Annotated in this window: 53 protein-coding genes (1 of these 53 running past the window's edge); 27 read left to right on the forward strand and 26 right to left on the reverse strand. The window is 63.6% G+C overall.

The features are described 5' to 3' along the window. Positions 1 to 545: the final stretch of a nicotinate phosphoribosyltransferase gene (locus AC1RRE_RS08285; protein ID WP_492980647.1), read on the forward strand. 601 nt of this gene lie to the left of the window's left edge; 545 of the gene's 1146 nt are visible here — the last part of the coding sequence; the start codon falls outside the window, past its left edge; its stop codon occupies positions 543 to 545. A 75-nt stretch (positions 546 to 620) separates the two neighbouring features. Here the strand turns inward: AC1RRE_RS08285 and AC1RRE_RS08290 are convergent, their stop codons facing one another. Then, positions 621 to 1607: a Bug family tripartite tricarboxylate transporter substrate binding protein gene (locus AC1RRE_RS08290; RefSeq protein WP_492980648.1), complete on the reverse strand. Its 987-nt coding sequence runs from the start codon at positions 1605 to 1607 to the stop codon at positions 621 to 623. Between the two features lie 49 nt (positions 1608 to 1656). Beyond that, positions 1657 to 2667, reverse strand: a complete 1011-nt coding sequence (locus AC1RRE_RS08295; protein ID WP_492980649.1) for an NADP-dependent oxidoreductase — start codon at positions 2665 to 2667, stop codon at positions 1657 to 1659. Between the two features lie 131 nt (positions 2668 to 2798). Between AC1RRE_RS08295 and AC1RRE_RS08300 the strand changes: the two genes are divergently transcribed. The 5 genes from AC1RRE_RS08300 (at position 2799) to AC1RRE_RS08320 (ending at position 8615) form a co-directional block, all read left to right on the forward strand. Then, on the forward strand, positions 2799 to 4475 hold the full coding sequence (locus AC1RRE_RS08300; protein ID WP_492980650.1) for an NAD+ synthase: 1677 nt from the start codon (positions 2799 to 2801) through the stop codon (positions 4473 to 4475). Beyond that, positions 4472 to 5797, forward strand: coding sequence for a glutamate--tRNA ligase (gltX, locus tag AC1RRE_RS08305; protein WP_492980651.1), 1326 nt, complete (start codon positions 4472 to 4474; stop codon positions 5795 to 5797). The genes AC1RRE_RS08300 and gltX overlap by 4 nt, the downstream gene beginning before the upstream one ends. A 5-nt stretch (positions 5798 to 5802) precedes the next feature. Beyond that, a complete protein-coding gene (cimA, locus tag AC1RRE_RS08310; protein ID WP_492980652.1) occupies positions 5803 to 7410 on the forward strand; it encodes a citramalate synthase in 1608 nt (535 codons plus the stop codon). 13 nt (positions 7411 to 7423) lie between these two features. Continuing rightward, positions 7424 to 8242 carry an RNA methyltransferase gene (locus tag AC1RRE_RS08315; RefSeq protein ID WP_492980653.1) on the forward strand — a complete coding sequence of 273 codons (819 nt, stop codon included), beginning with the start codon at positions 7424 to 7426 and terminating at the stop codon, positions 8240 to 8242. Positions 8243 to 8321: 79 nt separating this feature from the next. Beyond that, positions 8322 to 8615 carry a cupin domain-containing protein gene (locus tag AC1RRE_RS08320; protein WP_492980654.1) on the forward strand — a complete coding sequence of 98 codons (294 nt, stop codon included), beginning with the start codon at positions 8322 to 8324 and terminating at the stop codon, positions 8613 to 8615. A gap of 59 nt (positions 8616 to 8674) precedes the next feature. On the opposite strand, the gene AC1RRE_RS08325 is transcribed toward AC1RRE_RS08320, so the two are convergent. Further along, positions 8675 to 9178: a thioesterase family protein gene (locus AC1RRE_RS08325; RefSeq protein ID WP_492980655.1), complete on the reverse strand. Its 504-nt coding sequence runs from the start codon at positions 9176 to 9178 to the stop codon at positions 8675 to 8677. Between the two features lie 46 nt (positions 9179 to 9224). Between AC1RRE_RS08325 and AC1RRE_RS08330 the strand changes: the two genes are divergently transcribed. The 5 genes from AC1RRE_RS08330 (at position 9225) to AC1RRE_RS08350 (ending at position 14906) form a co-directional block, all read left to right on the forward strand. Further along, complete coding sequence (locus AC1RRE_RS08330; RefSeq protein ID WP_492980656.1) at positions 9225 to 10001, forward strand: methyltransferase domain-containing protein; 777 nt, start codon at positions 9225 to 9227, stop codon at positions 9999 to 10001. A gap of 174 nt (positions 10002 to 10175) precedes the next feature. Further along, positions 10176 to 11924, forward strand: a complete 1749-nt coding sequence (locus AC1RRE_RS08335; protein WP_492980657.1) for an IlvD/Edd family dehydratase — start codon at positions 10176 to 10178, stop codon at positions 11922 to 11924. Between the two features lie 3 nt (positions 11925 to 11927). Continuing rightward, the gene (locus AC1RRE_RS08340; protein WP_492980658.1) at positions 11928 to 12650 is read left to right on the forward strand and encodes a nucleotidyltransferase family protein; all 723 of its coding nucleotides are present in this window, start codon (positions 11928 to 11930) and stop codon (positions 12648 to 12650) included. Next, positions 12651 to 13643, forward strand: a complete 993-nt coding sequence (locus tag AC1RRE_RS08345; RefSeq protein ID WP_492980659.1) for a GHMP family kinase ATP-binding protein — start codon at positions 12651 to 12653, stop codon at positions 13641 to 13643. A 9-nt stretch (positions 13644 to 13652) separates the two neighbouring features. Beyond that, positions 13653 to 14906: a class I SAM-dependent methyltransferase gene (locus tag AC1RRE_RS08350; RefSeq protein ID WP_492980660.1), complete on the forward strand. Its 1254-nt coding sequence runs from the start codon at positions 13653 to 13655 to the stop codon at positions 14904 to 14906. A 5-nt stretch (positions 14907 to 14911) separates the two neighbouring features. Here the strand turns inward: AC1RRE_RS08350 and AC1RRE_RS08355 are convergent, their stop codons facing one another. Next, positions 14912 to 15775 carry an NAD-dependent epimerase/dehydratase family protein gene (locus tag AC1RRE_RS08355; RefSeq protein ID WP_492980661.1) on the reverse strand — a complete coding sequence of 288 codons (864 nt, stop codon included), beginning with the start codon at positions 15773 to 15775 and terminating at the stop codon, positions 14912 to 14914. A gap of 7 nt (positions 15776 to 15782) precedes the next feature. Next, complete coding sequence (locus tag AC1RRE_RS08360; RefSeq protein WP_492980662.1) at positions 15783 to 16799, reverse strand: GDP-mannose 4,6-dehydratase; 1017 nt, start codon at positions 16797 to 16799, stop codon at positions 15783 to 15785. A 129-nt stretch (positions 16800 to 16928) separates the two neighbouring features. Between AC1RRE_RS08360 and AC1RRE_RS08365 the strand changes: the two genes are divergently transcribed. Together AC1RRE_RS08365 and AC1RRE_RS08370 are read left to right on the forward strand one after the other, a co-directional pair. Next, entirely contained in the window at positions 16929 to 18530 is a 1602-nt protein-coding gene (locus AC1RRE_RS08365) for an O-linked N-acetylglucosamine transferase family protein (RefSeq protein ID WP_492980663.1), read from the forward strand. Beyond that, a complete protein-coding gene (locus tag AC1RRE_RS08370) occupies positions 18527 to 19528 on the forward strand; it encodes a class I SAM-dependent methyltransferase (protein ID WP_492980664.1) in 1002 nt (333 codons plus the stop codon). Before AC1RRE_RS08365 ends, AC1RRE_RS08370 begins: the two co-directional genes overlap by 4 nt. A gap of 308 nt (positions 19529 to 19836) precedes the next feature. Here the strand turns inward: AC1RRE_RS08370 and AC1RRE_RS08375 are convergent, their stop codons facing one another. After that, the gene (locus AC1RRE_RS08375; RefSeq protein WP_492980665.1) at positions 19837 to 20898 is read right to left on the reverse strand and encodes an AbrB family transcriptional regulator; all 1062 of its coding nucleotides are present in this window, start codon (positions 20896 to 20898) and stop codon (positions 19837 to 19839) included. Further along, the gene (locus AC1RRE_RS08380) at positions 20899 to 21855 is read right to left on the reverse strand and encodes a M14 family metallopeptidase (protein ID WP_492980666.1); all 957 of its coding nucleotides are present in this window, start codon (positions 21853 to 21855) and stop codon (positions 20899 to 20901) included. 136 nt (positions 21856 to 21991) lie between these two features. Here AC1RRE_RS08380 and AC1RRE_RS08385 point away from each other — a divergent pair, with 136 nt between their 5' ends. Beyond that, on the forward strand, positions 21992 to 22225 hold the full coding sequence (locus AC1RRE_RS08385; protein WP_492980667.1) for a hypothetical protein: 234 nt from the start codon (positions 21992 to 21994) through the stop codon (positions 22223 to 22225). Between the two features lie 9 nt (positions 22226 to 22234). Here AC1RRE_RS08385 and AC1RRE_RS08390 read toward each other — a convergent pair whose 3' ends face one another. The 4 genes from AC1RRE_RS08390 to AC1RRE_RS08405 all read right to left on the reverse strand — a co-directional run bounded on the left by AC1RRE_RS08390 (position 22235) and on the right by AC1RRE_RS08405 (position 26155). Further along, on the reverse strand, positions 22235 to 23752 hold the full coding sequence (locus AC1RRE_RS08390) for a tripartite tricarboxylate transporter permease (protein ID WP_492980668.1): 1518 nt from the start codon (positions 23750 to 23752) through the stop codon (positions 22235 to 22237). Beyond that, on the reverse strand, positions 23752 to 24225 hold the full coding sequence (locus AC1RRE_RS08395) for a tripartite tricarboxylate transporter TctB family protein (protein ID WP_492980669.1): 474 nt from the start codon (positions 24223 to 24225) through the stop codon (positions 23752 to 23754). The genes AC1RRE_RS08390 and AC1RRE_RS08395 overlap by 1 nt, the downstream gene beginning before the upstream one ends. Beyond that, positions 24222 to 25196, reverse strand: coding sequence for a Bug family tripartite tricarboxylate transporter substrate binding protein (locus AC1RRE_RS08400; protein ID WP_492980670.1), 975 nt, complete (start codon positions 25194 to 25196; stop codon positions 24222 to 24224). Before AC1RRE_RS08400 ends, AC1RRE_RS08395 begins: the two co-directional genes overlap by 4 nt. 65 nt (positions 25197 to 25261) lie before the next feature. Beyond that, positions 25262 to 26155 carry a fumarylacetoacetate hydrolase family protein gene (locus AC1RRE_RS08405; protein ID WP_492980671.1) on the reverse strand — a complete coding sequence of 298 codons (894 nt, stop codon included), beginning with the start codon at positions 26153 to 26155 and terminating at the stop codon, positions 25262 to 25264. Positions 26156 to 26297: 142 nt separating this feature from the next. Here AC1RRE_RS08405 and AC1RRE_RS08410 point away from each other — a divergent pair, with 142 nt between their 5' ends. After that, on the forward strand, positions 26298 to 26996 hold the full coding sequence (locus AC1RRE_RS08410) for a FadR/GntR family transcriptional regulator (protein WP_492980672.1): 699 nt from the start codon (positions 26298 to 26300) through the stop codon (positions 26994 to 26996). On the opposite strand, the gene AC1RRE_RS08415 is transcribed toward AC1RRE_RS08410, so the two are convergent. From AC1RRE_RS08415 to AC1RRE_RS08440, 6 genes are all read right to left on the reverse strand, one after another. Continuing rightward, positions 26993 to 27517 (reverse strand): GNAT family N-acetyltransferase, encoded by a 525-nt coding sequence (locus AC1RRE_RS08415; protein WP_492980673.1) that lies wholly within the window; start codon positions 27515 to 27517, stop codon positions 26993 to 26995. The two genes, AC1RRE_RS08410 and AC1RRE_RS08415, sit on opposite strands and share 4 nt — an antisense overlap. A gap of 89 nt (positions 27518 to 27606) precedes the next feature. Beyond that, a complete protein-coding gene (locus AC1RRE_RS08420; protein ID WP_492980674.1) occupies positions 27607 to 28566 on the reverse strand; it encodes a ribonucleotide-diphosphate reductase subunit beta in 960 nt (319 codons plus the stop codon). 136 nt (positions 28567 to 28702) lie between these two features. Beyond that, complete coding sequence (locus AC1RRE_RS08425; protein ID WP_492980676.1) at positions 28703 to 29146, reverse strand: MarR family winged helix-turn-helix transcriptional regulator; 444 nt, start codon at positions 29144 to 29146, stop codon at positions 28703 to 28705. Between the two features lie 59 nt (positions 29147 to 29205). Next, entirely contained in the window at positions 29206 to 29628 is a 423-nt protein-coding gene (locus AC1RRE_RS08430) for an organic hydroperoxide resistance protein (protein WP_492980677.1), read from the reverse strand. A gap of 164 nt (positions 29629 to 29792) precedes the next feature. Continuing rightward, positions 29793 to 31031 (reverse strand): histidine kinase dimerization/phosphoacceptor domain -containing protein, encoded by a 1239-nt coding sequence (locus tag AC1RRE_RS08435; protein WP_492980678.1) that lies wholly within the window; start codon positions 31029 to 31031, stop codon positions 29793 to 29795. Between the two features lie 57 nt (positions 31032 to 31088). Further along, positions 31089 to 31679: a hemerythrin domain-containing protein gene (locus AC1RRE_RS08440; protein WP_492980679.1), complete on the reverse strand. Its 591-nt coding sequence runs from the start codon at positions 31677 to 31679 to the stop codon at positions 31089 to 31091. 359 nt (positions 31680 to 32038) lie between these two features. Between AC1RRE_RS08440 and AC1RRE_RS08445 the strand changes: the two genes are divergently transcribed. The 3 genes from AC1RRE_RS08445 (at position 32039) to AC1RRE_RS08455 (ending at position 34621) form a co-directional block, all read left to right on the forward strand. Beyond that, the gene (locus tag AC1RRE_RS08445) at positions 32039 to 33214 is read left to right on the forward strand and encodes a zinc-dependent alcohol dehydrogenase (protein ID WP_492980680.1); all 1176 of its coding nucleotides are present in this window, start codon (positions 32039 to 32041) and stop codon (positions 33212 to 33214) included. Continuing rightward, complete coding sequence (locus AC1RRE_RS08450; RefSeq protein ID WP_492980681.1) at positions 33211 to 33633, forward strand: response regulator; 423 nt, start codon at positions 33211 to 33213, stop codon at positions 33631 to 33633. The genes AC1RRE_RS08445 and AC1RRE_RS08450 overlap by 4 nt, the downstream gene beginning before the upstream one ends. 76 nt (positions 33634 to 33709) lie before the next feature. After that, a complete protein-coding gene (locus AC1RRE_RS08455; RefSeq protein ID WP_492980682.1) occupies positions 33710 to 34621 on the forward strand; it encodes a hypothetical protein in 912 nt (303 codons plus the stop codon). Positions 34622 to 34663: 42 nt separating this feature from the next. Here AC1RRE_RS08455 and AC1RRE_RS08460 read toward each other — a convergent pair whose 3' ends face one another. Further along, a complete protein-coding gene (locus AC1RRE_RS08460) occupies positions 34664 to 35227 on the reverse strand; it encodes a thioesterase family protein (RefSeq protein WP_492980683.1) in 564 nt (187 codons plus the stop codon). 278 nt (positions 35228 to 35505) lie between these two features. Between AC1RRE_RS08460 and AC1RRE_RS08465 the strand changes: the two genes are divergently transcribed. Next, positions 35506 to 35880 carry an SPW repeat protein gene (locus tag AC1RRE_RS08465; RefSeq protein WP_492980684.1) on the forward strand — a complete coding sequence of 125 codons (375 nt, stop codon included), beginning with the start codon at positions 35506 to 35508 and terminating at the stop codon, positions 35878 to 35880. Positions 35881 to 35975: 95 nt separating this feature from the next. Then, positions 35976 to 36365, forward strand: a complete 390-nt coding sequence (locus tag AC1RRE_RS08470) for an SPW repeat protein (protein ID WP_492980685.1) — start codon at positions 35976 to 35978, stop codon at positions 36363 to 36365. Positions 36366 to 36412: 47 nt separating this feature from the next. Here AC1RRE_RS08470 and AC1RRE_RS08475 read toward each other — a convergent pair whose 3' ends face one another. Both AC1RRE_RS08475 and AC1RRE_RS08480 read right to left on the reverse strand, forming a co-directional pair. Further along, positions 36413 to 36883, reverse strand: a complete 471-nt coding sequence (locus tag AC1RRE_RS08475; RefSeq protein ID WP_492980686.1) for a GlcG/HbpS family heme-binding protein — start codon at positions 36881 to 36883, stop codon at positions 36413 to 36415. A gap of 254 nt (positions 36884 to 37137) precedes the next feature. Then, entirely contained in the window at positions 37138 to 39066 is a 1929-nt protein-coding gene (locus AC1RRE_RS08480; RefSeq protein WP_492980687.1) for a ribonucleoside-diphosphate reductase subunit alpha, read from the reverse strand. 560 nt (positions 39067 to 39626) lie between these two features. Here AC1RRE_RS08480 and AC1RRE_RS08485 point away from each other — a divergent pair. Then, the gene (locus AC1RRE_RS08485) at positions 39627 to 43097 is read left to right on the forward strand and encodes a coiled-coil domain-containing protein (RefSeq protein WP_492980688.1); all 3471 of its coding nucleotides are present in this window, start codon (positions 39627 to 39629) and stop codon (positions 43095 to 43097) included. Positions 43098 to 43107: 10 nt separating this feature from the next. Then, the gene (locus tag AC1RRE_RS08490; RefSeq protein ID WP_492980689.1) at positions 43108 to 43965 is read left to right on the forward strand and encodes an HTD2 family dehydratase; all 858 of its coding nucleotides are present in this window, start codon (positions 43108 to 43110) and stop codon (positions 43963 to 43965) included. Between the two features lie 3 nt (positions 43966 to 43968). Here AC1RRE_RS08490 and AC1RRE_RS08495 read toward each other — a convergent pair whose 3' ends face one another. The 3 genes from AC1RRE_RS08495 to AC1RRE_RS08505 all read right to left on the reverse strand — a co-directional run bounded on the left by AC1RRE_RS08495 (position 43969) and on the right by AC1RRE_RS08505 (position 48224). Next, positions 43969 to 45639 (reverse strand): tannase/feruloyl esterase family alpha/beta hydrolase, encoded by a 1671-nt coding sequence (locus AC1RRE_RS08495; RefSeq protein WP_492980690.1) that lies wholly within the window; start codon positions 45637 to 45639, stop codon positions 43969 to 43971. Positions 45640 to 45754: 115 nt separating this feature from the next. Further along, on the reverse strand, positions 45755 to 47191 hold the full coding sequence (locus AC1RRE_RS08500; protein ID WP_492980691.1) for an aspartate ammonia-lyase: 1437 nt from the start codon (positions 47189 to 47191) through the stop codon (positions 45755 to 45757). Positions 47192 to 47345: 154 nt separating this feature from the next. Then, entirely contained in the window at positions 47346 to 48224 is an 879-nt protein-coding gene (locus AC1RRE_RS08505) for an SDR family oxidoreductase (protein ID WP_492980692.1), read from the reverse strand. Between the two features lie 59 nt (positions 48225 to 48283). Here AC1RRE_RS08505 and AC1RRE_RS08510 point away from each other — a divergent pair, with 59 nt between their 5' ends. The 5 genes from AC1RRE_RS08510 to AC1RRE_RS08530 all read left to right on the forward strand — a co-directional run bounded on the left by AC1RRE_RS08510 (position 48284) and on the right by AC1RRE_RS08530 (position 52633). Then, a complete protein-coding gene (locus AC1RRE_RS08510; protein ID WP_492980693.1) occupies positions 48284 to 49057 on the forward strand; it encodes an SDR family oxidoreductase in 774 nt (257 codons plus the stop codon). Positions 49058 to 49194: 137 nt separating this feature from the next. Next, a complete protein-coding gene (locus tag AC1RRE_RS08515) occupies positions 49195 to 49686 on the forward strand; it encodes a putative pterin-binding protein (protein WP_492980694.1) in 492 nt (163 codons plus the stop codon). Positions 49687 to 49699: 13 nt separating this feature from the next. Beyond that, positions 49700 to 51145 (forward strand): sensor histidine kinase, encoded by a 1446-nt coding sequence (locus tag AC1RRE_RS08520; RefSeq protein ID WP_492980695.1) that lies wholly within the window; start codon positions 49700 to 49702, stop codon positions 51143 to 51145. After that, positions 51145 to 52176: an alpha/beta fold hydrolase gene (locus AC1RRE_RS08525; RefSeq protein WP_492980696.1), complete on the forward strand. Its 1032-nt coding sequence runs from the start codon at positions 51145 to 51147 to the stop codon at positions 52174 to 52176. Before AC1RRE_RS08520 ends, AC1RRE_RS08525 begins: the two co-directional genes overlap by 1 nt. After that, complete coding sequence (locus tag AC1RRE_RS08530; protein WP_492980697.1) at positions 52169 to 52633, forward strand: HPP family protein; 465 nt, start codon at positions 52169 to 52171, stop codon at positions 52631 to 52633. Before AC1RRE_RS08525 ends, AC1RRE_RS08530 begins: the two co-directional genes overlap by 8 nt. On the opposite strand, the gene AC1RRE_RS08535 is transcribed toward AC1RRE_RS08530, so the two are convergent. The 3 genes from AC1RRE_RS08535 to AC1RRE_RS08545 are packed head-to-tail and all read right to left on the reverse strand — an operon-like array spanning position 52630 to position 55742. Further along, positions 52630 to 53538 carry a glycosyltransferase family 9 protein gene (locus AC1RRE_RS08535; RefSeq protein WP_492980698.1) on the reverse strand — a complete coding sequence of 303 codons (909 nt, stop codon included), beginning with the start codon at positions 53536 to 53538 and terminating at the stop codon, positions 52630 to 52632. The two genes, AC1RRE_RS08530 and AC1RRE_RS08535, sit on opposite strands and share 4 nt — an antisense overlap. Before the next feature lie 3 nt (positions 53539 to 53541). Beyond that, positions 53542 to 54798 (reverse strand): O-antigen ligase family protein, encoded by a 1257-nt coding sequence (locus AC1RRE_RS08540; RefSeq protein WP_492980699.1) that lies wholly within the window; start codon positions 54796 to 54798, stop codon positions 53542 to 53544. Then, positions 54795 to 55742 (reverse strand): glycosyltransferase family 2 protein, encoded by a 948-nt coding sequence (locus AC1RRE_RS08545; RefSeq protein WP_492980700.1) that lies wholly within the window; start codon positions 55740 to 55742, stop codon positions 54795 to 54797. The genes AC1RRE_RS08540 and AC1RRE_RS08545 overlap by 4 nt, the downstream gene beginning before the upstream one ends. Positions 55743 to 55777: the final 35 nt, after the last annotated feature.

Genomic DNA, 55777 nt, shown 5'->3' on the forward strand with positions numbered 1-55777 from the left:
CGACCCTGCGCGCGGCCGAACTCTATGCCGAGACTTTTCCGGGCGAGCAGATGACCGTGCTGGTCGACTATTACGGCCAGGAAGTCACCGATGCTTTGGCCGTGTGTAACCGCTTCCCTGAAGCGGCCAACGAGGGCCGTCTGGCCGTGCGGCTTGATACCCACGGCGGCCGGTATATCGAAGGCCTTGATCCGCAGGCATCCTACGCCGTGCTGGAACGCCATGTGCCCAACGCCATCCGCCAGTATCGCACCGAGCATGAGTTGCGCTGGCTGGTCGGCACCGGTGTTTCCGCTGCCGCCATCTATCACATGCGTTCGACGCTGGATCGCGCCGGCTTCTTCAACGTGAAGATTGTCGCCTCGTCGGGCTTCAATGCGGCCAAATGCAAGGTGATGGCCAGCGTCTCGGCTCCGATCGACATCGTCGGCACCGGCTCGTATCTGCCCGATAGCTGGGTGGAAACCTATGCCACCGCCGATATCGTCGCCTATGACGGTGTGCCCAGCGTGAAGGTTGGCCGCGAGTTCCTCCTGCGCCGCTGAACGCAAAGCCCCTGAATCAAAAACGCCGCCGGAACTGCTCCCGGCGGCGTTTTTCGTTCGGCAGCGATGCGCCGGTTACTCCGGCTTTACGTCCGCGGTCTTGATCACTTCGGCCCAGCGCTTGATGTCTTCCTGCAGGAAGGCGGCAAAGGCCTTGTCGTCCTTCACGTTCACGGCCATGCCCTGCTTCATGAAGGTGGCGCGCACCTCTTCGCTCTTCATGACGTTGAGCACGAGCTGGCGATAACGGGCCAGTGCCGCTGCCGGCACGCCGGCTGGCGCCATGATGCCGAGCCAGGCATCGGCTTCCACACCCTTCACGCCTGCCTCGTTCACGGTCGGCAGCTCGGGCAGATGCGGCGAGCGCTTGGGCGAGGCCACCGCGATGGCGCGCAGCTTGCCGGCCTGAATCTGGGTCAGCACGGTGGGCGTGGTGGCAAAGCTGCAATCGACATGGCCGCCCAGCAGGTCCTGCAGCAGCGGCGCCGAGCCCTTGTAGGGCACATGCGTGAGGTTCACGCCGGCCTTGGACTTGAACAGTTCCAGGGTCAGATGCGAGGCCGAACCCTGGCCGGTCGAGCCACAGTTGATCTTGCCCGGGTCCTTCTTCGCCAGCGCCAGCAGATCGGCCACGCTGTTCACCGGCAGATCGTTCTTCACGACGAGGATATGCTGCAGGTCGGCCAGCAATGCGATGGGCGCGAGGTCCTTCACCGGATCGTAGCCGCCGCCATTGGGCAGCAGCGAGATGTTGGTCGAGAAGGTCTGGTTGGTGCTGGCAATGAGCTGCGTGCCGTCGGCCGGACCATGCGCCACGCGGTTCGCACCGATGGCGGAGGCACCGCCGGGTACATTCTCAACGATCACAGTTTGGCCCAGGTCCTTGGCAATCTCCTGACTGACCAGGCGCGCGAGACTGTCAGTCGGGCCGCCGGCCGGGTAGGGCACCACGACGGTAACAGTCTTCGACGGCACCCAGGTCTGGCCAAAGCCGGCCTGCGGCAGCAGGGCAAGGGCGGCAGCGCCGCTGCCCAGCTCGATGAACTGGCGACGATTGAACATGGTTTTCCCTCCGCGAAACGGCATTTTATGAATACGCTTGTAGGGGAGGTTACAGCGTTTCGGGGCTGATGCGCACCAGTTGCTTGCCGAAATTCTTGCCCGTGAGAAGCCCCATGAAGGCCTTGGGCGCGGTCTCCAGCCCTTCGGCAATGTCTTCCTTGTATTTCAGCTTGCCCTGCTTGATCCAGCCGGCCATCTCGCCGATGGCGCCGGGCCAGTAGGGCATATGCTCCGAGATGATGAAGCCCTGCACCTTTGCACGGTTGACGAGAATATGGCGCACGCCGGTGAAGGCATGCGGCTTGCCGTCATAGCCCGAGATCAGGCCGCAGACCGCGATGCGGGCGAAGCTGTTCAGCCGGCCGAACACCATCTCCATGATGTCGCCGCCGACATTCTCGAAATAGCCGTCGACGCGGTCGGGCGTCGCCGCCTTGAAGGCGGCATGCATGTCACCGGCCTTGTAGTCGATGCAGGCATCGAAGCCGAGCTCGTTGACCACGTAGTCGCACTTGTCCTTGCCGCCGGCGATGCCGACCACGCGGCAGCCTTTGATCTTGGCCATCTGGCCGACCGCTGAACCCACGGCGCCCGAGGCGGCCGAGACGACGACGGTTTCGCCAGCCTTGGGCTCGCAGATCTGCATCAGGCCGTAATGCGCCGTGCAGCCCGGCATGCCCAGCACGCCCAGCGCGGTCGAGATCGGTGCGACCTTGGGGTCCAGCACGCGCAGCTCGTTGGCCTTGGCCACCGCATAGCCCTGCCAGCCCAGCATGCCATTGACATAGGTGCCGACCGGCAGCTTCTCGACATTGCTCTCGATCACCTGGCCAACCGTGCCGCCGCCCATCATGTCGCCCGGATTGAGATGCGCGGCGTAAGACCGCACGGCATCCATGCGGCCGCGCATATAGGGGTCGAGCGAGAGGTAGACGTTGCGCACCAGCACCTGGTCCGGGCCGGGCTTCGGGATGTCGCGCTGGACGATCTCGAAATCGGCTTCGGTGACGGCACCCTTGGGGTGCTGTTTCATCAGAACTTGAGTATTTTTCGCGGACATTGAGGCCTCCCTGGCAGCTCTGCGGGCTATCTAATCCCTTGCCGGCCACTGTAAACTGGCAGCCGGCTTGAGATAAGCCTGCCGTAACGTTAAGTATCGGTCCCGACAGCCTTAAACCCCATTTCGACACCATGTCCGCCGCCCCCGTCGACCGTCTCCGCATCGCCATGGCCCAGGTCAATCCGGCCGTGGGCGACATCCCCGGCAACCGCAAGCTGGTCGAGCAGGCCCGTGCCCGCGCCGCCGAGGCCAGGGCCGATCTGGTGGTGATGCCTGAACTGGTGATCTGCGGCTATCCGCCGGAAGACCTGGTGCTGCGCCTTTCGGTGCAGGAAGCCTGCGAGGCCGCCGTGCGCGAACTGGCCGCGCAGACCGCCGATGGCGGCCCGGCCGCGCTGGTCACCTCGCCGTGGCGCGAGAACGGCAAGCTATACAATTCCGCGCTGCTGCTCGATGGCGGCCAGATCGTGGCTGTGCGGCACAAGCACGAACTGCCCAATTACGGCGTCTTCGATGAGAAGCGCCATTTCACGGCTGGTCCGCTGCCGGGTCCGGTTGTCTTCCGCGGCGTGCGCCTTGGCGTCATGATCTGCGAAGACATGTGGCTGCCCGATGTGTCGGAATGCCTGGCCGAGACCGGCGCCGAGATTCTGGTGGTGCCGAACGGCTCACCCTTCGAGACCGACAAGTGGAACCAGCGCCTGCCGCTGGTGGTGGCGCGCGTGGTCGAGACCGGCTTGCCGCTGCTCTATGTCAACCGCACCGGCGGCCAGGACGAGCTGGTCTTCGATGGCGGTGGCTTCGTCGTCAACGCCGATCACAGCCTGCCCATCCGCCAGCCGGAATTCCTCGATGACTTCACGGTCAGCGAGTGGCATCGCGGCAACGACGGCTGGGTCTGCCAGCCGGGCAAGGTGGAAAGGCCGATGGAGCGCTTGCCCAGCATCTATCAGGCGATGGTCGAGGGCCTGCGCGACTATGTGAACCGCAACCGCTTCCCCGGCGTGGTGCTGGGCCTGTCGGGCGGCATCGATTCCGCCATCTCGGCCGCCGTCGCCGTCGATGCGCTGGGACCCGACCGCGTGCGCTGCGTGATGATGCCGTCGAAATACACATCGAAGCGCAGCCTCGATGACGCCGCCGACTGCGCCAGGGCGCTGGGCGTGCCCTACGAGACCATTGCGATCGAGCCGGCCTTCGAGGCTTTCGAAAGCATGCTGAGCCCCGCTTTCAAGGGCACCAAACCTGATATCACCGAAGAGAATCTACAGTCGCGTATCCGCGGCGTGACGCTGATGGCACTCAGCAACAAGTTCGGCCATATGGTGCTGACCACTGGCAACAAGTCCGAGATGTCGGTCGGCTATGCCACGCTCTATGGCGACATGTGCGGCGGCTACAGCGTGCTGAAAGACGTCTACAAGATGACGGTCTACGAGCTGTCGCACTGGCGCAATGCCAATATGCCGCTCAATAGTCTCGGCCCCAAAGGCGTGGTGATCCCGCCAGCTATTATCGAGCGTCCGCCGACGGCCGAGCTGCGCGACAACCAGCTCGATCAGGACAGCCTGCCGCCCTATGAGCAGCTCGATGCCATTCTGGAAATGCTGGTCGAGAAGGAAATGCCGGTCCGCGAGATCGTCGCCAAGGGCCAGCCTGAGGATGTCGTGCGTCGCATCCAGCATCTGCTGTACATCGCCGAATACAAGCGCCGCCAGGCCCCGCCCGGCGTCAACCTGACCGCGCGCAATTTCGGTCGCGGCCGCCGCTATCCCATTACCAACGCCTTCCGGGATCAGAATAAATGAGTCCCGTTGCTGTCCGTTTCGCGCCGAGCCCCACGGGCCGGCTGCATGTCGGCAACGCGCGCGGCGCGCTGCTCAATTGGCTGTTCGCGCGTAAAAACGACGGCACGTTTCTGCTGCGGCTGGACGATACCGACACCGCGCGTTCGACGGATGTGTTCGCCAAGGGTATCGAGACAGACCTGCGCTGGCTTGGCCTCGACTGGGACCGCTATGCCAAGCAGTCCGACCGTTTCGCGCTCTACACGGCGGCGACGGAAAAACTGAAAAGCAGCGGCCGGCTCTATCCCTGCTACGAGACGTCGGAAGAACTAGAACTGCGCCGCAAGGTACAGCTCAGCCAGAAGAAGCCGCCGGTCTATAACCGCGCCGCGCTGAAACTGACCGACGACGAGCGCGCGAAACTGGAGGCCGAAGGCCGTAAGCCGCATTGGCGCTTCAAGCTGGAGCACCGTATCACTGGCTGGGGCGATTTGGTGCATGGCCGCGTCGATATCGATACGGCGTCTTTGAGCGATCCGGTGCTGGTGCGCTCGGACGGCTATCCGCTCTATACGCTGTCCTCCGTGGTCGACGATGGCGACCTCGGGATCACGCATATCATTCGCGGCGAGGATCACGTCACCAACTCGGCGGCGCAAATCCAGCTGTTCGAGGCGCTGGGTTATGCCGTGCCGGTGTTCGGGCATTTCTCGCTGCTGCTGGATGCGGACGGTGGTGGGCTGTCCAAGCGCATTGGCTCGCTGTCGCTGTCTGACCTGCGCGAGCAGGGCTACGAGCCGATGGCGCTGAATTCCTTGCTCGCCCGTCTGGGCTCCGCCGATCCGGTCGAACCGCATCTGAGCAATGCCGATCTGGTGGCCGGCTTCGACCTGTCGCGCTTCAGCCGCGCGCCGGCCCGTCTCGATCCGCATGAACTCGATCTGCTGAACGCCAAGCTGCTGCATGCCATGGATTTCGTCGCTGCGCGCGACCGTCTGCCGGCTGGTGCCACCGAAGGCTTCTGGCTCGCCGTCCGTGGCAATATCGGCAGGCTGTCCGAGGCAGCCGATTGGTGGCCGATTGTCGCCGGCGATATCGCGACCATCCATGAAGACGCCACCGTCGTGGCTGCGGCCGCCGAGACGTTGCCGCCCGAGCCCTGGGATGCGACCACCTGGAAGGCCTGGACCCAGGCGATCACCGCGAAATCGGGTGCCAAGGGCAAGGCTTTGTTCCATCCACTGCGGCTGGCCTTGACCGGACGCGACAAGGGGCCTGAAATGGCGCCGCTGCTGCCGCTGATCGGCCGCGACCGTGTCGCGCAGCGCCTGAAGGGGAAGTAAGAGGTATGGCCAAGGACCGCGTTTATCTGTTCGACACGACATTGCGGGACGGCGCCCAGACCCAGGGCGTCGACTTCTCGGTCGAGGACAAGCGCGCCATCGCCAAGGCGCTCGACAAGCTTGGCGTCGCCTATATCGAGGGCGGCTGGCCCGGCGCCAACCCGACCGATTCCGAATTCTTCTCGGCCAAGCCTGGCCTGAAGCGCTCGAAGTTCGTCGCCTTTGGCATGACCAAGCGGCCGGGCCGCTCGGCCGATAACGACCCGGGCCTTGCCGCGATCCTGAATGCCAGCGCCGATGCTGCCTGTCTGGTGGGAAAAAGCTGGGACTTCCAGGTCGATGTCGCGCTCGGCATCACGCTGGCCGAAAACCTCGAACTGATCTCCGACAGCATCGCGGCGGCGCATAAGAAATTCGGCGAGGCGATGTTCGACGCCGAGCACTTTTTCGACGGCTATAAGGCCAACCCGAAGTTTGCCTTCGACTGCCTGAAGGCGGCGCTGGATGCCGGCGCGCGCTGGGCCGTGCTCTGCGACACCAATGGCGGCACCATGCCTTATGAGGTCGAACGCATCGTCGGCGAGGTCGTGGCCAAGCTGGGCGACGGGTCGCGGCTCGGTGTGCACACCCATAACGACACCGAGAATGCCGTCGCCAACACGCTGGCCGCGGTCAAGGCCGGTGTGCGTCAGGTGCAGGGCACGCTGAACGGTCTGGGCGAGCGCTGCGGCAATGCCAATCTGGTCGCGCTGATTCCGTCCCTGATGCTCAAGCCCTGGTTCGCCGAGCATGTTGATATCGGTCTGACCGAACAGGACCTCACGCATCTGACCGGCACTTCGCGCGTGCTGGACGAACTGCTGAACCGCGCACCCAACCGCCATGCGGCCTATGTCGGCGCTTCGGCTTTTGCCCATAAGGGCGGGCTTCACGTCTCGGCCGTGATGAAGGACCCGAAGACCTACGAGCATATTCCGCCGGAAACCGTGGGCAATCAGCGCAAGATTCTGATTTCCGATCAGGCCGGCCGCTCCAACCTGTTGGTGCGGCTGGATGAGGCCGGCATCACCTATGATGCAAACGACAGCCGGCTGAATGCGCTGCTGGATGACGTGAAGCAGCGCGAGGCGGAAGGTTATTCTTACGACGGTGCCGAGGCGAGCTTCGAGGTGCTGGCGCGTCGCACGCTCGGCCAGATGCCGGACTTCTTCAAAATCCGCAGCTTCCGCGTGATGGTCGAGCGCCGCCATAATGCGCGCGGTGAACTGGTCACCATCTCGGAAGCCACGGTGAAGCTGGATGTCGATGGCGAGACGCTGTTCTCGGTCGCCGAAGGCAACGGCCCGGTCAACGCGCTCGATCACGCGCTGCGCAAGGACCTCGGCCGCTACCAGAGCTTTATCGATGACCTGCGGCTGGTCGACTTCAAGGTCCGCATCCTCAATGGCGGCACCGAGGCCACCACGCGCGTCATGATCGAAAGTGCCGACGGGCAGGGCAATCGCTGGTTCACCGTCGGCGTGTCGCCCAACATCATCGATGCCGCCTTTGTGGCGTTGATGGATTCGATCCAGTGGAAGCTGCTGCGCGACGGCGCCCAGCCCAGCAAATGATTTCTGGCAAGTAATGCCGACCAACCGTCCCAAGCTGGGTAAATTCGCGCCGCCGGGTCCGCTGCGGCGTGGACCGGTGATCGTTCTGGTCGAGCCGCAGCTGGGCGAGAATATCGGTGCTGCCGCGCGCGCCATGCTGAATTGCGGCATCACCGAGCTGCGCCTGGTCAATCCGCGCGACGGCTGGCCCAATCCGGCGGCCTATGTACTGGCCAGCAAGGCCGATCCGGTGCTGGATGCGGTCAGTGTGTTCAAGAGCACGGCCGACGCCGTCGCCGACCTGCATCGTGTCTACGCCACCACGGCGCGGCATCGCGACATGATGAAAGAGGTGGTCACGCCACGCGAAGCTGCCGCCCGCATGCGCCATGAAGAGGCTGACGGCTTCCGCGTCGGCATTCTGTTCGGCCGCGAACGCACCGGGCTGGACAACGAGGATGTGGCGCTGGCTCATACAGGCATCAGCGTGCCGCTCAATCCCGGCTTCTCGTCGCTCAACCTGGCTCAGGCCGTGCTGCTGCTCGGCTATGAATGGTTCACGGCCGCCGACGATACCGCACCCAGCCGGCTCGACACGGTGCGCGGTGGTTTCGCCACGCAGGAAGAGCTGCAGGGCCTGTTCGATCATCTGGCGGATGAGCTGAACCAGTCGGCATTCTTCCACAATGTCGAGCCCAAGCGAGGCGCGATCCTGCGCAACTTGCGCTCGGCCCTGCAGCGTGTGCCGCTGGCGAGCCAGGAGGTGCACACCTTCCGCGGCATGCTGAAGGCAATCGCGCAGGGTCGTCCGCTGCGCGCCAGCCTGCGCAAGAAGGCCCCAGAGGACAAATAGCATCGATTGCAGCGGGACAATTCCCCGCTTGTCCAGCTCCGCCATCGCGCCCTAGGATTGGCCAGCGAAGGAGCTTCCCATGTGTCAGACGACAGGTTCCGCGGTTCCGACCCAGCAGGCTGATGACGAGCGTGTGCGCGTCACGCGCTGGGATTTCGCAGCCGGCGCCGCCACTGGCTTCCATGTGCATGAATACCCTTACGTCGTGACCTATCTGACCGATGCGGTGCTGAAGATCATCGACAAGGATGGCAATGAAAGCCGCGTCGAGATGCAGGCTGGCGGCAGTTACTCGCGGCCCAAGGGCATCGCTCATGACGTGACCAACGCCGGCGACAAGCCGATGGCTTTCGTCGAGGTCGAGATCAAGTAGACGAATGCGTCATCCCGGCCAAGCGAAGCGTGGGCCGGGATTCATTCGGGTGACATGAATTACTTCCGCACGATCCCGATGCTGCGGCCTGCCTGCGGTGGGCGGGGCAGCTTGCGATGTGCTTCCAGCAGGCGGGTCAGCCGTGCCTGGTGTTCGGGCGGGAAGGGGCAGGTCTTGCGCGTGGCAAGGTCGACATGCACCAGCATCTGCTCTGATGTGGCGGCGAGATAGCCCTTGGTCGCGTGATGCATCTCGATGAAACAGTGCAGGCGCTTGGCATCGGCATCCAGCAGCTGGAAGGTGAAGTCCAGCGCATCGCCTTCCACCACCTCCTGCAGATAAGACACATGCGTTTCCAGCGCGAAGGTCGAGAGGTTGGTGCGCTTCACATAGCCCCAGTCCAGGTCGAGCGGCTTGATCAGCTCGTCCAGCGCCTCGTCGAAAATCACATTGTAGTACCCGACATTCATATGGCCGTTGCCGTCGATATAGGCGGGCTTCACCTGCATGCCGCTGAGCCGCAGGGGTTGAGACCAATCGAGCGTCTCTTGAGAAGAATTCATAATGATTTTCCTTGCCGGTTTCCCATCCCTCAGTACCCTAGTGTCCATGTCCTGGGACCCGACGCAATACCTCAAATTCGCCGGCGAGCGGCTCCGCCCCGCTGTGGACCTGCTGGCCCGCGTGCCGCTCACCGCGCCCGCATCTGTGGTCGATCTGGGCTGCGGCGCCGGCAACCTCACGCCGCTGATCCAGCAGCGCTGGCCGCAGGCGCAGCATATCGGCATCGATTCGTCGCCCGCCATGCTGGAGCGCGCGCGCAAGGATTATCCGGCTGCTACCTTCATCGAGGCTGACGTCGCGACCTGGCGACCTGAGCAGCCCGTCGATCTGCTCTATTCCAACGCAACGCTGCACTGGCTCAACGATCACGAGACGCTGATCCCCGGACTGCTCGACTGCATCAAGCCCGGCGGCTGGCTCGCCATCCAGATGCCGCGCAACTTCGGCGCCAAGTCACATACCACCATCACCGACACCATCGAGCTCGGTCCCTGGCGGTCGCGGCTGGAGCCGCATCTGCGCCGTCAGCCGGTCGCCGAGCCCGCCGTCTACTGGCGTATCCTGAGCGAGCGCACGGCGGCGCTGGAAATCTGGGAGACCGAGTATCTGCAGGTGCTCACCGGGGCCAATCCGGTGGCCGAATACACCAAGGGCACCTGGCTCAAGCAGTTCCTCGATCGCCTGGAGGAACCCGAGCGCAGTGCGTTTGAGGCCGACTATCGCGTCCGCGTGGCGCAGGCCTATGCCAAGGAAGAGGACGGCCGCACGCTGTTTCCCTTCCGCCGGCTGTTCATCCTGGCCCAGAAACCGAACCAGCGCTGACTTCCGTCGCATAGACCGTCACCCTCGGATTTATTCCGAGGGTCCATTTGTGCGTCCCGATGCGCGGATGATTGGGGTGGACCCTCGGGACGAGCCCGAGGGTGACGGCAGGAGTGTGACTGGCGCCTGCAAGCTCGACGCGCTAAAACAGATGCAGTCCCCGGGAGTGAGATGATGACCAGCAAGCCCACCGATAAGACGGTCCCCCAGCAGGCGGCGAAAGGCATGAAGCGTAATCTCGCCAATTACGGCGATGCCGGCTTCTCGGTCTTCCTGCGCAAGGCCTTCATCAAGGCGATGGGCTATACCGACGAGGCGCTGGAAAAGCCGATCATCGGCATTGTCGACACCGATTCCGGCTACAACGCCTGTCATCGCAACGTACCCGACCTGATCGAGGCCGCCTCGCGCGGCGTCATGCTGGCCGGCGGCATCCCGATCCCGTTCCCGGTGATCTCGCTGCAGGAAAGCTTCTCCAACCCCACCAGCATGTATTTCCGCAACCTGATGGCGATGGACACCGAGGAGATGGTGCGCGGCCAGCCGATGGATGCGGTGATCCTGATGGGCGGCTGTGACAAGACCGTGCCGGCGCTGCTGATGGGCGCTGCCAGCGCCAACGTCCCGGCCATCATGCTGGTGACCGGCCCGATGCTGGCCGGCAGCTGGCGCGGTGAAAAGCTTGGTGCCTGCACCGATTGCCGCCGCTTCTGGGCGCGCTATCGCGGTGGCGAAGTGACGGATGCCGAGATCAACGAAGTGAATTCCGAACTCGCGCCCACCATCGGCACCTGCGGCGTGATGGGCACGGCTTCGACCATGGCGCTCACCGTGGAAGCCATGGGCATGATGCTGCCCGGCGGCGCATCGGTGCCCGCCGTGCATGCCGAACGCCGGCGGCTGGCCGAACAGACAGGGGCGCGGGCGGTCCAGATGGCGGCCGAGGGCCTGACGCCCGACAAGATCATGACGCCGGGCGCCTTCAGGAACGCGCTGCGCGTGCTGCTGGCTGTCGGCGGTTCGACGAATGCGCTTGTTCACCTCACGGCCATGGCAGGCCGCTGCGGCATCGAGGTCGATCTCGAAGGTTTCGACAAGATGGGCAACGAAACGCCGGTGCTGGTCGATCTCAAGCCGACCGGCCAGCATTACATGGAAGATCTGTACAAGGCCGGTGGTCTCACCCCGATCTTGCGCGAACTCAAGCCGCTGCTCGATCTCGACTGCATGACGGTGACGGGAAAGACGCTGCAGCGGAATATCGACGATGCGCCGAAGAGCTGGCCGCAGAACGTGATCCGCACCATTGCCGATCCGGTCTACAAGAACGGCGCGATGGCAGTGCTGCGCGGCAATCTCGCGCCCGGCGGTGCCATCATCAAGCAGGCGGCGGCGACGCAGGACCTGCTGCAGCATGAAGGCCGCGCCGTGGTGTTCGACAGCCTGCCCGATCTGGCGGCGCGTCTGGACTCACCCGACCTCGACGTGAAGGCCGACGACATCCTGGTCTTGCGCAATGCCGGCCCCAAGGGCGCGCCGGGTATGCCGGAGGCCGGCTATGTGCCGATCCCGAAGAAGCTGGCGCAGCAGGGCGTGAAGGACATGGTGCGTATTTCCGATGCGCGCATGAGCGGCACGGCCTATGGCACCATCGTGCTGCATATCTCGCCTGAGTCCGCGGCCGGGGGCCCGCTGGCGCTGGTGCAGACCGGTGATCGCATCCGTCTGGATACCAAAGGCCGCCGCATCGACCTGCTGGTGGATGAAGCCGAATTGCAGAAGCGGCGTGCGGCATTGCCGCCGCTGCCCACCGGCAAGGGCCGTCGCGGTTACGAACGCCTGTATTTCGACACGGTGACGCAGGCTGAGCAGGGCTGCGACTTCGACTTCATGCTGCCAGAGATCACCAAGACGGTGCCGTAACCCATGGCCCGGAACGCCGAAGCGGTCATTCTGGCGGGAGGCTTCGGCACCCGGCTGCGCGGCCTGGTCGACGATCTGCCCAAGCCGATGGCGGCCGTCGCCGGGCGACCCTTCCTGCTGTATCTGCTCGACTCACTGGTCGACCAGGGCGTCAGCCGCGCCGTTCTCGCTGTGCATCACATGGCCGAGGCGATCGAGGCCATCGGCCCGTCCTATCGCGGCCTGCGGTTGGACTATCTGCGCGAGCCGGTTCCGCTGGGCACCGGCGGCGCCATCCGCCAGGCCCTGACGCGGATCGCGACCGAGGATGCATTGGTGCTGAACGGCGATACCTATCTGGGCATCGACTACCAGGCGCTGCTGGCCCATCACCGCGCCAGCGCAGCCGACCTTGTCCTGGCGGTCCGCGCGGTGGCTGACGGGGCGCGCTATTCGCTGGTGCAGACCGATGCGACCGGCCGGGCCACCGGATTCCAGCCCGGCGGCGCGGCGGGACAGCCGGGCCTGATGGGGGCGGGGGTCTATGCGGTGCGGCGGGCGCTGTTCGAAGAACTCGACCTGCCGCAGACCTTTTCGCTGGAGGCCGACCTTCTGGGTCGTTTAACTGGAAATTTACGCGTCCAGACCTATCGTTGCGACGGATATTTCATTGATATCGGCGTGCCCGACGACTACCGGCGCGCCCAGACGGAATTGCCGGAGGCTGCCGGGTCCGCAGGGGGGTGAATGCTACTAACCTGTCGCACACCGTTGCGCGTCAGCTTCTTCGGCGGCGGCACGGATTACCCCGAATATATCGAGCAGAATCGCGGCGCCGTGGTCGGCATGGCGATCGACAAGTATATCTATATCAGCGCGCTGAAGCTCGGCACCTTCCTCGATTACAAATACCGCGTCAGCTATTCCCGGCACGAGCGTGTCGGTAGCATCGCCGAGATCGAGCATCCGGTGGTGCGCACCGTGCTGTCGCATTACGGCATTGAGCAGGCGCTCGACATCACCGTGCTGTCAGACCTGCCGGCCCGTTCGGGCCTGGGCAGTTCGTCCAGCTTCACGGTCGGCTTCCTCAACATGGCGGCCAAACTGCTCGACCTGCGTTTCACCAAATACGATCTGGCCGAGAAGGCGATTTTCGTCGAGCGCGACCTGCTGCGCGAGAATGTCGGCCTGCAGGACCAGTATCATGCGTCCTTCGGCGGCATAAACCGCTTCGATTTTCGCACCAACCGCACCCAGATCTCGCCGGTGCGGATCAGCGGCGGGTCGCTGGAAATCCTGTCACAGTCGCTTTTCCTGGTCTTCACCGGTATCGCACGCTTCGCGTCCGATACGCTGGACGAGCAGATGGAAAACACCCGGCGCAAGACGATCAGTCGCGCGCTCGAACATCTACTGACCCTGACTGACCAGGCGGTGGATGTGCTGGAAACCGAAGACCCGGTGCAGATGCTGCGCGATCTCGGCGCCATGCTGCATGAGGGCTGGGAAACCAAGCGCAGCCTGTCGAAGAAGGTCAGCAACGATACCATCGATGCGCTCTATGCCACTGCGCGCCAGCATGGCGCGCTGGGCGGCAAGCTCTGTGGCGCGGGCGGGGGCGGGTTCTTCCTGCTGCTGGTGCCGCCCAAGGCCCGTGAGGCGGTCACCCAGGCGCTGCAGCCGCTGAAGATGATTCCGCTGCGCATCGACACCACCGGCTCGACTATTATTTCCAGTTAGGGACATTGCATGTCTGAGTCCTATCGCCCGATCGCCAAATGCCGTCTTTGCGGGTCGCAGCATCTGCAGCCGCTGTTCTCGCTCGGACCCCAGGTTCTCACCGGTGTGTTCCGCAAGCCCGAGCAGCCCGATCCGCTGGCGGTGCCGCTCGACCTGATCCTGTGCGGCGACTGCAAGTTCCTGCAGCTGCGCTACACCGTCGATCCGGGCCTGATGTATGCCGAATACTGGTACCGCTCCGGCATCAACCAGACCATGCGCGACCATCTGGCCGGAATCTCCGCCGAGGTGAAGCAGCGCGTCAGCCTGGCCGCCGGCGACACGGTGATCGATATTGGCTGCAACGACGGCACGCTGCTGCTGAGCTATGGCGTTGATGGCCTGAAGCGCATTGGCGTCGATCCTTCCGATGCGATCCTGTCGATCACGGACAAGACGGTCGCCAAGGTGAACACCTATTTCTCGGCCGATGCGGTAAAGCCTGTCCTGAGTGGCGCCAAAGCAAAGGCGATCACGTCCATATCGATGTTCTACGATCTCGATGATCCGCACAGCTTCATCGAAAGCATCAAGGCCTGCCTCGATCCGGATGGCACCTGGGTGGTCGAGATGAACTACACCGGCAACATGATCCTCGATATCGGCTATGACATGATCAGCCATGAGCATGTCGCCTATTACACGCTGCGCACCTTTGAGCGGCTGGTCAACATGCACGGCTTGTACCTGAACGATGCCAGCTTCAACAGCATCAACGGCGGCAGCATCCGGCTGTTCTGCGGCCATCGCGATACCCGCACGCCCGCTGTGCAGGACATCAGCGACCGCGAGTCCAAGGTCGGACTGGAGGATGTCGCCACCTACGAGACCTGCGCACGCCGCATCGAAGAATTCGGCCAGAAGCTGACGGCGCTAATCCGTGGCATCCGCAAGCAGGGCCAGACGGTGGCAGCCTATGGCGCATCCACGCGCGGCAATACCTTCCTGCAGCATTGCCGCTTCACCGAGGATGACATCTTCGCGGCGGCTGATCGCAATCCCGGCAAATGGGGCCTGGTGACGCCGGGCACGCGCATCCCGATCCGGTCCGAGGAAGAGGTCCGCGCCGCCAAGCCGGATTACATGTTGGTGCTGCCCTACGGCTTCCTGAATGAATTCCTCAAGCGCGAGGAAGACTACATGAAGGCCGGCGGCAGGCTGATCGTGCCGCTGCCCGAACTTTGCGTCTATAGCTGGCGCGATGGCAAGCTGGCAAAGACCTGATCTGATTATTCGTCCAGCATCCAGCGCAGGGTATCGCGCAGATCATGCTGCCACTGGAAGCCGAGCGCTTTCAGGCCGTCGGTGGCGCCGCACTGGTACAGCACGTCGTTGGGTCGCACGAAGGCCGGATTGACGGTGACGTCGATGCGATGGCCGGTCAGTTCGGTCAGCGTGGCGATCAGGCTGTCGATGCTGACGGCCGCGCCATTGCACAGATGCAGCAGGCGCGGCGGGGCTTCCGCGATCAGCAATGCCTCATACATGCGGGCAAGGTCGCGCACATCGGTATAGTCGCGCGCCACCGCCGTGTTGCCGAGCTCGATCCGCGGCGCCCGCTCACGGAAATGCCGGACGATCTTGGGCACCAGGAAGCTGTCGCGATGGCCGCGGCCGATGGCATTGAAGGCGCGGCCCACCACGATATCCAGGTCCTGCGCATGCATGGCGCAGAAGCTCTCGGCCAGCACCTTGGCGCAGGCATAGAGATTGTGCGGCCGCACCGGCTGGTTTTCAGGCGTCGGCGCGCGGTGATCGAGCGGGCCGTAGACATAGGCGCTGCTGGCGGTGATGACGCGGCCAGCAAAGCGCCGCGCCGCCAGGGCCTCCAGCAGGTTCAGCACGCCGAAGCCGTTCACCGCGAAGATCGGGTCGCGATCCGTCACCGCCAGCGTGGCGATGGCTGCCAGGTTGAGCACCGCATCGGGCCGCACGGCATCCAGGCAGCGGCCGATCGAGGCCGGGTCGGTAAGATCGAGGCCATGCTCGCGCGCCGAGACTGGCTGCCAGCGCGCCGGCGTGGCGCCCAGCTGCGCCATCACACGCCGGCCGGTGAAGCCGCCCGCGCCGATGACCAGGACTTTCGTCGTCATCGCCGGATCAACGCGTGAGGAATTTCGACTGCCCGTCACCGACCCGGGCGCGCCAGTAATCCAGCAGGTCGCGCATCGTGGTCTCGAAGGGGATTTCCGGCTGCCAGCCGGTATGGGCCTGGAACTTGGCGGTGTTGGGCACCTGCAGGTCGGCATCGATGGGGCGCAGGCGGTCGGGATCGGTCTCGACCCTGATATTCTTCGCCGTCGACATGCCGAGCAGGGTGTCCAGCATGGCGCGCACCGAACAGCTGAAGGTGCCGCCGATATTGTAATAGGCGCCGGGCTGCGGATTGTGGGTCAGCAGCAGGTGATAGGCCCGCACCGCGTCGCGCACATCGGCCCAGGTGCGCAGGCTGTCGAGATTGCCGGTCTTGAGCACCGGCGGAATCAGGTTCTGCTCGATCATGGCGATCTGCTTGGCGAAGGTCGATTCCGCAAAGACATCGCCGCGCCGCGGTCCGGTATGGGTGAACATGCGGGTGGTCATCACCGTCATGCCATAGGCCTCGGCATAGAAGCGGCCGATCAGGTCGGTGCCGACCTTGGAGATCGCGTAGGGCGAGGCGGGGTGGAAGCTGCAGTCCTCGTCGATGGGCAGCTTCTCCGGCGGCACCCGGCCGAACACCTCGGATGACGCGCAGACATGGATGATGGCCTTGGGGTGGAACTGCCGCAGCGCTTCCAGCACGCGGTTGGTGCCCTGTACGTTGGTTTCGAGCGTATCCAGCGGCGCCTCGAAGCTGGTGCGCGGAAAGCTCTGGGCCGCCAGATGGAACACGTAATCCGGCGCGGCCTTTTTCACCACGTCGTCGATCGACTGGCTGTCGCGCAGGTCGCCATAGAGTAGCTGCACCCGGTCCTTGCGGTTGATGCGGTCGACGATCTGGCTCAGGTTGTCCAGCGGGCTGCGCCAGCGGCACATGCCCAGGATGTCCCAGTCCGTCTGCGCCAGCAGGTAATCGGCCAGATGGGAGCCCACCATGCCGGTGATGCCGGTGATCAGGGCGCGTTTTGCCGCCATGGTCCGTTCAACCCCTCGTCACAAGTCAGCCGCCATTAAGCGGAAAGGCGGTAAGTATCCGGTTAATATGGAATTTAACCACCCTTTCACCCCTTGTGCCTAGGCTCCGGCCCGGGAAAGGAATGCCTCGTGTCGCATGCCGGCGAGAACGATCCGAAAGAGCTGCTCACCCGCGCCCTGACCGCCAAGGCCGCGCGCGATTATCCCGTCGCCCTGGCTGCGTTCCAACAGGCCTTCCGTCTGGTGCCCAAGGCCTTCGGGGCGCCCAAGGTCTGGGGCGCCATCTTCAACGCACCCGACTGGTTCGCCGGCGATGACGAGCCCGGCGCCTATCTGGATTACGCCGATGGCGTGATGGCCGAGTTGCAGGCCCTGGCCGAGACCAACCGGCCGCTCGCGACCGTGCTGGCACAGACGTTCCTGCAGGGCACCGTCTTCCGCCACACCACCCACAACACGCGGCCGCTGACCGCTTTCATGGCGCGGCGCACCGCACTGATGCAGCTCTCGCTCAGCAATTTTCCCACGCCGCTGGACTATGAATTTCCCACCCCGGTCTCGGCCGGCGGCAAGCTGCGCTACGGCATCATCCTCAAGCATCTGAGCCAGGACCCCGAAACCATCGGCGCGCTGTCCTATTTCGAATATGCGCGCGCCGCCGATATCGAGGTCGAGGTCTTCGTGCTGGATACGGCCGAACAGCCCGGCTTCGCGGCGCGGGTGCGCGCCGTGGTCGACCGGGTCACGGTGCTGGGCGATGCCAATCTGGGCGAGGCGATCAATATCCTGCGCGCCGCCGATCTGGATATCCTGTTCTACGCCAACGACGTCACCGCCCGCGTCGGGCTCACCGCCTATCTCACGCTCTGCCGCGTGGCGCGCCGCACGTTTACCTGCGTGGCTACCATCGCCACCACTGCCACCCCGCATCTGGATGCTTATCTCGGCGCGGAATATTTCCAGCGACAGGGCTTCGACGCCGAATTCACCGAACGTTTCATTGCCTTGCCGTTCCCGGGTTTTTCCTTCTCGATCCCCGTTCGCACCGAGGTTGATGCCGCGCAGTTCAGCCGCGCCCGTCTCGGCATTCCGGAAGACGCGATCGTGCTGGCCTCGGGCGCGAACTACACCAAGTTGCATGGCCCGCTGCTGCGCAGCTGGGCCGAAATCCTGCGCCGCCTGCCTAATGCCTATCTGCTGCTCTATCCGTTCCCGCCGCATTTCGGCCCCGGCCAGTCCGATATGGTCAAGACCTGGATGACGGTGATCGCCGAGGCCGGCGGCGACCCGTATCGCCTCAAGATACTGCCCTCGCTGGGCGGCCGCGATGCAGTGATCGCGCTGCTGCGCGGCGCCGATATCGGGCTCGATTCTTTTCCGTATTCCGGCCTCACCACCATCGTCGATGCGGTCGAGGCCCATCTGCCGGTGATCGCGCCCAGCGGCCCGGTGCTGCGCAACAACCATGGCGCCGCCATCCTGGACGATATCGGTGCCGGCGACCTGATCGCCACCTCGGCGGCGGATTACATCGAGCGCACGGTTGCGTTGGCCAATGATCCGGCCGGGCGTGAGTCCTGGCGCCGGCATCTGGCTGGCGTGATGGAGCGCGGTCCCGGCTTCCTCGATCCGCCGGCCTACTGCCGCGCGGTCGTCGCGGTCTGCCGCATGCTGTATGATGAAATGAAGATTGGCGCGGCGACAGCCGGCAGTCCAAGGGGGACGGAATGAACGATCGGGATTTGTTGGCCCAGCAGGCAACGCTGCTACATGCGCAGAACCGCCTGAAGGAAGCCTATGCGGCGGCGATGAAGGCGCTGGCCGCCGCGCCGGGCGATCTTGGCATTTTCCAGTTGATCCATGGCATCCGGCAGGAAATCCTGCTCAGCCAGCAGAACGAGATGCTGGGCGGCATGTCGCAGTCGCTGCATCGCACCAGCCTGACGGTCTACCAGTCGCTGGTGCGCGACCTGCAGAGGGACGAGCGCTATGCCGACCCGAAGCGGCTGGAGCGGTTCGGCTTCTCGGTCGGCTCGCAGAACGAGGAAGACGGCATGCTGGTCGAGGTGTTCCGCCGCATCGGCGAGGGCAATCGCAGCTTCTTCGAATTCGGCGTCGGCACCGGCCTGCAGAACAACACCTATTATTTCCTGCTCGCCGGCTGGCATGGCTGGTGGATCGAGATCAACGCGCCCAAGGTGGCGTATATGCGCAAGCATTTCGCCACCGCCATGGCCGACAAACGCCTGGTGCTCGATGACACCCCGGTGGATGCCGGCAATATCGAGGCGATCTGCACGAAACTCGGAATCCCCGACGAGATTGACCTGCTGTCGATCGATATCGACGGCAACGACTATCATGTCTTTGCCGCGATGGAGCGGGTGAAGGCGCGCGTCATTGTCATGGAATACAATGGCGCCTTCCCGCCGCCGCAGCGCATGGTCGGCGCCTATGATCCCGCCTATGCCTATGACGAGAACACCTATATCGGCGCTTCGCTGCAGTCGCTGACCGACCTGGGCGAGAAGAAGGGCTATCAGCTGGTGGGCTGCAACATCACCGGCCTGAACTGCATCTTCGTGCGCAAGGACCTGGCCAAGGGCAAGTTCGCCGAACCGGCGACGCCCGAGCATCTGTTCAACACGCCGCGCCACCAGCTCGCCTGGGGCGGCGCCTTCAGTCAGGGACCCAAGGCGAATTACGGGCCGTTGCACGAGGAAGAGTAAGATAGAGAGTGCGGGCTTGACGATGAGCGAGGGCTTCCTATGTCAGGGAGGTCGCTCTTGCCCATCGTGAATCCTCTCAACGCATAGCCCGGTAAATCGCACCGGGCTTTTCTCTGCGCTCATCCGGATACAGATTGGACAGAATGGGACTCAATCGGCTCCCAATGGGACTCAACTGGTCCTGAACGGGCTCCAATCGGCTTTGATGGGATCGAACTGGCTCCGCATAGGCGCGCATCGGCCCTCATCCGGCTCTGGCAGGACGCAACCGGCCCCGCAGGATCAAGACGTTAGACGAAACGGGCTGTTTAAGAGTTCGGTTTTGTCTTGAGGCGCAGCAGCCGGAAGACCGGCGGCACGGCGATTACCACCAGCGCGATGCGGAACACATGCATCGACGCGACAATCGCCACCTCGACGCCCAGGCCCAGCGCCACCAGGCTCATCTCGGCCATGCCGCCAGGTGACAGCACCAGCATCAGGGCCGCGCTGTTGATCCCCAGCATGTCGGCGAAGCCAAAGGTGAAGCCGAGCGATGCACCCAGCATCACGCCGGTGGCCAGCACGGCATAGATCGCGATACGGCCGACCTCTTTCAGCGGCGTGCCGACGAAGCGGCAGCCCAGTGCCGCGCCCATCACCACCTGCGCGGTGGCGACCAGTTCCGGCGGCGGCGAGGCAGCCGACCAGCCGAGCAGGTGGACGGCAGCCGAAACCACCATCGGGCCGACAAGCTGCGCGGCCGGAATGCGGAAGGCGCGGGCGCCGAACCAGCCGACGATGCCGCACATCAGCAGCAGCACGGCTTCCAGCGGCAGCAGCTCCCACATGTGCCTGCCGATGGCCATGGGTGGCACATCCAGCTTTTCGACAAAGCGGAAATACACCGGCACAGTCATCACCACGAGGAAGATGCGCAGCGCATGGGTGATGATGATGCTGCGGCCGTTGCCGCCGTAATGCTCGCCCACCAGCGTCATTTCCTGCAGGCCGCCGGGTGCGGCCGAGAAATAGCTGGTGACGGGATCGAGTTTGGCGAGTTTCCTGAACACCACGTAGCACAGCGCCGTGGTGATCGGCACATAGACCAGCATCAGGATGATCAGCCCCAGCCATTCACGGGCGCGCTCGATCATCTCGGGCTTGAAGGCGCTGCCCAGCATCACGCCGATCACCGTGATCATGATGGCGCGCAGGCGTGGGTTGACGGTCAGGCGGATTTTCTTGTCCAGGCCGCACAGCACGCAGACCGCGACCAGGAACATGCTGCCCAGCATCCAGGCCAGCGGCATGCGCATATACAGAAAGGCCGCGCCGCCCGCTGCCCCGATCATCAGGGCAGGCAGGCTGTATTTCAGCTGCGTCAGCATTCAGGCCGTGATGGTGCGGCCGAGCCGGACGGCGGTCTGGCCGGGTTTGAGCCGTTTGGTCGGCATGATCAGCACGCAGTTGTCATACGGCGTCTTGATCGGCTGGTCGCCGTCATGGGCGATGATGGTCCCGGCCTTGGCAATAGACTCCAGACCGGTGAAGGCCTGCTCGAAGCGGAAGTCCTCGGTCACGATGGTGACGGCCTCGGTCACTTCCACGAAGGTCTGCGGCTGCGCCGGCAGCGGCGCGATGCCGTGCCTGGCCAGATCGGCGTCGCTGGCCTGGCCGGTGCTTTTCAGGAAGCGGAAGACGGTCTCGATCGCGACGGTCTTGCTGCCCTGTTCCCAGTGCTGGCCGCATTCCACCAGCAGGGCGTTTTTCTGGCTGGTCGGATCGCCAAAGCCGCCGTAGTCGCGCATGCGCAGGCCGGCCTTGTGGCCCTGGTCGGCCACCACCACCGGCGGCACGCCGATCTGGTTGGCGAACGTGCGGCCCTTGGGCAGCGGGCCCGACAGCATCAGCGCCGGCGAAGGCTGCTGCATCGAATGCAGGTCGAGCAGCAGGTCGACCTCGGCGATCAGCGGCTCGATCTCGCGGGCGCGGTCGAGTTCCACCGAGCGCCGCGTGCTGTCCAGCGCATTGGGACCCCAGACGCGGTTCATGTCCTCGTCCACAAAACGCGAGGCGGCCGGCTCGTCCATGTCGAAGCGCGTATAGGCGGCGACGTTGCAGAAGATCAGCGTCAGCTTGCCGCGCAAGGGGCGGAATTTCTCGCGGAACAGCAGGTCCAGCGCATGCGCCCCGCAGACCTCGTTGCCATGGACCAGCGCGGTGATCGCCGCATGCGGCCCCGGCTTGCCGCTGTTGAAAGTATGGGCGTAAGGCACGCCGGTATTGCCTTCGCGGTACTGGGTGATCGGGATTGGCAGCAGGGGATTGGGCGGGAGCGCGGTCATCGGGTCCGATGGCTGTAAAACAGGGGCATTTTTGCGAGTCGGTGTCATTTTAACCACAAGCGGCAGCCCAGCCCAGTCGCGGGGATGTGTTGAGTCGCCGGTTGAGGATAATTCCACCCTCCGCTAAGGTTGCGGCATGACCGCGATCCCATCGACCTCGGGTGCTTCCTATGCTCTGGCCGGCCTGCGCCAAGCCGAGCAGTCGCAGCTTGCCGCCATCAAGGCGGTTGGCAGCGGCAGCCTCGATGCCGACACGATGGCCCAGGCCGCCGCGCTGCTGATGGGCGCGCAGGGCCAGGAATCGGCCTCCGCCGTGGCGTTGGTCGCCAATCTGCGCCAGCAGAGCTATTTCATCGATATCCTGGCGTAAAAGCCGCGTTTACTCGGGCTGGTCGAGCGCGATCTTCCTGCGCCAGTCCAGCTTGCGGAAGATCACCGGGGCCACGCTGGCCAGGATCAGCACGGCTGCGATCCCCAGCATCGCCAGCGACAGCGGCCGGGTGAAGAACACGTCGTAATTGCCGTTCGACATGCTGAGCGACTGGCGCAGGCTCATCTCCACCATGGGCGACAGGATCAGCCCCAGGATCACCGGCGCGACCTCGAATTCAAGTTTACGCAAAAGATATCCCAGCACGCCGGCGCCGATCATCAGCCAGACCTCGACGATGCTCTGGTTCACCGCGTACACGCCGAGCAGGCAGAAGACCAGGATCGCCGGATAGAGATAGCTGTAGGGGATGCGCAGCAGCCACAGGAAGGCGCCGATCAGCGGCAGGTTGAGGATCAGCAACACCACATTGCCGACATACATGCTGGCGATGAAGCCCCAGAACAGGCCAGGCTGCTGCTCGATCAGCAGCGGCCCCGGCGCCACGCCATGCACCATCAGGGCTGCCAGCATCACGGCGGGGATCGGGCCCGACGGCACGCCGAGCGCCAGCATCGGCACGAAGGCGCCGGATGCGGCGGCGTTGTTTGCCGATTCAGGTCCCGCCACGCCGGCCACCGCGCCGTGGCCGAATTCCTGCGGCTTCTTCGACAGCTTGCGCTCCAGCGCATAGGAGACGAAGGAGGAAATGATATGGGCCGAGCCGGGGATGATGCCGACCAGGAAGCCCAGCACGGTGCCGCGCCAGATCGGGCCGTTGGCCTCGCGCAGTTCGGTCTTCGTCGGCAGCATCTCAGAGAGCTTCGGCGCCGGCACCTTCTGCATGGCGTTGCTGGCGGTGAGCAGAATCTCCGAAATGCCAAACAACCCGACCGCGATGGGCACCAGCCCGATGCCGTCGGCCAGTTCCAGCACACCGAACTGGAAGCGCATGAAGCCCGACATGGTGTCGATGCCGACGGTCCCAAGCAGCAGGCCCAGCACCGCCATGGCCAGCGACTTGGCGATCGAGCCGCTGCTCATATAGGCCAGCACCATCAGGCCGAGGATCAGCAGGCTGAAGGTTTCCGGCGGGCCGAAGCGCAGCGCAAATGCTGCCAGCGGCGGGGCCAGCAGCATCAGGCCGATCACGCTGACGGTGCCGGCAACGAAGGAGCCGATCGCCGCGATGGCCAGCGCCGCGCCACCGCGACCCTTGCGCGTCATCGCATGGCCGTCGATGCAGGTCATGACCGACGAAGCCTCGCCCGGCAGACGCATCAGGATCGACGTGGTCGAGCCGCCGTATTGCGAGCCATAGTAGATGCCGGCCAGCAGCACCAGCGCGGTGGTCGGGTTCAGCCCGAAGGTCAGCGGCAGCAGCAGACTGATGCCGGCGAGCGGGCCTAAGCCCGGCATCATGCCGACCAGTGTCCCGATCACACAACCGAAGACGGCATACATCAGCACGACCGGCGACAGCGCCGTGCCGAAGCCGGTCATCAGATTGGCAAAGGTATCGGCCATCATAATCCGAACAGACCCACCGGCAGCGGCACTTTCAGCCAATGTGAAAAGACATAATACGTGCCGAATGACAGCCCGACCGACACCAGGATGGTAGAGATGACCGGCCGGCGCTCGGCCACGCCGATCAGGAACAGCAGCATGACGAGCGTGGTGAGCCGGAAGCCCAGCGTCTCCAGCGCGGCGGCGGCAAAGCCGGCGGCGATGAGAATGCAGATCGCATGGCGGCGCTCATCCCAACGCAAGGCGCGCAACAGCGGCGACTGCCCGGCGGTAGCGAAGATGGCGAGGGACAGCAGGCCGAGCAGTAGGCTCAGCAGCAGCGGCCAGGCGGCAGCACCCGGCTCGGCAAAAGTGCCGAGCGGCAGGCGCAGCGATTGCCACACCGTGCCGGCCGCCAGCAGAAGCAGCGCCAGCGCAGCGACAATGTCGCTGCGCCAGATGCCACCACGAACAGGAGACGCTTCGTTCACTGGACCTTGCCAACCGCCTTCACGGCTTTTTCCATGCGCTTGGCGTCGGCATCGGCAAAGGCCTTGAACTCGGCGCCTTCCTTGTAGACCAGCGGGGTCTGCAGGTTTTCCAGCGCCTTGAGGAATTCCGGGTCCTTGGTCGCCGCGCGCGCCGACTCCTGCAGCTTCTGCAGGGCGGGGGCGGGCACGCCGACTGGAGCATAGACGCCGGCCCAGATGTAGAACTCGACTTCCTTGTAGCTGAGCTCGATGAAGGTCGGCACATCGGGCAGCGCCTTCAGGCGCTCGCTGCCCCAGGTGGCGAGCACGCGCAGCTTGCCGGCCTGCACCTGCGGGATGATCGGGCCGGGACCCGAGGCCAGCGCCTGCACATGGTTGCCCAGCAGCGCGGTCAGGGCGGGTCCGCCGCCGGCATAGGGCACATGCTTCAGTTTGATATCGGCGGCAGTGGCGAACATCGCCATCGCCATATGCAGCGTGCCGTAGACGCCCGACGACGAGAAACCGATCTCGTTGGGACGCTTCTTCGCGTCGGCCACGAACTCGGCGACGGTCTTCCACGGCATCTCGGCCGGCACCACCAGCACGGTGGGATCGGCGGTGATCAGCGCGATGGGGGTGAACTGGTCGAGGCGATAGGCCGGCTGGCGGTCAAAGAGCTTGTCGGCTTCCGGGATGATCGAGATCGAGGACAGTGCCGTCATGATGGTGTAGCCATCGGGCTTGGCATTCGCCGTGGCGGCCATGCCGACCGCGCCGCCGGCGCCCGGGCGATTGCTCACCACGACCGGCTGCTTCAGCACCTTTTCCATGGCGGTGGCCATCGGGCGGCCGCTCTGGTCGGCGACGCCGCCGGGCGGGAAGGGCACGATCATGGTGATCGGGCGATCAGGAAAACCCTGGGCGAGAGTTGCCGTGCTGCAGAGCGCGACAGCGAGGCCGGTCAGCAGACTGCGAAGCGGGCGGTTCATCATGGTGTTTCCTCCGGTTTGTTACTGAGCCCGGCCATCTGTTGCGGCCTGCGGGCGGTCATATTTCAGGCGACGGGATTTTCCAGCGTGCCGATGGGCGCGATGGTAACGGCAACACGGTCGCCCTTTTGCAGGTATTTCGGCGGCTTGAAACCGATGCCGACGCCGACCGGCGTACCGGTGGCGATAACATCGCCCGGCTCCAGCGCGATACCGGCCGAGATGGTCTCAATCAGGGTCGGGATGTCGAAGATCAGGTCGGCGACCACGGCATCCTGCCGCATCTCACCGTTCACCGTGGTGACCAGTTTCAGCTTGGTGACATCCGGCACCTCGTCGGCGGTCAGCAGCGTCGGGCCCATGGGACAGAAGCCATCGATGCTCTTGCCCAGGAACCATTGCTTGTGCTTGCCCTGCAGCTCGCGCGCGGTGACGTCGTTGACGATGGTATAGCCGTAGACATGCGCAAAGGCGCTGTCCTTTTTGATGCCGCGCCCGCCCTTGCCGATCACGACGGCGAGTTCGCCTTCATAGTCGACTGAATTGGTCGGGTCGAGATGGCCGGGGATCGGTGCGCCGGTGGCGACCACGGTCGACGGCGCCTTGGTGAAGACCACGGGATGGCTCGGCACTTCGGCACCGCCGGTGTTGGAGCTGTCGAAGCCACTGCGGGCGAATTCCTTGGCATGCTCGTGATAATTCTTGCCCACGCACATGATGTTGCGGGCCGGGCGCGGGATCGGCGCCAGCAGCTCGCAGTCGGTCGCCTTCAAGCGATGGAAGCCACTTTCGATCGCCTGATGCGCGGCGCGCAGCGTCGTCGCGCCACCGGCGATGAAGCCCAGCATGTCGGCGGGCAGGGTGGGATCGGCGGCGCGGAAATCGACGATCTGCTTGCCCTGATCGATCAGGGCGCCGATATGGGTGGCGCCGGCATGGCGGAAGGTGACGAGACGCATAGCGAAGGACCAATCGTTAAATGGTACATTTTACGGATGGCAGCGTCGCAAGCAGACATGCGGTGGGTCAACGGAAAAAGTTGGACCGATCGAGAACCAATCCGCTAAAAGGTCAGGGAATAGCCACGTTGCGTGAAAAACCATGACAAACGCCACTGCCGTTCTCTCCCGCCTGCGCGAACTGGTGATCCGCCGTGACGCTGCCGGCGAGAACCGTTTACCACCCGAGCGCGAATTGGCGGCCAGTCTGAAGATCAGTCGCGGCACGCTGCGCCGCGCGCTCGATCTGCTGGAGGCCGAAGGCGTGCTGTGGCGTCATGTCGGCCAGGGCACCTTCATCGGCAACCGCCCGGCGATGCCGCGTCCCGGTCCGATCACGCGCTTCACCAATCCCGACGAGGTGATGGAGGCGCGTCTCGTGCTGGAGCCGCGCCTGGCGGCGATGGCGGCCTTCCGCGCCTCGGCCGAAGAGGTTGCGCGCATGGATTACTGCGTACGCAAGAGTGAGGCGGCCGCCACCACGGCGACGTTTGAGCTCTGGGACAGCCGCCTGCACCGGGCGATTGCCGAAGCCGCGCGCAACCGCATGCTGCTGGCGCTGTTTGATCACCTGAATGCCGTGCGTGACGAGGATCTCTGGGGGCGCCTGAAGAAGGCCACCGTCACGCGTCCACGCAAGTCGGGCTACATGTCGCAGCATCGCCAGCTGGTGGACGCGATCCGCAAGCGCGATGCCACCGCCGCCGAACGCATCATGCAGGCGCATCTGGATGGCGTACGGCGTGACCTGATGACGCCACCTGACAGCAGCAAGGCGGGCGCCAAGAAGGCCGCCGCCTAGGCCGCGGCGGCGACGCTACGCTGCATCGCCACGCGATTGGCGGTGTCCAGTCCGTTGGCTTTCTGGCGCGCGATCACGATGCGCATGTCCGGCCCGAGTTCGTGGGTCGGAATGACGATGAAGCCCAGCCGCGCGTAATACGGTGCGTTCCATGGCACGAGGCGGAAGGTGGTTAGCGTCAGCATGGGCAGATCGAGCCGGCGCGCCAGCGCATCGGCGGCTTCCAGCAGCGGCACGGCAAGACGATGCCCGGCATGATCGGGATGCACATTGAGCTCCTGCACATAGAGCGCGTCATCGAGTTCACTGCAGAGCATGAAACCCACCGGCCGGTCGGCAATATCGACGGCGACAAACAGGCAATCCTCCAGGATGGCGTCGCGCAGGTCGTCACCATGGGTGGGGTCATAGCCGGCGATGTCAGGATAGTCGGTCGCGATGAAGGCCTGCCCGGCGGCGCGTTCGATGTCGCGCAGATGGCCGGCTTCGCTGCGATGGGCCAGTCTGATGCTGTAGGTCATGGGCGGATGCTGTCGGTCATCGGGCATCATAACAAAATGGCCGGGACAAGCCCGGCCATAATGACGTCGATGATGACAGTTCGTGCGATTTAGGCGAAAGCGTCTTCCCAGTCGCCCTGGGTCGAGGCCTTGGAATACTCGGTCGCGCGGTTCTCGAAGAAGTTGGTGTGCTCGACGCCGTTCAGGATCGCATCCAGCCAAGGCAGCGGATTCTTCTCGATCCGGTACATCGGCTGCAGCTTGAGCTGTAGCAGGCGGCGGTCGGCGGTCCAGCGGATGTAGTCCTTCACTTCCTGGGCGGTCAGGCCCTGCACACCTTCGATCTCGAAGGCCAGATCGATGAAGGCATCTTCATGGTCGACGATGGTGGAGCAGGCGACATAGAGCTCGCGATGGAAGTCCTCGGTCCAGATTTCCGGGTTCTCTTCCACGAATGTATGGAACAGCTTGATGATCGAGTTAGTGTGCAGGCTTTCGTCACGCACCGACCACGACACGATCTGGCCCATGCCCTTCATCTTGTTGAAGCGCGGGAAGTTCATCAGGATCGCAAACGAGGCGAACAGCTGCAGGCCTTCGGTGAAGGCGCCGAAGACGGCCAGCGTCTTGGCGATGTCGGCCTTGGTGTCGACGCCGAACTGCTGCATGTAGTCGTACTTGTCCTTCATCTCCTTGTAGCGGAGGAAGGCCGAGTATTCGTCTTCGGGCATGCCGATGGTGTCGAGCAGATGCGAGTAGGCGGCGATATGCACCGTCTCCATATTCGCAAAGGCGGCCAGCATCATCTGCACTTCGGTGGGTTTGAAGACCCGCGCGTAGTGCTTCATGTAGCAGTTGTTCACTTCCACATCGGCCTGGGTGAAGAAGCGGAAAATCTGCGTCAGCAGGTTCTTCTCGCCCGGGGTCAGCTTCTTCTGCCAATCCTTCACGTCGTCGGCGAGCGGCACTTCTTCCGGCAGCCAGTGCAGGCGCTGCTGGGTCATCCAGGCTTCGTAGGCCCATGGATACTTGAAGGGCTTGTAGACGGGCTTGGAGTCCAGAAGCGACATGTGTTCCTCACTGATTCTGAGGGGGCAATATCGCAATATCTGGTGGGTCCATCAAGCCAAAACCCCCTAGGGGTGGGGCCGGAATCTGTGGATTACATGACTTTGGGAAGGCTGGCGGGCGCCCGGCCTGTGGATATTACCCGGCCGCCCGGATCAGCCCGTCGGCCAGGCCGCGCAGCTCGGCCCGCAGGCGGCCGATATCCGCCATTTCCAGCGGCAGCAGGCAGCCCAGATTCGCATGCATCTTGGCCACATCGGCCTTCAGGGCCTGGCCCTGCTTGGTCAGGCTGATGGTGACCTGCCGTTCGTCGTCGGGGTTGCGGCTGCGGGCCAGCAGGCCGGCCTGGGCCATACGCTTGAGCATGGGGGTCAGCGTGCCGGAATCGAGATGCAGGCGCTCGCCCAGTTGCTTCACTGTCAGCCCGTCCTGCTCCCACAGCACCAGCAGCACCAGATACTGCGGATAGGTCAGGCCCAGCGGCTCCAGATGATCGCGATAAAGCCGCGTCATCGCATTGGAGGCGGCATAGAGCGCGAAGCAGAGCTGATGGTCGAGTTTGAGCTGGTCGTTGGCGGACATGGCGTTTGCGGAAGTTAGGCGACGCCGGGCTTGAGCACCCGGCGTCGCGGAGTCGCAGTTTAGACCACAGTTTCGAGGGTCGCCTCGATATTGCCCTTGGTGGCCTTCGAATACGGGCAGACCTGATGGGCGGCGGCGGTGAGCGCCTCGGCTTGGGCCTTGTCCATGCCCGGCAGGTTGACCGAGATCTTGGCGTTCAGGCCGAAGCTGGTCTCGTCCTTGCCGATGCCGATGGTCACCGTGACGGTGTTGCCCTGCGGCAGCGTGATCTTCTGGTTGCGGGCGACGAGGCCCAGCGCGCCCTGGAAGCAGGCGGCATAGCCGCTGGCGAAGAAGGTTTCCGGATTGGCGGCATTGCCCGGGCCGCCCAGTTCCTTGGGCATGGCCAGCGTCATGTCGATGATGCCGTCGGCCGACTTGACCTGGCCGGCGCGGCCACCGGTGGCAGTGGCGGAGGTGGTGTAGAGCGGGGTGATGGACATGGGGAACTCCTGGGTTGGGGTGTGTTGACTGGGTGTGGGACAGGCAGAAACTTAGCGTACAATTAAGTTGCGCACAATATAAATCAGTGTGACCAGCGTCACGGAGTGTAGCACCGGCCCCGTGACAGCCGTGGGGCCACCCGTTCCGGCCCTGCGGCACGGATTTATTCGAGCACAGGGAAAATAACTGAAATCCGGGTTCCGGCTGGAGAGCTGTCGATCTTCACCCTGCCGCTGACCTGGTCGCTCAACGCCCGGACGAACCGCAGGCCCTGGCTGCCTTCGCGCTGCTCTCCCATCCCTGGACCATTATCCTCGACCGTCAGGGTTCCCTCGCGCGAACCATGGTCGATCGAGAATTTCACGGCGATATGACGATCTGGACGCTCGATCCGTGCGTATTTGACGCAATTCGTAAGCAGCTCGTTGGCGATCAGGCCTATCGGGGCCACGCTGTCGGATCGCAAGGAAGCGGCCTCCAGACTGCGGACAATCTTTGGCCCCTGTCCAAAGCTGCGCTCGAAGTTGTCACATAAGGCGCTCAGATAGGTCGCGACCTCGATCACCCCGCCGGTGCTGTCGGTTTTCAACAGGTCGTGCGCGAGGCTGATGGCGGCGACCCTGTCCATGACGCCGCGAAATTCGATACGGATCTCTTCCGATGCCGTTCTGCCGCTGCGCAGGCTCAGGAGACTGAGAATCATCTGAAAGTAATTCCGAACGCGATGATTGTGTTCGGCCATCAGCACGCCGAGGCTGTTTATCTTGGCATTCGCGATGTTGTGCTGTTCATCCTTATCTTTCTCCGCGTTCAGGAGCTTTAGGGCCAGGGCCATGATCAAGCCAAGGCTCTGGATGAAATTCTTGTCGTCCTCATCAAAAGCATTGATCCGCGTGCTATCGGCTTCGATGACCCCCCATACGATTCCGTCAACAGAGACGGGTGCATTAATGAGAGACTGAATCCCATGCTCCTGTAACAGCCTGTTGGGCCGAAACTCCGAGCTGGCCGATATATCGTTGATGAAGACGACCGTCTTGGTCTGAAAGCATCGTCCCGGCGCCGTATCCATGTCAGTCGCCAGCACGGCGTGTCCTACCACGCCGGGGCGCCAGCCTTTTCCAGCGAGAACCTTCAGGCCGGCAACCTCCGGGCTGTAACACAGGACTTTCGAATGATGGACCTCTGTTGCCCGAACGATCTGCTCGGTTGCGTGGTCCAGAAGTCTGTCGATACTGCGAACGCGGCCGCAGACCTGGGAAAATTTCAGAAGGATGGATTGATGCAGTCGCACCTTATCCAGATTGCTGATATGCGGCGTGGTCTGACTGTCAGGCATTTTCCCTCGCTTATCAAATGCCCAAGGCATCCGGCGCCATGCAGCGCCGAATGCCCAGGTCATGAGATCTGCATTTCAAGTGGCATCCCGATAACGGGATACGGTGTCCTGACTGGCTGATCAGGATTTGCCGGAAAGTTGCTGAAGCAGTTCCGTCTTGCGCATCAGAACCTGGTTTCCCAGTTCCTTCAGGTCGAGATCGCTGCTGCGCAGCTTCGGGAACATCTCCTTCTCTTCCTCCTTGACGTGGTGCTTTATGTACTCGCTCAGCACCTTCATTTTTGCATCATAGAATCGTTCGCTGGGCTTCATCGCCTCGATCTGCGCGATCAGCTCCTTCGCACCGGCATGTTCGATAATGGCTTCGTCCACGAGATCTTCATCGATCTCCTCATGCGCAGGCGGATAAAGCAGTTCTTCCTCGACTTGGGCGTGAACGCGCAGCTCCAGGCAGACCTTGCTGGCGATTTTTCCTTTCTCGGAAGCACTTTCAGCGCCTTCGTATTCTTCAAAAAGCTCTTCGACCTTGCGATGGTCCTGCTTAAGCAGGGCGATCACGTCCGTCGATGCGCCTTCCTCGGGCAGCGCTTCGGTCATTTCCTTGGCAATGCGGGAAAGACTTGGCGTTAATGCGAGTCCGAGGGCTTTCTGAGACCGGCTTCCCGATTTCGACGAGGCATTCTCATTCTGAACAGTTGCTTGCTTGGGCATGTGTGTACTCCTGGTCATCCACGGCGCGACATGCGTCAGGATTGGGTATGCAGCGAACCAAAGTTCACGATAATGGTTCCAGGTTTCGATCGCCCTTTCTCCATCCTGGATGCAGTGCGCGTGACGTATGTTGAGAATGCGTTTTGCAAGCCGGGCTGCGCAGGTGATGGCGTATAGGACGGATTGCAGGCGGAACCGCCGAATACGGGCAAATCCGGATTTTCATGATTCTGGATCATGCATGAAATCGCTGAGCGATGCCGTTTCACAGGCGCATGCGATACGCTTGTGACAACTTCAGTGAAAGAGGAACGCTGACTGTAGCGCTCGGTTGGTCTCCGCATGCAGCGGAGGACATCATGAAGGCATTAGTCTGGCACGGCCGTAATGACGTGCGTATCGACAACGTTGCCGATCCGAAAGTCGAAGAGGCTGGAGATATACTCCTAAAGGTCAGCTCTACCGCCATTTGCGGTTCCGATCTGCATCTTTTGGATGGCTATGTTCCCGCTATGAAGGAGGGCGATATTCTTGGCCATGAATTCATGGGCGAGGTTGTCGACATCGCGCCTGGCGTGACGCGCGTAAAGAAGGGCGATCGGGTCGTTGTGCCCTTCGTGATTGCCTGCGGTCATTGCTACTTCTGTGAAAAACAGCTCTTTTCCTGCTGCGATATCACCAATCCCGATAGGGAAGCCAATGCGAAGCTGAATGGTTTCGCTGGCGCCGGGCTGTTCGGATATTCGCATCTTTATGGCGGATTTTCCGGCGGGCAGGCTGAATATGTACGGGTTCCGCATGCCGATATCGGTCCGATCAAGATCGAAAGCAGTCTGCGCGATGACCAGGTCCTCTTCCTGTCGGATATCCTCCCGACCGGCTGGATGGCTGCCGAGAACTGCAATATTCAACCCGGCGATACGGTTGCGATCTGGGGCTGCGGGCCTGTCGGCCAGATGGCCATCAAGAGCGCCTGGCTGATGGGCGCCGGCCGGGTGATTGCCATTGATCATGTGCCCGAGCGCTTGGTGATGGCCCGCGATCATGGCAAGGCGGAAACTATCGATTTCTCCGACGATGACGACGTGTACGACCGCCTGAAAGAAATGACAGGAGGGCGCGGGCCGGATTCCTGCATCGATGCGGTGGGCCTGGAGGCCCATGGCTGGGGTTCGGTTGATGCGGTTTTCGATCGCCTTAAGAACTTTGTCGGGTTGGCGACCGATCGGCTGCATGTTCTGCGGCAGGCAATCTACTGTTGCCGTAAGGCCGGAACGGTATCGGTCCCCGGAGTGTATGCCGGATTCCTCGACAAGGTGCCGTTTGGCGCCGCGTTCGGCAAAGGTCTGACAATGAAGATGGGACAGACGCATGTGCAGAAATATCTGCCTGAACTGCTGGCCCTGATCGAGAAGGGCGATATCGACCCCTCATTCGTGATCACGCATCGGCTGCCGCTCGATAAGGCTCCGGATGCCTATGAGATATTCAAAGAGAAAAAGGACGGCTGCATAAAGGTTTTCCTCCAGCCATGATCGAGTTTCACATGACAGATGCCGGAAGTAAGTCCTCTGTCAGGCCGCCGACGGTTCTGGTGGTTGAGGATGAGCCTGTGGTGCGGCTGGTCGCGGTCGAATATCTGGCATCGGCAGGATATTCCGTTCTGGAAGCCGGTACGGCTGAGGATGCCATCGACACGCTCATGGATCATTCGGTGGATCTGGTGTTCACCGATGTTCAGATGCCGGGTGTGATGGACGGCAATGAGCTCGCGGAGTGGATCGAGATCAATTTTCCCAATGTCGCCGTCCTGATGACATCCGGCGTTGCACCCGATCGCGGGCATGGCGTGGGTGCCCTCATTCGTAAGCCCTACGACCTCGATGTCCTGAAAGCCAGAATCATCGAGGCACTGGCCTTGCCCCGGCAAAAAAACCCTCACTCCTTGTGGTAATCGACCGCGAACGAGACCCGTGCCGTGAATTATCGCGAAACGCCAATACTCCATTTTCATTCTGAAGGAGACTCCCATGCCCCTCACTATCGCCACCCCTCATCATTACGACACAGGCTATCCCGATGACGTGGAATTTCACGTGGAAGGATTTTCCTGGCGCGCCGCATTTGCCGGCATCGCCATCGCACTGGCTGTTGCATCCGCCCTTCACCTTCTGGGTGCCGGTGTGGGCTTCACGCCAGCCGGATTCGGGCTGGAAAATGCCCCCAAGGCCGCAACGGCGGGCATCCTGGCAACCCTGTGGCTGACCCTGGCCACCGTGATCGGCTTTTTCGCCGGCGGATATGTTGCTGGCTATGCCGTGCCCTGTCTGGCGCAGCGGGATGGCTGCGTGCGGGGAAGCGTCGTCTGGGCCATCACCGTCATGCTGGTCGGTCTGATCGGGGCCACCACGGTCATGCGGGCGACCAGCGCAGCGGTGCAGGGCGCCAACACGGTCGCTGCCGCCAGTGTCGGCACGGCTACGGGTCTGGGGGCTGCCGGCGTCGGTGCCGCCATGAGCCAGCAGGGCCAGCAGGGCGGTATCGACCGCTTTGCCGATATGGCGCGACGGGCGGCCGAGGACATGTCGGCTACGCCGGCTGACCAGATGTCCCCGGAACAGGCGGGCCAAGATCTCGCACGCCTGATGACCAAGCGCCTGCGGGATGGAAGCTGGCAGGATGCAGACAAGACCCGGGCCGCCGAAATGCTGGCACGGGTAAACAATTCGTCGGTCGAAGACGCCAAGGGGAAGCTTGAGGCGACCGAAGCCCGTATCCAGCAGACCATTGAGGCCGCCGAGCAGAAAGCCAAGGAAGCTGCCGAGACCACGGCCAAGGCGCTGGCCGCGGCGACCTATTGGGCTTTCTTCACCGTCGCTCTTGGCCTATTGGCCGCCGCTGCAGGCGGCCATATAGGCGCACGCCGCTGGGTCAAGATTTAATCGTCTCTTATGCGCAGGCGGTAAATCCCGCCTGCGCATTATTCAGGGGGCAGTTCTGGCGGGTTCGGCGCTTTCTTCCTGCCGCAGCGCCTGACTGAGCGCATCGCAACTCTGGCTCCAGTCCTGCACCCAGCCGGGAAGGGCCGGGGATTCAACCGCGATCCCCATCAGCGTCAGGAAGGTGCCCGGCGCGATCGGTCCCTGCGGTCCGCGGAACAGGCCGCGGATGAGCACGACTCCATGAACGCGGCCACGCTTCAGAAAGCGATGCTCCATGAAGGTCCATTTGTCATCCCAGCCGAGCAGCCGCGTCTGCATGTCGAAACGCTCGAAGACTTTCAGGTCACGCCGGAACTTGGCGAGTGAATCGCCGACGATAGGCAGGGCGCGCTGGGCCAATGCTGCGCGTCCCGCACCGCTGCGCAGCACGAAATCCATCCGGCCCACATCGGCCAGCGTCAGGTAACGGCCATTGTTCACATGGCCGTTGAAGTCGAGATCGTTGGGCATGACCATCAGGCCAAGCGTGCTGGTCTCCAGCATGGAGACACGTTTGCGCCGCCAGACCGTGAGCAGCATCCAGATCAGTCGCAGCCAGAGATTCATCGTTCGCGTCTCATCGCTTTTTCGCAGAAGGCGGCATGCTAGCGAGAGATGATCGGCGAAGGAATGCGGTCAGGAGGGAGACGTCGCGGCATGCCGTGGCGGAATGCCGCGAAAATCAGGCGGGATAAGCCAGAGAGATAGGACCGGAGGCAGCCCACTGGCAAACGAAGCTGGACCACCCTATGTCAATGGTGAACCCTGCGTCGCCGCACGGGGGGAGGCGCCGCACGCTGCTCATGAAAATGGGCCGGATGAAGCATCCGGAGAAAAGGTGTGCCATGGCTCACGTAACACATCACGATCCGCGCCATGATTCACAAGGCGGACGGCGTTGGCAGGACTGGGCCAATACGGCACTCGGTCTGCTGCTGGCCGCATCACCCTGGCTGTTCGGCTATACCGGGTTGGAAGCGGCGACGATCAATGCCGTCGCCATTGGCCTGCTGGTTTTCGCGCTGTCGGCGCTGGCGCTCACGCTGCTGGATGGCTGGGAAATTTACCTGAGCGGCCTGCTCGGTATCTGGGCCATGCTGTCGCCCTGGCTGATCGGTTTCGTGCCATATCACGCGGCGAGCTTTACCCATCTGGGCATCGGTGCGGCCGTCGTGGCGATCGCCGCCATCGAGATCTGGCAGAACGGTCGGACAGCCTAGATGGCGACAGGAACAAGACGACGATAGAAGCGAAAGTCTGCAAGCCGGCCTGCGTCGGCAATCACGCCAGCGCGAACCCGGCAGGGAGGTACGCGATGGCTGTGCTCAAACCCTTCATTTACCGTCACTGGCAGGACTGGGCCGATCTGCTGCTCGGCCTTGCCGTTCTGATCTCGCCCTGGATGCTCGGTTTCACCCATGCGCCGGCGCCGATGTGGAACGCGATTCTTGTCGGTGCGGCGATCATGCTGCTCTCGGCCTTCGCCATCGCGAAGTTGGAGCCGTGGGAAGAGTGGCTGAACATCGCGCTCGGCCTGTGGCTGATCGTGTCGAGCTGGTTGCTCGATTACGTGAGCGCGTCGCAGGCGGTGGCCTGCCATCTGGGGCTTGGCCTGCTGATCACCTTCCTCGCGGCATCCGAGCTGTGGGAAGAGACGCAGGCGCGCGACGAGAAAACCGCCAGCCGTCCGCTGACGCATATCTGATCGCAGCAAACGGCCCGGGAGAATATCCCGGGCCGCAGACTGTTACCTCACTTCACCGTGCTGACGCCAGCCTGCGCGACCATCGCATCCTGGCTCGACATCACGCCGCTGACGCCGATGGCGCCGATGACGATGCCATCAGCCATGATCGGCACGCCGCCTTCCAGCGGGGTGATGCCGTCGAGCGCCAGCAGCACGTTGCGGCCACCGGCCACCGCGTCTTCCAGCGCCTTGGTCGGACGCTTGAAACGCGCAGCCGTGCGGGCTTTGCCCAATGCGATATCGACACTGGCGGGCTGCGTGTTGTCGAGCTTGGAGAAGGCCAGCAGGTTGCCGGCCTCGTCGACCACGGCGATTGCCACGGTCCAGTTGTTCTTGACCGCTTCGGCTTTGGCGGCGGCCAGCGCGGTTTCGGCGGCGGCGAGCGTCATCGCCTTGCGGTTGGCGAGCTGTGCCTCGGCCGGCTGCGCCATCAGCATGGCGCCCAGCACCATTGCCCCCATCAGATACGTCTTCATTTTTGGTCTCCCGGTTTGTCGACCGCTCATGCGGCGCGACACTCTGGGTGAGCGGATCAGCGGCACGCCAATGTCGTTTCCGTGAGACGGGCCTGTGTGCGATGACGACTGCGTGTAGATAAAAAAACGGCCCGGAATTTCTTCCGGGCCCCGGGCTCAATCAAAAAAACGGCCCGGAATTTCTTCCGGGCCGTGGTCTTCTCCCCAACTCGGTCTAATTCCCGAGGGTTTTACCTTTTACTGGCAGGCCAATCTTACTGACAAGACAGGCATTCGTCGTAATCGACAGCCTCGCGCGGACCGCCAGCGGCTGCGGCGGCCATGGCGGCCATGGCGGCGAGCGGCAGCTCGACATCGGCAGGCACGCCCATGGGGCGCTCGCCTTCGTTGACCTTGCCGGCCAGCGGGATTGAAACAACATTGCTGTTGAGATCGGCGGCCGACTTGCCCGACACCGTCTCCGCGCGCTGGATCGACAGCGAGCGGCAGTAGTAGAGGCTCTTCACGCCCTTCTTCCAGGCCTGGAAGTGAATCTGGTGCAGGTCGCGCTTATGCACATTCGCCGGCAGGAAGATGTTCAGGCTCTGCGCCTGGCAGATGAACGGCGTGCGGTCGGCGGCCAGGTCGATCAGCCAGCGCTGGTCGATCTCGAAGGCAGTGCGGAACACAGCCTTCTCGTCATCTGACATGAAGTCGAGATGCTGCACCGAACCGCCGTTGGTGGTGATCGACGACCAGGTGTCTTCGTCGTTCTTGCCATACTGCTCCAGCGCCTTCTCGAGATAACGGTTGCGCACCGAGAAAGAGCCCGACAGGGTCTTGTGCGTGAAGGCATTGGCCACGTTCGGCTCGATGCCCGGCGAGGCGCCGCCGGCAATGATCGAGATCGACGCGGTCGGCGCGATCGCGATCTTGTGCGAGAAGCGCTCCATGATGTTGTACTCGGCCGCATCCAGGCACGGGCCGCGCTCTTCCGCCAGCTTGCGCGAAGCGGCGTCGGACTGGTCCTTGATGTGCTTGAAGATGGTGCGGTTCCACACCTTGGCCATCACGCTTTCCCACGGCACGCCATTGGCCTGCAGGAAGGAGTGGAAGCCCATCACACCCAGGCCGACCGAACGCTCGCGCTCGGCGGCGTAACGCGCCTTCGACATGCTGTCCGGGGCATTGGCGATGAAGTCGCTCAGCACGTTGTCGAGGAAGCGCAGGCAATCCTCGATGAACAGCGGATGCTCCTTCCACTCATGGAAGTATTCCAGGTTCAGCGACGACAGGCAGCACACGGCCGTGCGCTGCACGCCATGATGGTCGATGCCGGTCGGCAGCGTGATTTCGCTGCACAGGTTCGAGGTCTTGACCCGCAGGCCGGCCAGCTTGTGCTGTTCCGGCAGGGCGCGGTTCACATGATCGATGTAGACCAGGTAGGGCTCGCCGGTCTCGATGCGGGCGGTGAGGATGCGGATCCACAGCGCGCGGGCCGAGACGGTGCGCTGCACGGTCTGGTCATGCGGGCTCAGCAGGGCCCACTGTTCATCGGCCTCGACAGCGCGCATGAAAGCGTCCGAGATCAGGATGCCGTTATGCAGGTTGAGCGCCTTGCGGTTCGGGTCGCCGCCGTTGGGGCGACGGATTTCGATGAATTCCTCGATTTCCGGGTGATCGACGGGCAGGTAGCAGGCGGCCGAACCACGGCGCAGCGAACCCTGCGAGATCGCCAGCGTCAGGCTATCCATCACGCGGATGAAGGGGATGATGCCCGAGGTCTTGCCGTTCTGACCGACCTTTTCGCCGATCGAACGCAGGTTGCCCCAGTAGCTGCCGATGCCGCCGCCGCGGGCGGCTAGCCAGACATTCTCGTTCCACAGGCCAAGGATGCCGTCGAGGCTGTCATTGGCTTCGTTCAGGAAGCAGGAGATCGGCAGGCCGCGGTTGGTGCCGCCATTCGACAGCACCGGGGTGGCCGGCATGAACCAGAGGCGGCTGATGTAGCTGTACATCCGCTGGGCGTGCGCGGTGTCGTCGGCATAGTGGCCGGCAACGCGGGCGAACAGGTCCTGGTAGGACTCGCCCGGCAGGAGGTAGCGGTCGTCCAGGGTGGCTTTACCGAAATCGGTCAGCAGGCGGTCGCGGCTGCGGTCGACGTCGATGCGGATACCGCGTTCGGTTTGCAGAGTGTTCAGCACGGATTTGCTTCCCCTCATTATCGCGGCCCGGTACCCTTTCGGGGTCAACCGGCCCGGCCGTAAAACAAAAAAATCCAAAGGTTTACGCCCGTTGATCCCTTATTCCGGCGGCCGCGCACCCCGCCCTTTCACCTTCAAAGCCGTAAAAGCCCCAAAAAGCGGCCTCGAAGGCGGCGCAGCGTCGTCACGAAACAGGTCCAACGAACACAACATATGGTACTCACGGTTAAGAGAGGGTCAATGGGATGTGTGACCTCAACCTGTAAAAAAACCCGTTGACGGACTCTGAGTAGCGTGAACCCCCTTATTTTATGCCGTGTCGCGCACGGAGAGCATTTTTCGGGGTGACTCAAAAAAGTTATCCCCGGGACTCACAGGGACGATTTCGAATCCTGTTCCGGGCTTTCGGGCAAGGCGCTGTTAACTATTCCGACCCTAAATATGGTGTGCTACCGGCGCGGGTTTTCCGCCCCGCCCCGGTCTTTTGTGTTTCAATGCGGAAGATGACGCGATCCGACCGGGCCGGAGACTGTCTCCAGGCCCCGACGGGGGAGGTTGCGATGCTGATCAAACACCCGCGCGCCGATATGGCCGCCAATGCCAACAAGTCTGCCAGCGAATCTGCGCTGCAGGAGGCCGATGCCAGGGCCGCCGAGCTGATCGGCCAGCCAATGCTGGAGCGCAAACGGCTGATGCTGGTGGCGGCAGGCGGCGCGGTCAGCGCGCTCTGGCTGCTCACCTGCGTCCTCTACATCGACAACTCGATCGGCTGGACCAATCTCTGGCATGCGCTGCCCCATGAAGTGGGCGCGTTCATCGCCGGCGTCGCAGCTCCGCTCGCCTTCCTCTGGCTGCTGCTGCTCAACATGTGGCGCGGCATGGCGATCAAGCGCCAGGCTGCCGCCCTGCACGAAATCCTGCTCGACCTGAGCTATCCCACTCCGGAAGCCGAGCGCCGCGTCTCGGCGCTGGCCGGTGCGCTGCGTCGTCAGGCGCGCGAGATGGAAGAGGCCGCGCAGTCCGCCACCGACAAGATCGCCAATCTGGGCGAGACCATGGCCGGCCAGCAGCAGGCCCTGATGCAGGCCGCCGCCGGCGCCGGCGAACAGGTCGCCCAGCAGGCCCGCCAGATCGGCGGCACGCTGAACCAGTCGTCGCAGGCACTGATCGCCGCGGCCGAACAGGTCAACCGCGATCTCGACAGTACCGTGAAGGGCCTTGCGGGCCGCTTCGAGGAACAGAGCCGCGCGCTTGTGGACGTCGCCGACAAGGTCGGTAGCGAAATGAACGCCAAGGTGTCGGGCATCGGCCAGACCGTGTCGACGCAGGCGCAGGTGCTGCTGCAGGCCGCCGATGTGATCGTGCGCGAAGTGGAAACCGCACGCGGCATCTTCCAGAACAAGGCGTCGGAAATTTCACGCATCACCTCCGCCATCCAGTTCCAGAACGAGCGCGTCGACGAACTGTCGCGCCGCCATGGCGAGCTGATGGACCAGGCCGTGAACCGCGCCGCCGAAGTGGCGCAGCAGATCGCTGCCCAGCTTGAACAGAAGATCGTGACGCTCGAACAGGCCGTCACCCGCGCCAGCGGCGAAGCCGGCCGCATTGGTCTGGGCTTTGCCGAATCCGCGCAGATCATCACCACCGCCGCCGAAGTCACCGTGGCGCGCGCCACTGCCGCCAGCGAAAGCTTCGGCCGCGAGAGCCAGGTGTTCAGCAGCGCCAGCCAGAAGGTGATCGACAGCGCCGAAGCCGCCGGCACCGTGCTGCGTGAACGCGTGCGCGAGATCGAGCATGCCACCGGCACCACGATTGGCCGCATCCGCGACATCGGTGAAACCATCCGTTCAGAAGTCGGCGTGCTCGACGAGCAGGGTGCCCGCGTCTCCGAGAAGCTGCGCCTGTCGGCCGACGACATGCGCACCCGCACCAACGCGCTGGAACAGGCTGGCGCCGCCGCCACCCAGCAGGCCGAGGCCTTCGCCGAATCCGCGACTCAGGCCGAACAGCGCCTGAAGCTGACCGGCAATCTCGTGCGTCACCAGTCGGACCAGCTCGCCTCCGCTGCCGAACAGGCCGACCAGCGTCTGGCCCAGGCCGGCGATGCGCTGCGCCGCGAAGGCGCCAACATGACCTCGACGCTGCAGCAGATCGCCGATCGCGCGCTGCGCACCGGCGACGAACTGAAGCAGCGTGCCGACACGCTGGATGAAACCGCGGATCGCGCACTGACCAAGATCGGCGACGCCGATGCCACCATCAAGGCGCGCATCGAAAGCCTGGCCCAGTCGGGCCGCGAAGCGCTCGACATGGCGGCGCAGGTCCAGGACACCATGACGCAGGCCAATGCGCTGCTGGCCCAGGCCACCCAGCGCACCGACGATCAGATCGGCGCCGCCGGCACGCTGCTGCGCGGCCATGCCGAACAGTTCGGCGTCACCATCGACGGCGTCGCCAAGCGCATCAGCGAGACCGGTACGACCGTCCGTGATCAGGTCGATGGCCTCGATCAGGCCGCCGCCCGCACCGCCCAGCGCCTGCGCTCGGCCGGCGAGAGCGCCGGTCAGGATGCCGTGCAGTTGCAGGCCGCCGCCGAACGCGCCGCCCAGCGTCTGCATCAGGTGAGTGAGACCGCGCAAGTTCAGGCGCATGCCTTGAGTGCTGCCGCCGAACGTGCGGCGATGGAATCGCAGCTTGCCGGCAGCACCGCTCAGGCGCGCGCCAAGGACCTGCAGGACCTGGCCGTCAATGTCGCAGAGGCGATGGCGACCCTTGCCGAGAAGGCGTCGAACCAGACCAGCGCACTGGTCGCGATGAGTGACAAGGCCCAGCTGGAAGTGGTGGCGCTGAATGCCGCCGCCGAGAAGGCGACCGGCAGCATCAACACCGCCGGCGACACCGCCCGCGTGCGCTCGCTCGAACTGGGCGAAGCGGCACAGAGCGTGGTCGACCGCACGCTGGAACTGCGCAGCACCATCCACGATCAGGCCGCAGCACTCACCTCGCTCTCAAGCGAGCTGACCCGCCAGGCCGAAAACATCCGCGAGAATTTCCGCGGCCGTGTGCAGGAACTGGCCGAGGCTTCCGATGCGGCGATCCTCAAGACCGCCAATATCGGCGACAGCTTCCGCCGCCAGGCGCAGGAAGTGTCCCGCGTGTCCGACGAGGCGGTCAGCCGCGTCGAGCAGGTGGGGTCGACCTTCGACGCCCGCGCCCGCGAGATCAACCTCGCGGTGGGCAATGCCTCGGGCCGTATCGACGATGCCAGCGAAGTGCTGCGTAACCGCACGCGCGAACTGGCCAACATCGTCGAGGATGCGATGAAGCAGACCGATCGGATGTCGGACGGCTTCCGTCGCCAGGCTGACGAGATCGATACCCGCGCCGGCCGTCTCTCGGAAAAGGTCACCGAGATCGGCGAGCGCATGGCCCGCACCGGCAACGAGTTCAGCGCCATCTCCGACCGCGCCAGTGCGCGTGCGGTCGAGACCGCCGAAATCCTGGGCCAGCGCGCGCAGGAACTGTCGTCGGCTGCGGCCCGCGCCGCCAGCGAGGCGGCCTCTGCCGAAGCCAGCCTCAAGGCGGACTCGAAGGCTCTGGCCGAGGCGGCCCGCACGGCCAGCATCGAGGCCGAAGCCCTGCGCAAGGCCACTCAGGCGCTGCGCGGCGAACAGTTCCTCAAGACGGCGGCGTTTGTTACCGGCCATCTCAACTCGATGGCCATCGATATCAGCCGCCTGCTCAATCGCGATCTGTCGGAAGACCTGTGGCGCCGCTACTACAAGGGCGAGCGTGGCCTGTTCACCCGCAAGCTGATCGACCAGAAGGACCTCGACAAGATCCGCGACAAGTATCAGGAGAATGGCGAATTCCGCGACTTCACCGACCGCTACATCGCCGAATTCGAGCGTGTGCTGGCCGGCGCCAAGGGCGTGGAGCACGAGGAACTGCTGACCTCGGCCTTCGTGACTGCCGATATCGGCAAGGTCTACCTGCTGCTGCGCGAGGCGGTCGGCAAGTCACGCCACTAAGTCAGGTGCGATGACAAAGACGGTTCTGAAAGATTGGATCGGCGGCACGGAAGAGGCCGCCGATCTTTTTTTGCCCGAACGCTGTGTAGCGCTGGCGCGTGCGCTGGGCCAGTCCGATGCCGATCTGGTGGAAGATCGCCCGCTGCCGCCGCTGCGGCACTGGCTGTATTTCTGGACCATGGCTGCCCGTGAGCGGCTGGGCCGCGACGGTCATCCGGCGCTCGGCGGTTTCCTGCCGGACGTGGGTAAAATCTGGGGCAGCCAGACACGGCGCATGTGGGCCGGCAGTCGTCTTGAGTTTCATCGGCCATTGACGCTGGGCCTACCGACACGGCGGCTGTCCACGGTTGAATCCATTGAAGAGAAATCCGGTCGCAGCGGCCGGCTGGTCTTCGTCACCGTGCGGCATGAAATCTTCGATGCCGACAGCCTCGCCGTCACCGACCGCCATGACATCGTCTATCGCGAGGAACTGCCGGGCGCGGCGCTGCCCGAACCGGATACGGCCTCGGGCGACAACCAGTGGCAGGTGCGATTCACGGCCGACCCGGTGCTGCTGTTCCGCTATTCGGCGCTGACCTATAACGGCCATCGCATCCATTATGATCGCGACTATGCCAAGGCCGTTGAAGGCTATCGCGGACTGGTGGTTCATGGGCCTTTGCTGGCGACGCTGCTGGTGGATTTCGCCACCAGCCTGCGGCCGGGGCAGGCGCTGAAGAGTTTCAGCTTCCGTGGCCGCCGTCCGGTGATTGACGGGCAGCCGTTCCAGCTGCGCGCGAAGACTGCCCATGATGGCAGCCTCTCCTTATGGATCGCCGATGCCGATGACGCGCTGGCGATGACGGCGGACGCGGCCTTCGCCTGAGCCTTACGGCATAGCGCAGTCGAAGCTGGCGGCCGCGCTGGCGTCACCGCCGCGATACCGCGGGAACATCGGATAGCGGCACATCGGACGCGATGCCGTGATCGCAAATGGCGGTGCCGGCTGATGCGCGCTCTGCACCAGATTGCCGGGCGCCGTGCCTTTCTCGACCCAGTCGCTTACCACTTCCAGCATGTCGACCGCCGACGGCGCACCGACGCCGACATGATCGGCACCCGGCGTGACGTACAGCCGCATGAAGCGGTCGACGGCAGGCTGGCTCATCTTGTCGACCACCGACTGGTAATACTGGATGCCGGCATAGGGGCTCTGGGCGTAATCGGCCATCTGCTCGGCTACCACCAGCTTGCCGCCGCGGCCGGCAAAGGCGCTGAGGTCCGGGTTGGTGGAGTCCATCAGGCCTGAGACCACCTGCGTGCGTTCGCGGAAACTGTCGACGGTATACTGACGCGGATCGTAATTGGGATCGCGCGCGTAGAAATACTGGATCGCCCCACTGCCATAGAGCCAGGCGCGGCTGCTGGCATTGGTGGCGGGCACGGTGGGCGGCGCAGTGCCGGTCTGCCAACTCACCCAGCCGCCGACCGGGCCGGTGCCGGATGCCGCTTCGCCACCGATGCCCCAGCCCGGATAGCTGCGGATGCCGTTGGCGAGATCGAAATTGAAATTCACCGAGGAATGCAGTGTCTGTACCGAGCGGATTTCAGCCGGCGTCAGGCACATCGGATTGGCAGGGCCGGGGCAGCGCAGGCGCGTGACATCGAAGATGCGCTTGCAGCCTTCGTGATCGCTGATGATGCCGTCCTTCAGCCCATCGCGGTCATCACAGGCATTGAGTGCTGCATCGGCGATCAACTTCACCTTGTCGGGGCTGATCCAGCCTTGCGTCAGCGCGATGCCCATGCGGGTTCCGGCAGCCTGGAGTCCGGTCCAGTTGATCACCGGCACGCGGCTGAAGATGCCGTCGAAGTCATTGGGATAACGCTGGGCCATGGTCAGGCCTTCGCGGCCGCCTTCGGAACTGCCGAAGAAGTACAGTTTCTCCGGCGCCTTGCCGTAACGGCGTTTCATCAGTTCGACCGCCACGTCGCGCACCTTCTTGTAGGAGGCGTGCGAGAAGTTGACCAAGGCCTCGTCATTCAGCGCAAAGGCCTGCAGCGGCACATTCAGTGCATTCTGGTGGCCGGAATCGGTGCCATAGGTGACATAGCCGCGTGCCAGTGGATGTGGCCGGTCGGGGCGCGAGGCCGGCGGCATGGCCAGACCGGTAATCAGCACGCCGTTGAAGCCGCCGCCACCATATTGCAGCGAGCGGCCGTTCCACTGGCTGGGCAGGTTGACCTGAAAGCGGATCGGCGGTGCCTGCGGATCAATCGCGGCGATCGCGCCGATGACCCGACAATGCTCGGGCAGCGCAGGTACGATCAGTTCGGGCGGCAGGGGCGAGAAGGGCGGGTTGGCCATCGCGGCAGCAGTCGAGGGCGCCGTGAGCGTTGCGCTTTCAATGACCGCGCCATTGGTCGGCAGGCCGATGCTGGTGGCCGCGATGGGCTGGAGCGGGCCGACGCAGGCCGCCGAAGGGTCGCGCGGTGCGGTCGTGCAGGCAGAGAGCAACAGAAGAACGGACAGCGCCGGCAGGCGGTGCAGTGCGGGCATGGTTTCCTCCTGTGACTGCTTATACGCAGCCTTGTCACAGGAGGTTAGGAGCCCGGCGGAACCGAGTCAAAAGACAAACAGGCGATCTGCTGCAGAATGCGAATACCGCACGCGGTCAGGTTGGGGGTGCCACGATCTTGCGACCCCGCCGGCGCGGCGCGGTCAGCTTGGCGACATCGAGAATGTCATCGAGCTGGGCCTCGGTGAGCCACTGCTTCTCGATGCAGAGCTCGCGCACGGTGCGTCCGGATTTCAGCGCTTCCTTGGCCAGCCAGGCCGACTTCTCGTAGCCGATATAGGGGTTCAGCGCCGTGACGATGCCGACGCTGGCCTCTACATGGCGTTTGGCCTGCTCCACGTTCGCCTGGATGCCGCTGACGCATTTCTCGGCCAGCGTGTTGGCGGCGCGCGACAGCAGCTGCATCGAGTTGAGCACGTTGTAGACGATCAGCGGTTCCATCACGTTCAGCTGCAGCTGCCCGGCCTCGGCCGCCATGGTGACGGCCATGTCGTTGCCGATCACCTGGAAGCAGACCTGGTTCACCACCTCGGGGATCACCGGGTTGACCTTGCCCGGCATGATAGAGGAGCCCGGCTGCATTGGCGGCAGTGAGATTTCGTTCAGGCCGCCGCGCGGGCCGGATGACAGCAGCCGCAGGTCGTTGGCGATCTTGGAAAGCTTGACCGCGATGCGCTTCAGCATGCCGGAATAGAGCACGAAGGCGCCCATGTCCCAGCTGGCCTCGATCAGGTTGGCAGCCCGCACCATGTCGAAGCCGCTGGCGCGCGTCAGTTCCTCGATGGCCAGATTGGAATATTCCGGTTCGGTGTTGATGCCGGTGCCCACGGCCGTGCCGCCCAGGTTGATCTCGCGGAACAGCTTCACGATCTCGTCGCCGCGCGAGACATCTTCCTTGATATTGATGGCAAAGGCCTCGAATTCCTGGCCCAGCGTCATCGGCACGGCATCCTGCAGCTGGGTGCGGCCCAGCTTGATGACGTCGGCGAATTCGACGCCGCGCTGGCGGAATTCGTAGGCCAGGCTGTCCAGGGCCTTCATCAGTTCGGAATGGCTGAGCATCACGCCCAGACGGACAGCGGTCGGATAGACATCGTTGGTCGATTGCGACAGATTCACGTCGTCGTTGGGATGCAGGTGCTGGTACTCGCCCTTGTGGAAGCCCAGCAGCTCCAGGCCGCGATTGGCCACCACCTCGTTGACGTTCATGTTGGTCGAGGTGCCGGCGCCGCCCTGAAAGACGTCGATGGTGAACCACTCATGCAGCTTGCCGGCGATCAGCTCGTCGCAGGCCTGGGCGATGCCCTTGTATTTCTCGGCTTCGAGATAGCCCAGCTTCTTGTTGGCCGCCGCGCAGGCCTTTTTCACCATGCCGAACGCCCGGATCAGGTTGGGGTAGTGGTTGATGCCGATGCCGGAGATATGGAAGTTGTCGATCGCGCGCTGCGTCTGGATGCCGTAATAGGCTCCCGCCGGGATCGCCATCTCGCCAAGCGAGTCATGTTCAAGGCGGGTGGTCGGATCGCTGCTCATACCGTGCCTCTGCTGTCTGCTCAAAACAGAGGCACAGTCTGCGCTTCCGCAACGGCAATGCGAAGCCTTTGCCAGGCTTTATTTCGTTGAAATACCTACAGTTTCCGATGCAACCAATGCATGACCCCATATCATTTCGGTTTATGGGGCCGCATTAGACTGTGCGTTTGGCTTTGTCCTTCGCATTGGTGGCTTCGATGCTGGCGCGGAGCTCCTGCCATTCCTCATCACTGAGGTCGCTCATATAGCCGAAGCCGCTGGCCGAGTTGAGCCACTGGCCGCCATCGAGGGCGATCACCTCACCGGTGAGATAGGCGACATCATCGGCCAGCAGGAAGGCGGCGAGATTGGCGAGCTCGGGCATGTTGCCGACGCGTCGCATCGGGATTGCGCCGATCTGGCGTTTTTCCAGTTCCTCGGTCGGCGCCAGCCGTTTGGTCATGCCCTCGGTGGGGAAGGGACCGGGCGCGATGGCATTCAGGCGGATGCCCTTGGGTCCCCATTCCACCGCCAGCGACTGCGTCATCGCCGCGACGCCGGCCTTCGACATCGCAGACGGCACGACGAAGGCCGAGCCGGTCCATGCCCATGTCGTGACGATGGAAACGATGCTGCCGCCGCGCTTCGCCGCGATCCAGCGCTTGCCCACCGCCTGTGTCACGTAGAAGCTGCCATGCAGCACGATATTGGCGATGGCATCGAAGCCGCGCGGACTCAGGTCTTCCGTTTTGGCGACGAAGTTGCCGGCGGCATTGTTGATCAACCCGTCCAGCGGACCGTGCTTCTGCCAGATCAGTTCGATCATCTCGTCCACGGCCTGGGCCGCCCGGATATCGCAGGGATAGGTATGGATTGCGCCGCCGGTGGCCTTGTGCAGCTCCTGTGCCGCTTCCTGCAGCACGCTATTGCGCCGGCCGCAGATATGCAGTTCAGCACCCAGCTCCATCAGGCGCTGCGCCATCGCCTTGCCCAGGCCGGTGCCGCCGCCGGTGATCAGAATGCGTTTTCCCTGGAATAGATCGTTGCGAAACATGTCGCCTCCCTGTTTTCTTATGTCTCAAATTAACCTGAGCATACCTCAGAGGAAAGTTTATGGACCTCAAACTCGCAGGCAAAGTCGCCATCGTCACTGGTGCCAGCAAAGGCATTGGTCGTGCCATTGCAGAAACCCTGTCCGCCGAAGGCATGAAGCTGGTTCTGGTGGCGCGCTCGGTTGATCTGCTGGAGGCATTGGCTAGCAGCCTGACCACAGAGGCGCTAGTACAGGGAGTGGACTTACGCGATCCCGATGCGCCGGCGCAGGTGGTGGATGCCGCGATCAAGCGCTTCGGCAGCCTCGACCTGCTGGTCAACAATGCCGGCGCCACCAAGCGCGGCGATTTTCTCACCTTGACGGAAGAAGACTGGACCGATGGCTATGCGCTGAAATTCTTTGGCGCGATGCGGTTGAGCCGCGCTGCCTGGCCGCATCTGGGCAAAAGCGCAGGCAGCATTGTCAGTATCATCGGCGTCGGCGGGCGCACCGGCACGGCGGAATTCGCCATCGGCGGCTCGGTCAATGCCGCCAGCATGAACCTGACCAAGGTACTGGCCGATCGCGGCATCCAGGATGGTGTGCGGGTCAATGCGATCAATCCCGGCACGATTGCCACCGAACGGCTGCAGGTGCGAATCCGTACTTTCGCCAAGGAGCAGAACCTGTCGGAGTCGGATGCCGCCGCCCAATTACCGCGCAGCATGGGCATCGCGCGATTCGGCGAACCCGCAGAGATTGCCCGGGCTGTGGCTTTCCTCGCCTCTCCGCAGGCGGCCTACCTTAATGGGGCGATTCTGGATGTCGATGGCGGCCTGACCCGCACGCTGTAAGTGCCATAGCAAAAGCTTCTATTGATTTTTCTCCACCGCAATGTCACTCCGGATGGAACGGGGACTGCATTGGGGTTGGGGTCTTGATCGGGAATGGCTTCGGACTGCTGCGTCGGGACTGGCGGCAGTTGTCTTGCGTGATCCTTCTGTTTGCGTTGCTTGCTCCGGCTGTCCGGGCCGTTGAGCCATTGCCGCCACCGCAGGGCGAGGTCCTGCTCACGATCAGCGGCCAGATCCTGCGGCATAATGTCGGCAATGAAGCCCGGTTCGACCGCGCCATGCTGACAAAGCTGGGCTGGGTCGAGGTGGTCACCGCCACGCCCTGGCACGGGAAGTCCGCCATCCGCTTCGAGGGCGTGCCGCTACGCGCGGTTCTGGAGGCAGTGGGCGCGCAGGGCGGCAGTGTCCAGGCTCTGGCGCATAACGATTACGCCGCCATCCTGCCTGTGGGCGATGTGCAGCGTCACAATGTGATCCTGGCGATGAAAGCCGATGGCGTGGATTTGACCATCCGCGACAAGGGGCCGCTTTTCATCATCTATCCTTATGACAGTGATGTGGCTCTCCGCACCGAAAGCATCTATCTGCGCTCGGTCTGGCAGTTGAATCGCCTGGACGTGCGGCCATGAGGGCACAGGCCTGATGCCGCGCCGCTTCCTGCCGAAAACAGTGCAGGCGCATCCCGAGGCCCTGTCGGGCGCGGGGCGGCGGTTCGTGCTGGTGATGGTGGCTACCGTGGTGGCGCTGTCGGTCGTGCTGGCCAGCTATCTTTACATGCAGCATGCCGAATACAGCCGCTTCTCGTTCCAGAACGTGATGTGGGACGGCGTGCAGATGCGCAACGAGCATCAGGCTTTCCGCGGCAGCCTGCTGGAGGTTTTGGCCGATGTGCCCCAGGCCAGCCGCGCCGACATGCGACGACGCTACGACATTCTGATCAGCCGGTTGCAGACCATCGAGGCCGGCGAGGCTGGTGCGGTCTATCGCAGCGACCGCGAACTCTATCCGGTGCTGCAACGTATCGCCCGGACGATCCAGACATGGGAAAAGCCGGTGGCGGATTTCGAAGCCGGTGACAGGGTGGCGGGGATGGAGCTCGCGCAGTCCACCAGAAGCATCACGGTTGACCTGAATGTTTTCAGCGGTGGCGTCAATGCGCTGGGCATCCGGCGTCTGGAAGAGGCGCGTGAGCGCTTCTCGCGGCTTTACTCGACCCTGATTGCGGCTGCGGTGATCACCTGGCTGCTGGTGATCGGCTTTGCCTATGCGCTGATGCGGCAGCTGCGCGCCACCGAGATCGCACATACCGAGATGCGGTCGATGACCGCTGATCTGGAACTGGCGCGCCGGCAGGCGGAAGAGGCCAGCCGCACAAAATCCAGCTTCCTGGCGACCATGAGCCACGAACTGCGCACACCGCTCAACGCCATTCTCGGTTTTGCCGATATCATGCGCCAGGGCCTGTTCGGACCGGTAGGTAATGCGCGTTATGCCGATTATGTCGACGGCATCCAGAAAAGCGGGCATCATCTGCTGTCGCTGATCAACGACGTGCTGGACATGTCGCGGATCGAGGCAGGCAAGCTCGAGCTCACGGAGAGCGAGGTCAACCTGGTGCAGGCTATCGATCAGGCAATGTCACTGGTCGGCGTGACCGCCGATGGCAAGGGGGTGTCGCTCGAGCACAATCTTTCGGCCATGGTGCCGCATCTCTATGCCGACGAACGCCTGCTGCGGCAGATGCTACTCAACCTGCTCAGCAACGCCATCAAGTTCACGCCTGAAGGCGGCAGTATCGAGATTGCCGCCGTTGTGCTTGGTGAAGGTGATTTGGCGATCCGCGTCCGCGACACCGGTGCGGGCATGAGCGACAACCAGCTTCGCCTGGTATTCGAACCCTTCTCGCAGGGCGGTGACTCATGGCGCGCGCGTGAAGGCGGCGGCAGCGGCCTCGGCTTGCCGATCACCCGGCGGCTGATCGAACTGCATGGCGGCCGGATTCATCTCGCCAGCCGCAAGAGCGCCGGTACCACGGCGACGCTGGTCTTTCCGGCCGAACGGGTCATTCCCGTCGACGGTAAGCTGTAATGGCAGTGCTGCGGCGCGGGTTCGCGACGCTGGCGCTGGTCTGCCTGCTTTTGACGGGAACGGCCTGCGCGCCGCGCCTGCAGCCGGCAGGTGACGGAATGATCGAGCCGGTCGTATCGGTGGAGCCCGAGTTGCAATGGCAGGCCGGCGATGGCCGCATCCTGCCGTTGCGCCGCTGGTTGCCGACGGGAAAGCCGACGGCGGTCATTCTGGCCATCCATGGCTTCAACGATTACAGCAACGCCTTCACCGAGGCCGCCGAATGGTGGTCGGCCCGCGGCATCGTCATCTATGCACCCGACCAGCGCGGCTTCGGTCGTGCGCCCTTCACCGGTCTGTGGCCGGGCGAGGATCGCATCGCCGATGACGTGATCGAGCTGAGTGCGGCCCTGCGTCGCATGCATCCGGATGTGCCGGTCTACTGGCTGGGAGAGAGCATGGGCGGCGCCGTGACGCTGCATGCGCTCAACCGCAGTGCCATCAAGGATCGCCCCAAGGCCATGATACTGACGGCGCCGGCGGTCTGGGGCCGTGCCACCATGCCGGTGCATTATCGCATGGCGCTGTGGCTCACCAGCTACACCATCCCATGGAAGACCTTCACCGGCAGTGGCCTGAAAATACAGGCGTCTAACAATATCGAGATGCTGCGTCGCCTGTCGCGCGATCCGCTGTTCATCAAGGCCACCCGTGTGGATGCGATCCACGGCCTGGTCAATCTGATGGACAAGGCCGCCGAGGTACAGCCGACCGGGCTGCCGGTGTTACTGCTGTATGGTGTGAAGGACGAGATCATTCCGAAAAAGCCGGTCGAAGCCTATGTCGGGACGTTGCGCGCTGTACCGGGCATCGACCTGCGCATCGGCATCTATGCGCAAGGCTGGCATATGCTGCTGCGCGATCTGCAGGCAGAGACGGTATGGCGTGATATCGCCGGTTGGATCGCCGATCCGCGCGCACCGCTGGCCTCGCGATCCGAACGCGATACGCTGCCGCTGTTCAGGGAAGATGAGAAAACCGACCGTGACTAGGGCAAGTCTTCTGGATGCCGTGTGGATTCTGCTTGGCATCGTGCCCAGCCTGGGGCTGGTGCTGTGGATCATCGATGCCGAGCATGGCCTGGCGCTGACTTCGCTGGGCAGCACGGCCATCCTGCTGTTCTGCTTTCCCACGCATGAAGGGTCGCGGCCGGTCGCGGTGCTGGTATCGCACCTGCTGGGCGCGGCCATCGGTATTGCATTGCTGCAGCTCTTCGGTAGCAATGTCTGGACCATGGGGCTGGGCGTGGCGCTGATCGCCGTGGTGATGAAGGCCTGCGGCATCATGCATCCGCCAGCCGGCGCCAATCCGCTAATCGTGCTCAACCTGAAAAGCGGCTGGCTGTTTCTCGCCTATCCGCTGCTGCCGGCACTGCTGATCCTGCTGGTCGCGGTGCTGGCCTGGAGCTATCTGCGGCCGGGGGCACGCTGGCCCATTCGCTGGATTTAAGCCGGTAATACCGCGATCACATCGGCGGCGGGCAGGTCCTGCAGGCTCGGGCGCTGCAGCTTGATCACATGATCGCCGCGCGGTGACACCTTGCGCGGATCGGACTCGTTTGAATACAGCACCACGGACGGTGCGCCGCTGGCGGCGATGATATGCATCGGGCCGGTATCGTTGCCCACAGCAAGGACGGCATTGCGGCCCAGCGTCGCCAGATCGGCAATCGAGGTCTGGTCGCACAGGCTGCGTGCGCCGGGCGCGGCGGCGGCGATCTCCTCGATCTCGGCGCGTTCGGCGGCACGACCGATCAGCAGTGGTGTCACGCTCTGTTGCAGCAGGTGCTGTGCCAGCAGGGCGAATTGCTGCGCCGGCCAGCGTTTGGCCGGGCGGTGCGGTGCGCCGCCGGGCGCCAGCAACGCAAAGCGCGCGGGCAGGCCGAAGCGCGTGACGTCGGATTGCAGGAAGCTCAGGTCCGGCAGGCCCGGATCAGGCATGCCGACCAGCGCCAGCTGCTGCGCGCGCAGGTCGCTGATATGGATCGGCGCAATGGGGTCAGGGATGTGATACCGCACGCCCTTTGCATTGCCGACCCAGATATCGCGCGGGCTGCCCAGCAGGCGATAATAGCTTTTGGTGCGCTGGCTGCCCTGCAGGTCGTAGATGCGGCTGAAATTGCCCTGCCGGATGCGACGCATCAGTGCGATGGTCTTGCCAATCTGCCATAGGCGTGCACGCGGATCGGTCCAGATTTCATCGACCGAGCCCGAGCGGCGGGTCAGGTCCACGTAGGGCTCCGTCGTCAGCAGCACGATATGTTCGCCCGGATGATGGCGGCGGATTGCAGCCAGCAGCGGCAGGGCGAGGATCATGTCGCCCAGCGCCGAATGCTTGATGACCAGGATTGCCACGGCTCAGGCCTCTCCGCGGCGGGCCAGGTTGGCGACGGCCACCGTCATGGACAGACCGCACCAGAACAGCAGCGCCGGCCAGTTGCTGAAGATGCTCTGGCTGGCGGTGAAGGGAAACAGCAGCACGGTGAAGCTGCCGGCGACAAAGGCGCCAAGAATGCGCAGGTTTGGATGCCGCAGCATCATGGCGACCAGGCCGCCGACCAGCAGCAGCACAAAAGCGTAATAGCCTGCGGCACCGATGATGCCGGTTTCCACCAGCCATTCGATATAGACATTGTGCGGATGCTGCGGGCAGTCGTATTTCATCTGGCTGCGCGTGATCAGGTCGCAGGCATTCTGGAAATTCTTCATCCCCACGCCGGTCAGCAGATTCTGGCGCCAGATCGTCAGGCCGGCCGAGAACAGTTCGCCATAATGCGATGCCCCCACATTCTCAACGACGGACAGGAAGGCAGTCACGCGAGTCATGACGCGCTCGCTGATAGCCGCGATCGTACCCAGTACGGCCGCTGCGCCACCGATGAACAGCAGGCCATACAGGCGGTATCCCGGCATGGCGACGATGATGACGGCGGTGATGCAGAGGATGCTGACGACCGCCAGAGCCATGGCGGAGCGTTCGCCGGTTACCAGGATAAAGGCCAGCCCCAGCAGGACGGCCAGCATCAGCCCCTTGGCGGCATGAGCTTTCCGGTGCAGCAGGAACACGGCTGCCGCCAGCAGCGGCAGACCGATCCGCGCAACGAAGATGCCGATATTGGGCCGGTCAAGAGGGCCGGTCAGGCGGTTGTTGAACAGCGGCTGGCCGGTCAGCGAGCTGCCCATGAACAATTGCACGGTTCCATCCAGTGCGGCGAAGGCCAGTGTTGCGGCCCAGAGCATGGCCACGATGCCCATGTCTTTCCGCGACGGCATCAGCCAGCAGGTGGCGGCCGCGAACAGCAGCACGAAGCGCAGCCATACGACGCTGCGCGAGAACGAGCTGGGGACATGCATCGCCAGTGGAGAGATGACGACATTGAGGATGAGCCATGTGATGAGCAGGACCAGCAGCAGCGGTTGCGTCATCACCGTCCACTGGCGGCGGGCGATCAGCACGACAAGGAAGGCGACACCGATCACCGAGGCCGCCGCATCGGCGCCGCCGCGCCACACCAGCAGCAGCAGCGGCAGCAGTGCGAAGAGCAGCAGGCAGAGACGACGCAGTTTCTCGGTCCAGCCGGTGTCGGTCGCAAGATAGACGGAAGACATGGTCATGATGCGGCCTGCGGACGACGGATGCCGGGCAATGCGCGAAAGGCAGCGGCGGCCTGGTCGAGAAAGGTCGCGGAAACGCCGAGGCCCAGTCTGGTTTTCAGATAGGCGTGCAGCACAGGCGCAGTCCCCAGGGCCAGGGCGCTGCGCTGCTGCGCTTTCCAGGTGACGGAGGTGCAGGTTGCGGCAATCCGGCGGCGCTCATCAGCCGGCAACTGCGGCGCATCCTGCAGCAGGTTGTAGTAAGCGAAGAACCGGTCGTGATGCTGCTGGCGTTTGTCGGCCGACAGATGCGAGGCGATGCGCGGCGCATGGGTCATCGGGCCGCGGAAATCGATGAAGCGGCGGGCTTTCACGGCCAGGCGCAGGGGCAGGGCTTCATCCTGGATGAACAACCGCTCGTCGCAGCCACCGGCCGCGCGGAACAACGCCGTCTCCACCAGCCAGGCCATGCGCACGAAACCGCGGCCATGGATGATGGCATGCAGGGGCCGGTCGCTGACGTCGGTTTCGGGAATGCGGCCCAGCGGAAGAAGCTGGATGCTGCCGGCTTCCTGATCGGACTTGGCGACCTTGGCGTGGATCATGTCAGCCTGCCGTTCCTGCAGCAGCCGATGCATGAGCGTGACGGCATCGGGCACGATCAGCTCGTCGGCATCGATCAGACAGAGATAGCGACCTCGTGCCTGAGCCGCGCCCTGGTTCAGACGCAGACTCGGTCCGGCATTTTGCACATTGCGCAGGATGGTGACGGCGGGAAGGCTGCCGGCATGCGCTTCAAGGACCGACACCGAGGCATCGGTCGAGGCATCGTCGATGAAGATGTATTCCGCAGGAACCGGCAACTGCTGGCTGGCCAGCGCCTTCAGCACCAGCGGCAGAATCCCGGCCTTGTTGTAGACCGGGATCACGAAACTGATTTCAGGGGTGCCGGAAGAGGCAGACATCGGAAGGGCCGCAGGTTGAAGCGGAAACAGAGCCT

This window comes from Ferrovibrio sp. GW821-FHT12D07 (assembly GCF_058807275.1).

What these genes read in the sequence shown, in the direction of transcription:
- AC1RRE_RS08290 (WP_492980648.1), bottom strand. Translation starts at nt 1,607, where the DNA reads ATGTTCAATCGTCGCCAGTTCATCGAGCTGGGCAGCGGCGCTGCCGCC.
- AC1RRE_RS08295 (WP_492980649.1), bottom strand. Translation starts at nt 2,667, where the DNA reads ATGTCCGCGAAAAATACTCAAGTTCTGATGAAACAGCACCCCAAGGGT.
- AC1RRE_RS08300 (WP_492980650.1), top strand. Translation starts at nt 2,799, where the DNA reads ATGTCCGCCGCCCCCGTCGACCGTCTCCGCATCGCCATGGCCCAGGTC.
- gltX (WP_492980651.1), top strand. Translation starts at nt 4,472, where the DNA reads ATGAGTCCCGTTGCTGTCCGTTTCGCGCCGAGCCCCACGGGCCGGCTG.
- cimA (WP_492980652.1), top strand. Translation starts at nt 5,803, where the DNA reads ATGGCCAAGGACCGCGTTTATCTGTTCGACACGACATTGCGGGACGGC.
- AC1RRE_RS08315 (WP_492980653.1), top strand. Translation starts at nt 7,424, where the DNA reads ATGCCGACCAACCGTCCCAAGCTGGGTAAATTCGCGCCGCCGGGTCCG.
- AC1RRE_RS08320 (WP_492980654.1), top strand. Translation starts at nt 8,322, where the DNA reads ATGTGTCAGACGACAGGTTCCGCGGTTCCGACCCAGCAGGCTGATGAC.
- AC1RRE_RS08325 (WP_492980655.1), bottom strand. Translation starts at nt 9,178, where the DNA reads ATGAATTCTTCTCAAGAGACGCTCGATTGGTCTCAACCCCTGCGGCTC.
- AC1RRE_RS08330 (WP_492980656.1), top strand. Translation starts at nt 9,225, where the DNA reads ATGTCCTGGGACCCGACGCAATACCTCAAATTCGCCGGCGAGCGGCTC.
- AC1RRE_RS08335 (WP_492980657.1), top strand. Translation starts at nt 10,176, where the DNA reads ATGACCAGCAAGCCCACCGATAAGACGGTCCCCCAGCAGGCGGCGAAA.
- AC1RRE_RS08340 (WP_492980658.1), top strand. Translation starts at nt 11,928, where the DNA reads ATGGCCCGGAACGCCGAAGCGGTCATTCTGGCGGGAGGCTTCGGCACC.
- AC1RRE_RS08345 (WP_492980659.1), top strand. Translation starts at nt 12,651, where the DNA reads ATGCTACTAACCTGTCGCACACCGTTGCGCGTCAGCTTCTTCGGCGGC.
- AC1RRE_RS08350 (WP_492980660.1), top strand. Translation starts at nt 13,653, where the DNA reads ATGTCTGAGTCCTATCGCCCGATCGCCAAATGCCGTCTTTGCGGGTCG.
- AC1RRE_RS08355 (WP_492980661.1), bottom strand. Translation starts at nt 15,775, where the DNA reads ATGACGACGAAAGTCCTGGTCATCGGCGCGGGCGGCTTCACCGGCCGG.
- AC1RRE_RS08360 (WP_492980662.1), bottom strand. Translation starts at nt 16,799, where the DNA reads ATGGCGGCAAAACGCGCCCTGATCACCGGCATCACCGGCATGGTGGGC.
- AC1RRE_RS08370 (WP_492980664.1), top strand. Translation starts at nt 18,527, where the DNA reads ATGAACGATCGGGATTTGTTGGCCCAGCAGGCAACGCTGCTACATGCG.
- AC1RRE_RS08375 (WP_492980665.1), bottom strand. Translation starts at nt 20,898, where the DNA reads ATGCTGACGCAGCTGAAATACAGCCTGCCTGCCCTGATGATCGGGGCA.
- AC1RRE_RS08380 (WP_492980666.1), bottom strand. Translation starts at nt 21,855, where the DNA reads ATGACCGCGCTCCCGCCCAATCCCCTGCTGCCAATCCCGATCACCCAG.
- AC1RRE_RS08385 (WP_492980667.1), top strand. Translation starts at nt 21,992, where the DNA reads ATGACCGCGATCCCATCGACCTCGGGTGCTTCCTATGCTCTGGCCGGC.
- AC1RRE_RS08390 (WP_492980668.1), bottom strand. Translation starts at nt 23,752, where the DNA reads ATGGCCGATACCTTTGCCAATCTGATGACCGGCTTCGGCACGGCGCTG.
- AC1RRE_RS08400 (WP_492980670.1), bottom strand. Translation starts at nt 25,196, where the DNA reads ATGAACCGCCCGCTTCGCAGTCTGCTGACCGGCCTCGCTGTCGCGCTC.
- AC1RRE_RS08405 (WP_492980671.1), bottom strand. Translation starts at nt 26,155, where the DNA reads ATGCGTCTCGTCACCTTCCGCCATGCCGGCGCCACCCATATCGGCGCC.
- AC1RRE_RS08410 (WP_492980672.1), top strand. Translation starts at nt 26,298, where the DNA reads ATGACAAACGCCACTGCCGTTCTCTCCCGCCTGCGCGAACTGGTGATC.
- AC1RRE_RS08415 (WP_492980673.1), bottom strand. Translation starts at nt 27,517, where the DNA reads ATGACCTACAGCATCAGACTGGCCCATCGCAGCGAAGCCGGCCATCTG.
- AC1RRE_RS08420 (WP_492980674.1), bottom strand. Translation starts at nt 28,566, where the DNA reads ATGTCGCTTCTGGACTCCAAGCCCGTCTACAAGCCCTTCAAGTATCCA.
- AC1RRE_RS08425 (WP_492980676.1), bottom strand. Translation starts at nt 29,146, where the DNA reads ATGTCCGCCAACGACCAGCTCAAACTCGACCATCAGCTCTGCTTCGCG.
- AC1RRE_RS08430 (WP_492980677.1), bottom strand. Translation starts at nt 29,628, where the DNA reads ATGTCCATCACCCCGCTCTACACCACCTCCGCCACTGCCACCGGTGGC.
- AC1RRE_RS08435 (WP_492980678.1), bottom strand. Translation starts at nt 31,031, where the DNA reads ATGACCTGGGCATTCGGCGCTGCATGGCGCCGGATGCCTTGGGCATTT.
- AC1RRE_RS08440 (WP_492980679.1), bottom strand. Translation starts at nt 31,679, where the DNA reads ATGCCCAAGCAAGCAACTGTTCAGAATGAGAATGCCTCGTCGAAATCG.
- AC1RRE_RS08445 (WP_492980680.1), top strand. Translation starts at nt 32,039, where the DNA reads ATGAAGGCATTAGTCTGGCACGGCCGTAATGACGTGCGTATCGACAAC.
- AC1RRE_RS08450 (WP_492980681.1), top strand. Translation starts at nt 33,211, where the DNA reads ATGATCGAGTTTCACATGACAGATGCCGGAAGTAAGTCCTCTGTCAGG.
- AC1RRE_RS08455 (WP_492980682.1), top strand. Translation starts at nt 33,710, where the DNA reads ATGCCCCTCACTATCGCCACCCCTCATCATTACGACACAGGCTATCCC.
- AC1RRE_RS08460 (WP_492980683.1), bottom strand. Translation starts at nt 35,227, where the DNA reads ATGAATCTCTGGCTGCGACTGATCTGGATGCTGCTCACGGTCTGGCGG.
- AC1RRE_RS08465 (WP_492980684.1), top strand. Translation starts at nt 35,506, where the DNA reads ATGGCTCACGTAACACATCACGATCCGCGCCATGATTCACAAGGCGGA.
- AC1RRE_RS08470 (WP_492980685.1), top strand. Translation starts at nt 35,976, where the DNA reads ATGGCTGTGCTCAAACCCTTCATTTACCGTCACTGGCAGGACTGGGCC.
- AC1RRE_RS08475 (WP_492980686.1), bottom strand. Translation starts at nt 36,883, where the DNA reads ATGAAGACGTATCTGATGGGGGCAATGGTGCTGGGCGCCATGCTGATG.
- AC1RRE_RS08485 (WP_492980688.1), top strand. Translation starts at nt 39,627, where the DNA reads ATGCTGATCAAACACCCGCGCGCCGATATGGCCGCCAATGCCAACAAG.
- AC1RRE_RS08490 (WP_492980689.1), top strand. Translation starts at nt 43,108, where the DNA reads ATGACAAAGACGGTTCTGAAAGATTGGATCGGCGGCACGGAAGAGGCC.
- AC1RRE_RS08495 (WP_492980690.1), bottom strand. Translation starts at nt 45,639, where the DNA reads ATGCCCGCACTGCACCGCCTGCCGGCGCTGTCCGTTCTTCTGTTGCTC.
- AC1RRE_RS08500 (WP_492980691.1), bottom strand. Translation starts at nt 47,191, where the DNA reads ATGAGCAGCGATCCGACCACCCGCCTTGAACATGACTCGCTTGGCGAG.
- AC1RRE_RS08505 (WP_492980692.1), bottom strand. Translation starts at nt 48,224, where the DNA reads ATGTTTCGCAACGATCTATTCCAGGGAAAACGCATTCTGATCACCGGC.
- AC1RRE_RS08510 (WP_492980693.1), top strand. Translation starts at nt 48,284, where the DNA reads ATGGACCTCAAACTCGCAGGCAAAGTCGCCATCGTCACTGGTGCCAGC.
- AC1RRE_RS08520 (WP_492980695.1), top strand. Translation starts at nt 49,700, where the DNA reads ATGCCGCGCCGCTTCCTGCCGAAAACAGTGCAGGCGCATCCCGAGGCC.
- AC1RRE_RS08525 (WP_492980696.1), top strand. Translation starts at nt 51,145, where the DNA reads ATGGCAGTGCTGCGGCGCGGGTTCGCGACGCTGGCGCTGGTCTGCCTG.
- AC1RRE_RS08540 (WP_492980699.1), bottom strand. Translation starts at nt 54,798, where the DNA reads ATGACCATGTCTTCCGTCTATCTTGCGACCGACACCGGCTGGACCGAG.
- AC1RRE_RS08545 (WP_492980700.1), bottom strand. Translation starts at nt 55,742, where the DNA reads ATGTCTGCCTCTTCCGGCACCCCTGAAATCAGTTTCGTGATCCCGGTC.